Source organism: Mesorhizobium sp. M0910 (genome assembly GCF_040319465.1).
Taxonomy (GTDB): domain Bacteria; phylum Pseudomonadota; class Alphaproteobacteria; order Rhizobiales; family Rhizobiaceae; genus Mesorhizobium.
The window spans coordinates 57672-115342 of the sequence record NZ_JAMYNZ010000010.1; the positions used below are offsets into that span (position 1 = coordinate 57672).

41 protein-coding genes and 25 pseudogenes (2 of these 66 cut by a window edge) are annotated in these 57671 nt (G+C 59.2%); 33 read left to right on the top strand and 33 right to left on the bottom strand.

Annotated elements, in window-relative coordinates; translation table 11 throughout:
• The 5 genes and pseudogenes from NKH78_RS23635 to NKH78_RS23655 all read left to right on the top strand — a co-directional run.
• Positions 1-511 (top strand): annotated as a pseudogene (locus tag NKH78_RS23635) (ATP-binding protein) (its annotated part extends 124 nt beyond the left edge of the window); the annotation flags it as partial.
• Between the two features lie 52 nt (positions 512-563).
• Positions 564-830, top strand: a complete 267-nt coding sequence (locus tag NKH78_RS23640; RefSeq protein ID WP_502899835.1) for a DUF5372 family protein — start codon at positions 564-566, stop codon at positions 828-830.
• 308 nt (positions 831-1138) lie between these two features.
• Positions 1139-3121 carry a recombinase family protein gene (locus tag NKH78_RS23645; protein WP_352884385.1) on the top strand — a complete coding sequence of 661 codons (1983 nt, stop codon included), beginning with the start codon at positions 1139-1141 and terminating at the stop codon, positions 3119-3121.
• 4 nt (positions 3122-3125) lie between these two features.
• A pseudogene (locus NKH78_RS23650) lies at positions 3126-3269 on the top strand (ATP-binding protein); the annotation flags it as partial.
• Between the two features lie 76 nt (positions 3270-3345).
• Positions 3346-3805: pseudogene (locus NKH78_RS23655) on the top strand (DDE-type integrase/transposase/recombinase); the annotation flags it as partial.
• A 191-nt stretch (positions 3806-3996) separates the two neighbouring features.
• Here NKH78_RS23655 and NKH78_RS23660 read toward each other — a convergent pair.
• Complete coding sequence (locus NKH78_RS23660) at positions 3997-5811, bottom strand: ABC transporter ATP-binding protein (RefSeq protein ID WP_352884387.1); 1815 nt, start codon at positions 5809-5811, stop codon at positions 3997-3999.
• A 370-nt stretch (positions 5812-6181) separates the two neighbouring features.
• On the opposite strand from NKH78_RS23660, the pseudogene NKH78_RS32655 reads away from it, so the two are divergent.
• Positions 6182-6801: pseudogene (locus NKH78_RS32655) on the top strand (IS6 family transposase); the annotation flags it as partial.
• A gap of 249 nt (positions 6802-7050) precedes the next feature.
• Here NKH78_RS32655 and NKH78_RS23670 read toward each other — a convergent pair.
• Positions 7051-8388 (bottom strand): aspartate aminotransferase family protein, encoded by a 1338-nt coding sequence (locus tag NKH78_RS23670; protein WP_352884391.1) that lies wholly within the window; start codon positions 8386-8388, stop codon positions 7051-7053.
• 1077 nt (positions 8389-9465) lie between these two features.
• Between NKH78_RS23670 and NKH78_RS32660 the strand changes: the two are divergent.
• Positions 9466-9826: pseudogene (locus NKH78_RS32660) on the top strand (IS1634 family transposase); the annotation flags it as partial.
• Positions 9827-10108: 282 nt separating this feature from the next.
• Here NKH78_RS32660 and NKH78_RS23675 read toward each other — a convergent pair.
• The 3 genes and pseudogenes from NKH78_RS23675 to NKH78_RS23685 all read right to left on the bottom strand — a co-directional run.
• Entirely contained in the window at positions 10109-10279 is a 171-nt protein-coding gene (locus NKH78_RS23675; protein WP_352884393.1) for an IS3 family transposase, read from the bottom strand.
• Positions 10280-10764: 485 nt separating this feature from the next.
• Positions 10765-10965 carry a hypothetical protein gene (locus tag NKH78_RS23680; protein WP_352884395.1) on the bottom strand — a complete coding sequence of 67 codons (201 nt, stop codon included), beginning with the start codon at positions 10963-10965 and terminating at the stop codon, positions 10765-10767.
• A 214-nt stretch (positions 10966-11179) separates the two neighbouring features.
• Positions 11180-11864: pseudogene (locus tag NKH78_RS23685) on the bottom strand (Mu transposase domain-containing protein); the annotation flags it as partial.
• Between the two features lie 9 nt (positions 11865-11873).
• Here NKH78_RS23685 and NKH78_RS23690 point away from each other — a divergent pair.
• Positions 11874-12005, top strand: a pseudogene (locus NKH78_RS23690) (phage integrase N-terminal SAM-like domain-containing protein); the annotation flags it as partial.
• Positions 12006-12020: 15 nt separating this feature from the next.
• On the opposite strand, the pseudogene NKH78_RS23695 reads toward NKH78_RS23690, so the two are convergent.
• Positions 12021-12398 (bottom strand): annotated as a pseudogene (locus NKH78_RS23695) (transposase); the annotation flags it as partial.
• Positions 12399-12546: 148 nt separating this feature from the next.
• On the opposite strand from NKH78_RS23695, the pseudogene istA (NKH78_RS23700) reads away from it, so the two are divergent.
• From istA (NKH78_RS23700) to NKH78_RS23715, 4 genes and pseudogenes are all read left to right on the top strand, one after another.
• A pseudogene (gene istA, locus NKH78_RS23700) lies at positions 12547-13808 on the top strand (IS21 family transposase).
• Positions 13805-14677, top strand: coding sequence for an IS21-like element helper ATPase IstB (gene istB / locus NKH78_RS23705; RefSeq protein WP_352884398.1), 873 nt, complete (start codon positions 13805-13807; stop codon positions 14675-14677). Before istA (NKH78_RS23700) ends, istB (NKH78_RS23705) begins: the two are co-directional and overlap by 4 nt.
• A gap of 61 nt (positions 14678-14738) precedes the next feature.
• A pseudogene (tnpC, locus tag NKH78_RS23710) lies at positions 14739-15827 on the top strand (IS66 family transposase); the annotation flags it as partial.
• A gap of 249 nt (positions 15828-16076) precedes the next feature.
• Positions 16077-16261: pseudogene (locus NKH78_RS23715) on the top strand (IS3 family transposase); the annotation flags it as partial.
• Between the two features lie 113 nt (positions 16262-16374).
• Here NKH78_RS23715 and NKH78_RS23720 read toward each other — a convergent pair.
• The 9 genes from NKH78_RS23720 to NKH78_RS23760 form a co-directional block, all read right to left on the bottom strand.
• On the bottom strand, positions 16375-16917 hold the full coding sequence (locus NKH78_RS23720) for a sarcosine oxidase subunit gamma (protein ID WP_352884399.1): 543 nt from the start codon (positions 16915-16917) through the stop codon (positions 16375-16377).
• Positions 16910-19873, bottom strand: coding sequence for a sarcosine oxidase subunit alpha family protein (locus tag NKH78_RS23725; protein ID WP_352884401.1), 2964 nt, complete (start codon positions 19871-19873; stop codon positions 16910-16912). The genes NKH78_RS23720 and NKH78_RS23725 overlap by 8 nt, the downstream gene beginning before the upstream one ends.
• Positions 19870-20136: a sarcosine oxidase subunit delta gene (locus NKH78_RS23730; protein WP_352884402.1), complete on the bottom strand. Its 267-nt coding sequence runs from the start codon at positions 20134-20136 to the stop codon at positions 19870-19872. Before NKH78_RS23730 ends, NKH78_RS23725 begins: the two co-directional genes overlap by 4 nt.
• Before the next feature lie 9 nt (positions 20137-20145).
• The gene (locus tag NKH78_RS23735) at positions 20146-21402 is read right to left on the bottom strand and encodes a sarcosine oxidase subunit beta family protein (RefSeq protein ID WP_352884403.1); all 1257 of its coding nucleotides are present in this window, start codon (positions 21400-21402) and stop codon (positions 20146-20148) included.
• A 282-nt stretch (positions 21403-21684) separates the two neighbouring features.
• Positions 21685-22968, bottom strand: coding sequence for an ArgE/DapE family deacylase (locus NKH78_RS23740; RefSeq protein ID WP_352884404.1), 1284 nt, complete (start codon positions 22966-22968; stop codon positions 21685-21687).
• 47 nt (positions 22969-23015) lie between these two features.
• A complete protein-coding gene (locus NKH78_RS23745) occupies positions 23016-24104 on the bottom strand; it encodes an ABC transporter ATP-binding protein (protein WP_352884406.1) in 1089 nt (362 codons plus the stop codon).
• 14 nt (positions 24105-24118) lie between these two features.
• The gene (locus NKH78_RS23750; protein ID WP_352884408.1) at positions 24119-24940 is read right to left on the bottom strand and encodes an ABC transporter permease; all 822 of its coding nucleotides are present in this window, start codon (positions 24938-24940) and stop codon (positions 24119-24121) included.
• Positions 24941-24944: 4 nt separating this feature from the next.
• Positions 24945-25805 carry an ABC transporter permease gene (locus tag NKH78_RS23755; RefSeq protein WP_352884409.1) on the bottom strand — a complete coding sequence of 287 codons (861 nt, stop codon included), beginning with the start codon at positions 25803-25805 and terminating at the stop codon, positions 24945-24947.
• A gap of 89 nt (positions 25806-25894) precedes the next feature.
• On the bottom strand, positions 25895-26974 hold the full coding sequence (locus tag NKH78_RS23760) for an extracellular solute-binding protein (RefSeq protein WP_352884410.1): 1080 nt from the start codon (positions 26972-26974) through the stop codon (positions 25895-25897).
• Positions 26975-27204: 230 nt separating this feature from the next.
• Between NKH78_RS23760 and NKH78_RS23765 the strand changes: the two genes are divergently transcribed.
• Positions 27205-27885, top strand: coding sequence for a GntR family transcriptional regulator (locus tag NKH78_RS23765; protein WP_352884412.1), 681 nt, complete (start codon positions 27205-27207; stop codon positions 27883-27885).
• Between the two features lie 250 nt (positions 27886-28135).
• Here NKH78_RS23765 and NKH78_RS23770 read toward each other — a convergent pair.
• A pseudogene (locus NKH78_RS23770) lies at positions 28136-28366 on the bottom strand (transposase); the annotation flags it as partial.
• On the opposite strand from NKH78_RS23770, the pseudogene NKH78_RS23775 reads away from it, so the two are divergent.
• Positions 28344-28634: pseudogene (locus NKH78_RS23775) on the top strand (transposase domain-containing protein); the annotation flags it as partial. The pseudogenes NKH78_RS23770 and NKH78_RS23775 sit on opposite strands and share 23 nt — an antisense overlap.
• Here NKH78_RS23775 and NKH78_RS23780 read toward each other — a convergent pair.
• Positions 28631-28801, bottom strand: a pseudogene (locus NKH78_RS23780) (IS256 family transposase); the annotation flags it as partial. The pseudogenes NKH78_RS23775 and NKH78_RS23780 sit on opposite strands and share 4 nt — an antisense overlap.
• Before the next feature lie 246 nt (positions 28802-29047).
• On the opposite strand from NKH78_RS23780, the pseudogene NKH78_RS23785 reads away from it, so the two are divergent.
• Both NKH78_RS23785 and NKH78_RS23790 read left to right on the top strand, forming a co-directional pair.
• A pseudogene (locus NKH78_RS23785) lies at positions 29048-29631 on the top strand (IS110 family transposase); the annotation flags it as partial.
• 10 nt (positions 29632-29641) lie between these two features.
• Positions 29642-29987: pseudogene (locus NKH78_RS23790) on the top strand (DDE-type integrase/transposase/recombinase); the annotation flags it as partial.
• Positions 29988-30029: 42 nt separating this feature from the next.
• Here NKH78_RS23790 and NKH78_RS23795 read toward each other — a convergent pair.
• The gene (locus NKH78_RS23795; RefSeq protein WP_352884413.1) at positions 30030-31253 is read right to left on the bottom strand and encodes an IS110 family RNA-guided transposase; all 1224 of its coding nucleotides are present in this window, start codon (positions 31251-31253) and stop codon (positions 30030-30032) included.
• A 239-nt stretch (positions 31254-31492) separates the two neighbouring features.
• On the opposite strand from NKH78_RS23795, the pseudogene NKH78_RS23800 reads away from it, so the two are divergent.
• Positions 31493-31783, top strand: a pseudogene (locus tag NKH78_RS23800) (integrase core domain-containing protein); the annotation flags it as partial.
• Between the two features lie 148 nt (positions 31784-31931).
• Here NKH78_RS23800 and NKH78_RS23805 read toward each other — a convergent pair.
• Positions 31932-32945: an L-histidine N(alpha)-methyltransferase gene (locus tag NKH78_RS23805; RefSeq protein WP_352884414.1), complete on the bottom strand. Its 1014-nt coding sequence runs from the start codon at positions 32943-32945 to the stop codon at positions 31932-31934.
• A 233-nt stretch (positions 32946-33178) separates the two neighbouring features.
• Between NKH78_RS23805 and NKH78_RS23810 the strand changes: the two genes are divergently transcribed.
• Positions 33179-33547, top strand: coding sequence for a hypothetical protein (locus NKH78_RS23810; protein WP_352884416.1), 369 nt, complete (start codon positions 33179-33181; stop codon positions 33545-33547).
• Positions 33548-33697: 150 nt separating this feature from the next.
• Here the strand turns inward: NKH78_RS23810 and NKH78_RS23815 are convergent, their stop codons facing one another.
• The 8 genes and pseudogenes from NKH78_RS23815 to NKH78_RS23850 form a co-directional block, all read right to left on the bottom strand.
• Complete coding sequence (locus NKH78_RS23815; RefSeq protein WP_352884418.1) at positions 33698-35164, bottom strand: aspartate kinase; 1467 nt, start codon at positions 35162-35164, stop codon at positions 33698-33700.
• A 38-nt stretch (positions 35165-35202) separates the two neighbouring features.
• Positions 35203-35910 carry an ectoine synthase gene (locus NKH78_RS23820; protein WP_352884420.1) on the bottom strand — a complete coding sequence of 236 codons (708 nt, stop codon included), beginning with the start codon at positions 35908-35910 and terminating at the stop codon, positions 35203-35205.
• A 3-nt stretch (positions 35911-35913) separates the two neighbouring features.
• Positions 35914-37221, bottom strand: coding sequence for a diaminobutyrate--2-oxoglutarate transaminase (ectB, locus tag NKH78_RS23825; RefSeq protein ID WP_352884422.1), 1308 nt, complete (start codon positions 37219-37221; stop codon positions 35914-35916).
• A 647-nt stretch (positions 37222-37868) separates the two neighbouring features.
• Positions 37869-38093 (bottom strand): hypothetical protein, encoded by a 225-nt coding sequence (locus tag NKH78_RS23830; RefSeq protein ID WP_352884424.1) that lies wholly within the window; start codon positions 38091-38093, stop codon positions 37869-37871.
• 284 nt (positions 38094-38377) lie between these two features.
• On the bottom strand, positions 38378-39106 hold the full coding sequence (gene istB, locus NKH78_RS23835; protein WP_352884426.1) for an IS21-like element helper ATPase IstB: 729 nt from the start codon (positions 39104-39106) through the stop codon (positions 38378-38380).
• Positions 39039-40605, bottom strand: a pseudogene (gene istA / locus NKH78_RS23840) (IS21 family transposase). Before istA (NKH78_RS23840) ends, istB (NKH78_RS23835) begins: the two are co-directional and overlap by 68 nt.
• Before the next feature lie 110 nt (positions 40606-40715).
• A complete protein-coding gene (locus tag NKH78_RS23845; protein ID WP_352884427.1) occupies positions 40716-40901 on the bottom strand; it encodes an RES domain-containing protein in 186 nt (61 codons plus the stop codon).
• An 82-nt stretch (positions 40902-40983) separates the two neighbouring features.
• Positions 40984-41637: a hypothetical protein gene (locus NKH78_RS23850; protein ID WP_352884428.1), complete on the bottom strand. Its 654-nt coding sequence runs from the start codon at positions 41635-41637 to the stop codon at positions 40984-40986.
• A gap of 539 nt (positions 41638-42176) precedes the next feature.
• Here NKH78_RS23850 and NKH78_RS23855 point away from each other — a divergent pair.
• Positions 42177-43285: pseudogene (locus NKH78_RS23855) on the top strand (IS630 family transposase).
• Here the strand turns inward: NKH78_RS23855 and NKH78_RS23860 are convergent.
• The 4 genes and pseudogenes from NKH78_RS23860 to NKH78_RS23875 form a co-directional block, all read right to left on the bottom strand.
• Positions 43282-43695, bottom strand: a complete 414-nt coding sequence (locus tag NKH78_RS23860) for a hypothetical protein (RefSeq protein WP_352884430.1) — start codon at positions 43693-43695, stop codon at positions 43282-43284. The pseudogene NKH78_RS23855 and the gene NKH78_RS23860 sit on opposite strands and share 4 nt — an antisense overlap.
• A 174-nt stretch (positions 43696-43869) precedes the next feature.
• Positions 43870-44010, bottom strand: a pseudogene (locus NKH78_RS23865) (SMC-Scp complex subunit ScpB); the annotation flags it as partial.
• Between the two features lie 742 nt (positions 44011-44752).
• On the bottom strand, positions 44753-45451 hold the full coding sequence (gene scpB, locus NKH78_RS23870; protein ID WP_352884432.1) for an SMC-Scp complex subunit ScpB: 699 nt from the start codon (positions 45449-45451) through the stop codon (positions 44753-44755).
• A 14-nt stretch (positions 45452-45465) separates the two neighbouring features.
• A complete protein-coding gene (locus tag NKH78_RS23875; protein WP_502899836.1) occupies positions 45466-45534 on the bottom strand; it encodes a hypothetical protein in 69 nt (22 codons plus the stop codon).
• A 384-nt stretch (positions 45535-45918) separates the two neighbouring features.
• On the opposite strand from NKH78_RS23875, the gene NKH78_RS23880 reads away from it, so the two are divergent.
• From NKH78_RS23880 to NKH78_RS32670, 7 genes and pseudogenes are all read left to right on the top strand, one after another.
• A complete protein-coding gene (locus NKH78_RS23880) occupies positions 45919-46071 on the top strand; it encodes a hypothetical protein (protein WP_352884433.1) in 153 nt (50 codons plus the stop codon).
• 220 nt (positions 46072-46291) lie between these two features.
• A pseudogene (locus NKH78_RS23885) lies at positions 46292-47393 on the top strand (site-specific integrase).
• A 74-nt stretch (positions 47394-47467) separates the two neighbouring features.
• A pseudogene (locus tag NKH78_RS32665) lies at positions 47468-47641 on the top strand (hypothetical protein); the annotation flags it as partial.
• A gap of 49 nt (positions 47642-47690) precedes the next feature.
• Positions 47691-48149 (top strand): hypothetical protein, encoded by a 459-nt coding sequence (locus NKH78_RS23890; protein ID WP_352884435.1) that lies wholly within the window; start codon positions 47691-47693, stop codon positions 48147-48149.
• A gap of 110 nt (positions 48150-48259) precedes the next feature.
• On the top strand, positions 48260-48784 hold the full coding sequence (locus tag NKH78_RS23895) for a hypothetical protein (RefSeq protein WP_352884436.1): 525 nt from the start codon (positions 48260-48262) through the stop codon (positions 48782-48784).
• Positions 48754-49113 carry a hypothetical protein gene (locus NKH78_RS23900; protein ID WP_352884437.1) on the top strand — a complete coding sequence of 120 codons (360 nt, stop codon included), beginning with the start codon at positions 48754-48756 and terminating at the stop codon, positions 49111-49113. Before NKH78_RS23895 ends, NKH78_RS23900 begins: the two co-directional genes overlap by 31 nt.
• Positions 49114-49312: 199 nt before the next feature.
• Positions 49313-49660 carry a hypothetical protein gene (locus NKH78_RS32670; protein ID WP_502899830.1) on the top strand — a complete coding sequence of 116 codons (348 nt, stop codon included), beginning with the start codon at positions 49313-49315 and terminating at the stop codon, positions 49658-49660.
• A gap of 128 nt (positions 49661-49788) precedes the next feature.
• On the opposite strand, the gene NKH78_RS23910 is transcribed toward NKH78_RS32670, so the two are convergent.
• Complete coding sequence (locus NKH78_RS23910) at positions 49789-50178, bottom strand: GNAT family N-acetyltransferase (RefSeq protein WP_352884439.1); 390 nt, start codon at positions 50176-50178, stop codon at positions 49789-49791.
• Between the two features lie 331 nt (positions 50179-50509).
• Here NKH78_RS23910 and NKH78_RS23915 point away from each other — a divergent pair, with 331 nt between their 5' ends.
• From NKH78_RS23915 to NKH78_RS23940, 6 genes and pseudogenes are all read left to right on the top strand, one after another.
• Complete coding sequence (locus tag NKH78_RS23915) at positions 50510-51535, top strand: IS110 family RNA-guided transposase (protein WP_352884499.1); 1026 nt, start codon at positions 50510-50512, stop codon at positions 51533-51535.
• A 408-nt stretch (positions 51536-51943) separates the two neighbouring features.
• Positions 51944-53149: a plasmid partitioning protein RepA gene (gene repA, locus NKH78_RS23920; RefSeq protein ID WP_352884500.1), complete on the top strand. Its 1206-nt coding sequence runs from the start codon at positions 51944-51946 to the stop codon at positions 53147-53149.
• A 67-nt stretch (positions 53150-53216) separates the two neighbouring features.
• Complete coding sequence (gene repB / locus NKH78_RS23925) at positions 53217-54221, top strand: plasmid partitioning protein RepB (RefSeq protein WP_352884440.1); 1005 nt, start codon at positions 53217-53219, stop codon at positions 54219-54221.
• A gap of 157 nt (positions 54222-54378) precedes the next feature.
• Positions 54379-55584 carry a plasmid replication protein RepC gene (repC, locus tag NKH78_RS23930; RefSeq protein WP_352884501.1) on the top strand — a complete coding sequence of 402 codons (1206 nt, stop codon included), beginning with the start codon at positions 54379-54381 and terminating at the stop codon, positions 55582-55584.
• A 427-nt stretch (positions 55585-56011) separates the two neighbouring features.
• Positions 56012-56375 (top strand): annotated as a pseudogene (locus NKH78_RS23935) (MbcA/ParS/Xre antitoxin family protein).
• A pseudogene (locus tag NKH78_RS23940) lies at positions 56372-56890 on the top strand (RES family NAD+ phosphorylase). The pseudogenes NKH78_RS23935 and NKH78_RS23940 overlap by 4 nt, the downstream one beginning before the upstream one ends.
• A 63-nt stretch (positions 56891-56953) precedes the next feature.
• Here the strand turns inward: NKH78_RS23940 and NKH78_RS23945 are convergent.
• On the bottom strand, positions 56954-57571 hold the full coding sequence (locus NKH78_RS23945) for a hypothetical protein (RefSeq protein ID WP_352884441.1): 618 nt from the start codon (positions 57569-57571) through the stop codon (positions 56954-56956).
• Here NKH78_RS23945 and NKH78_RS23950 point away from each other — a divergent pair.
• A pseudogene (locus NKH78_RS23950) lies at positions 57558-57671 on the top strand (IS256 family transposase) (its annotated part continues 11 nt past the right edge of the window); the annotation flags it as partial. The gene NKH78_RS23945 and the pseudogene NKH78_RS23950 overlap by 14 nt on opposite strands.

A 57671-nucleotide genomic window follows, 5' to 3' on the forward strand; every position in this document is an offset into this window, starting at 1 on the left:
TGATGCTCGATCGTGAAGCCGCCATGCGTGCCGACAAGCGTGTGACCAACCGTCTCGCCGTTGCCAGACTGCGCTTTGCCGATGCCTGCATCGAGAACATCGACTTCGCCGCACATCGCGGGCTCGACCGGCGCAATACGCTATCGCTCGCCCATGGCGCCTGGCTGAAGGCGCATGAGAACCTCATCATCACCGCGGAACCGGCAAGTCCCACATTGCCACCGCGCTCGGCGTGCAGGCGATCGAGCACCATCGCAAACGTATCCGCTTCTTCTCAACCGTCGAACTCGTCAACGCGCTCGAGCAGGAGAAAGCCCAGGGCAAGGCCGGCCAGATCGCCAACCGGCTCGCCCATTCCGATCTCGTCATCCTCGATGAACTCGGATACCTGCCGTTCAGTGCCTCAGGCGGTGCGCTGCTGTTCCATCTCCTGAGCACGCTCTACGAACGCACCAGCGTCATCATCGCCACCAATCTGAGCTTCAGCGAATGGGCAACCGTCTTCGGCGAACCAAACATCAGAGGCCGCCGCCATTCTCGACCGGGTGGTGTCTCATTTGACGGTGATCGACCCGCGTCACGGCCTTGCGGGTCAGCTTCTGGAGCTCGTGTCGTCCCGTTCCGCGCGCGGTCCGGCTTTCGTCGTTGTTCGACTGCCTGACGGACGCCGCCGCTCAATTCGGCGCTCGGTGACCGACCTTGCAGCGGCGTCACCTGAAGAACAGGACGTGTCGAAACCGTTGGCCCGCATCAACGTCCGAACGCTGCTCACATTGATGCACCATTTGAACCACCATGGCCTCCCGTATCGAGGAGGTGATTCGCGATGAACATACAGTCGAATCTGTACCGCGTAGCGTCCCAGACTCTCACCGAACTTCCGAACCCAGGCCTGACGACACTCCCGAGCCTTTGGCTCAACTTGCCGGGGGAGACGCAGAAGCAGATCGCGCAGAGCCTCGCGCGACTTCTCTTGCGGATGCGATCGACGGGCACGCCGACAGCGGCGGATCGGCATGTTGAGAGCATCGAATAGACCGGACGAGTGCGTCACTGCTGCGCATCGCGGTAAGCTCGCTTACATTACGTCCGCCAGTCCTCCGTGAACCAGGTGCGGCATCATCAGGAAAGCACGGAGTTGCAGTACGGTCTTGTCGATCGCGCGGTCGCTCTCGGCTGGCCGCATGAACGTGTGCAAGTCATTGACGAAGATCTTGGCAAATCCGGAGCCGGGACCATCGAGCGGATGGGCTTCAAGAAGCTGATCGCCGAGATCGGATTGGGGAATGCCGGTCTGGTCATAAGCCTCGATGCCTCCCGCCTTGCTCGCAACAACCGCGATTGGCATCAGCTCCTCGATTTGTGCTCGCTCTTCGGCGTCATCATTGCCGATGGCGAACGTCTCTACGATCCCTGCGCCTACCATGACCGCCTGTTGCTCGGTTTGTCGGGCATCATGAGCGAAGCGGAATTGCACCAGATCAAGCAGCGCCTCCATCAGGGCGAGCGTCAGAAGGCGGCACGCGGCGAGCTACGCCTTCCTGTTCCCGCCGGACTGGCGCATGGTCGCTCCGGCGAGATCATTCTCAATCCCGATGAGCAGGTGCAGGCGAGGCTCGGCCTCGTCTTCGCCAAATTCCGCGAGCTTCACAGTGCGCGGGCCGTGATGCGCTACCTGCGAAAGAACGATCTGCCGCTGCCCGTGCGTCCCGTGCTCGGCCCAGCGCCGCACGATGTTGTGTGGCGCCAGGCCGATAGCTCACGAGTACTCAGCATTCTTCAAAATCCTGCCTATGCTGGAGCGTATGTCTATGGCCGCAGGCGGGTGGAAGGCGTGCGGATTCGCCACGGCGTTTATCGCCCGAGGACGACCAAGGTCCCCATCGCCGACTGGGAGGTTTGCCTTCAGGCTGCCCATCCTGGTTATATCGGCTGGGAGGAGTTCATGGAGAACCAGAGGCGGCTGGCAAACAACATCAACCGCTACGAAGGCGGCCATTCGGGCGTGCCGCGCAAGGGAGCGGCACTGCTGCAGGGCATCGCTGTTTGTGGGCGGTGCGGTCGCCGGATGAGCCTGCGCGATAGCGGTCCTGCGGGCGACTACCCCGTCTACACGTGTCGCGCCGACCGCGATCAGGAGGGCGGGCTGCTATGCCAGGAAGTGCGTGCGCTGCCTGTCGACGCGCACGTCGAAAGCATCCTGCTCGAGGCCTTGAGGCCGGACAAGATCGCCATCGCCATCGCCGCCCTGGGCCAGATCGAAGAGGAGACGCGTCAGCTTGAGCGGCAGTGGGCGCTGCGGCACGAGCGGGCTCGTTATGAGGCGGAAAGAGCACGGCGCCAATATGATGCGGTCGAGCCTGAGAACCGTCTGGTGGCGCGTTCACTGGAGCGCGTCTGGGAAGAGAAGCTTCGCGCCGTCGAGGCGATCGAACAGGATTACGAACGCTGGCGACATGACGAGCCCCTGGTCTTGAGCGAGTCCGACCGCCAAGGGCTTGAAAAGCTGGGCGAAGATCTGCCCGACCTCTGGCACTCGCCTTTGACAACGGGAGCCGAGCGCAAGGGCATTCTGCGCCTCATCGTCTGCGAGGTCGTCCTCGACCAAAAGCGCTTCCACGGCCAGGTCTGGTTCAAGATCCTGTGGCAGACGGGAGCGACAAGCGAGCACTCTCTCCAGAGGCGGGTCCACACCTATGGCGACTACATCGATCTGGAGCGGCTGCGCAGCCGCGTGATCGAACTCAACGTCGCGGGCAAAATGGACAAGGAGATCGCCGCGACGCTGAACGCGAAAGGCTTTGTCGCAGCGCGCGGCCACGCGTTCAAAGGTGAGAATGTCTGGCTTCTGCGGACACGTTGGGGCATCCCCACTGTCAAGATCAACGGGACGAGCGCCAATCCCGACCGCTGGCCAGATGGAACCTACTCTGTTCAAGGGGCGGCCGCCGCCCTGGACGTCACACCCCAAACCGTCTTCGACTACCTCGCCCGCGGCTGGATCGAGGGACGCCAGCTCACGAAGGGGCAGCCGTGGCAAATCGAACTCTCGGACAACCAGATCAACACGCTGCGAGCGCGGATCGCACGTACCAGGCGATCAAGGAAGAAGGCATCATGAAAACTTCGCTGACGCCAAGATGACCACGGCGCTGCTCGACCGGCTCACCCATCACTGCCACATCCTGGAGACTGGAAACGATAGCTTCCGCTTCAAGACAGCTCCGCCCAAACCGCAACGAGCAAGAAGGAAAAAGCCGCCCCCTTGACCAAAACCTGAGACCCAAACCATACATAGAGGCGGGTCACTTCTCGGCGAAAATCCCGGGTCAGCTCTCAGCGGAAATCAACAAGCAGGGCACCGTTCTCGCGGAAATCTTGCAGAAGCGACGTGACAAGGCGGCGGCAAAGCGCCTACTGGTCACGTTGATGAAGTGCTATGGTTTTGTTCCGAAGCGAATCGTCACCGACAAGCTTCGCTCCTACACTGCGGCAAAGACTGAAGTGGCGCCCGGTCTCGACCATTGGTCGCACAAGGGCCTCAACAATCGAACCGAGAACAGCCATCTGCCGTTTCGAAAACGGGAAACGAACCATGCAAGGCCACCGATCGCCGGGAGCGTTGCAACGTTTCGTCTCCATGCATGCACTCAGCTACCCGCAACTGCTTTTCAGTTCCCTCCCGCCGCCGTCCTGCACAAACAGTTCGCTACCATCGCCTCGAGGCTTTCATGCCTGGAAGATTGCGGCCTGTCGCCTGAAAACTAAAGACGCCTCATGGTTTTCAGACAGAGACTTAACGTGACAACACCGGCGCGCGGCTTAGCCGCTGATCAACGAAGGAGGGATAGGTTTGCCATCCCCGCGTAATTTGGCGGGGCTTGAACCTCAGTGACGAACGCTTCTGGCTATTCGAACCTCGCACAATTTGATACGGCTCGTCCAATCCTGCCCTTCTCGACACAAACTTCCTGCGCGGAGAAGCGGAATTGGCGTTCAAGAGCACGTTCGCACCAGCCCCTTCGTCAGTTCCAGCGCCTGGCGCTCGAACAGGCGCCGGTAAATTCCGCTGTCGCGACGGATCAGCGCGGCATGGCTGCCGTCCTCGACAATGCGGCCGCGGTTGAACACAAGGAGACGGTCGAGCGCTCGGACCGTCGAAAGCCGGTGCGCGATGACAAGCGTCGTGCGGCCCACCATCAACCCCTCGATTGCCTTCTGGATCAGCACCTCGGACTCTGAATCCAGGCTGGACGTCGCCTCGTCCAGGATTAGGATCGGTGCATCGGCTAGGAAGGCGCGCGCGATCGCCACACGTTGGCGTTCGCCGCCCGAGAGCTTCACGCCGCGCTCGCCGACCAGCGTGGCGTAACCCTTTGGCAGGGCGACGATAAAATCGTGCGCGCTGGCGAGCCGAGCCGCCTTCTCGATCTCGGGCCGAGAAACGCCGGGCCGGCCATAGGCGATGTTGTCGGCCAAGGAGCGGTGGAACAGGATCGGCTCCTGCTGCACGGTGGCGATCTGCGAGCGTAGCGACACCTGCCTGACCGTAGAGATGTCCTGTCCGTCAATCAGGATTCGCCCACCCTCCAGGTCATAAAGCCGCTGGATCAGCTTCACGAAGGTGCTCTTGCCGGAACCAGAGGGGCCGACCAGCCCCACCCGCTCGCCAGCCTCAATCGAAATCGAGAAGTCACTGTAGAGCGGCGACCGAGACTCGCTGTAATGGAAATGGACGCGCTCGAAATCTATATGGCCCTTTATGATTTGGATAGGCTCGGCGCCTAGATCATCGGCCACGCCAAGAGGATGGCGGTAGACTTTGACCAGTTCCTCCATTTCGTTCACACAACGCTGGAAATTCTGCGCGTGTATGGAAACGTCGCGCAGGTAGCCCTGTAGCATAGAGAACGACGCGAGCATGAAAGCAACGTCACCAGGGGTGGCCTGGCTGTGCGACCACAGAATTAGCGCATAGCCGATCACCGCGGCCCTCAGCGCGAGCAGAGTAAGGTCTTGTACCGTGCTGGTGGAAACTCTGCGCATCCAAGTCCGGCGGGTACGATGCCGCCATTTGGCTGTGATCTTCGCGACGTGCTCGTCTTCGCGTGTTTCGGCCCCGAAGGCTTTGACCACTGCATTGCAGCTGATTGCATCCGCGACGGCACCGCCGAGCTTGGTGTCCCAGTAGTTGGAAAGGCTTGCCGCTGGCGCCACATAGCCGAGCGACATGAGAGTGATCAGTGCGACGTAGACGATCGAGCCGCAGGCGATGATCAGGCCCATTATCGGCCAATACCAGCCGAGCAGGACAGTAGAACCAACCAGCATGGCGAGCGAGGGAAACAACGCTATGAGAATCGTGTCGTTCAAGAGATCAAGCGCCCACATGCCCCGGATGATCTTGCGCATCGTCGCGCCAGCGAAGCTGCTAGCATGCCAATCGGTCGAAAAGCGCTGAACGCGCTGAAATGCGTCGTTCGAGACATCGGACATCATCTTCAAGTTGAGATCTGCGATACCGACGAAGGCGACGTACCGCGTGAGGAGGGCCACAAGCGCTAGAGTCATCAGCATTGAAAACGCCGCAACTGCAGTATCCCAGGCGATGGGCTCGGCCGCCGCTCCCTTGGTCACAGCATCGACGAGGCGGCCTGAATAAAGCGGCGTGAGGACATCAGCAACCGTTGCGGCAATCATCGCGCCGGCGGCAATCGCAAGCCGGACCGGTTGCCGGGCCCAACGATGGGCATTAAAGGCTAGAACGTCGAGGAACGCGCCGCCGGGCAAAGTAATAAGAAAACGGGTCATGGCCTCAAAACAAGCTCAGCAAAAACGCTCGATCCGAAGAAAGCTAAAAGGAAAGCCTCCAGCGTCTGGCACCTCGACGTGAAGACCACCGCAGCTTCCTCCTCGCCGTACACAAGGAACATCAAAAATTGTGCCAAATGCGCGGGAGCCGATTTAGGAAGACTTTTCCCGGAAATTTGCCAGTGCTTATGTTACCTGCTAGGGGGCAAGGGTTCCGGCCGAAACTACGTTGTTGCAAATCCGACAAATCTGACCAGGACTGCGCGAGCGCCGGCCTGCTCAGCTCGACTTTGTACGTTTTTGGTCAGGTCCGGGTCCAGAATAGGCTGTTAGTTGCGATGTGGCTGAGCGGTGTTGTCACGTTACCGGCATGCGGTTGCTTGCATGTCGGATTGAACGTAATTTGGGCGATGCAGACATCAGATATAGTTTCAAACGTCACCGGTTTCCGCCGCAGATCGTTGCGCGGTCTGGCTTTACCTACGGTTCAACCTGAGTCTGCATGAAGTTGAGGAAATGCTGCTCAAGCAAGCATGGAATGGAGCATATGAAACGGTCCGCCGTTGGACGGCCAAGTTCGGCCCCCAGATCGCATGCACCTGCGGCGACGGCAGGCGTGCGCCCCGGCGATGTTTGGGTATCTGGACGAAGTCGCTGTGAAATGTGCTGGCAGGCAGTCTGGCTCTGGCGCGCGATGGATCAGCAGGGCACCGTTCTCGCGGAAATCTTGCAGAAGCGACGTGACAAGGCGGCGGCAAAGCGCCTGCTGGTCACGATGAAGTGCTATGGTTTTGTTCCGAAGCGAATCGTCACCGACAAGCTTCGCTCCTACACTGCGGCAAAGACTGAAGTGGCGCCCGGTCTCGACCATTGGTCGCACAAGGGCCTCAACAATCGCACCGAGCCATCTGCCGTTTCGAAAAAGGGAAACGAACCATGCAAGGCCACCGATCGCCGGGAGCGTTGCAACGTTTCGTCTCCATACATGCACTCAGCTACGCCTCGAGGCTTTCATGCCTGGAAGATTGCGGCCTGTCGTCTGAAAACTAAAGACGCCTCACGGTTTTTCAGACAGAGACTTAACGTGACAACACCCGTCCTTTGTCTCTGCGCAAGCACGACCAGTCGAACCGCCGTGGAACGTGGCCGTTTGCTTGGTGTGGGAGGGCGGCACAGTGAGGAGGCCACCCATCCCGAATCAATCGCAAGAGTCCACGGCTCCTAGTTGACATAGGCCCCTTAGGCGCGAACTTCTAGCACGGCTGCATCGATGGCCTCGCCGAGCAATCCGACGATCGTGTCTATGTTCTCGCCTGTCGCTATTAGAGGCGGGCAGATGACCACGTGATCGCCCACGTAACCGTCAATTGTGCCGCTAAAAGCGGATGTGATGAGGCCTCTCGCCTCCGCATTTTGGTCGATTTTCGAACTTAGGCCCTGCGATGCAGCGAAAGGCGATTTCGTGTCCCTGTCCTCCACGAGTTCCACTGTCATCAACATACCTCGACCTCGAATGTCGCCGACGTGCGGATGCTGTGCGAACCTATCGTTTAGTCGGGCAGCGAGTACATTTCCTGTAGCTTTCACGTGATCCAAAAAGCCAGGGCCCCGAACGACCTTTTGCACGGCAACCGCTGCCGCACATGCGGTCGCGTGGCCCGAGTAGGTGTATCCACCTTTGAAGGTGCCTGACCCGGAGACAATGGCTTCGTAAATCTTTTGATTGACCATCGTCGCGCCGATCGGCTGGTAACCGGCAGCAATCCCCTTTGCGAACGTTAGGAAATCAGGGGCAACCCCATCCTGCTCGCAAGCATGCAGCGTGCCGGTTCGACCCAGCCCGCATAAAACCTCATCCAGAACGAGCAGGACGCCGTATTTGTCGCAAATCTCTCGCACGCGGTTGAAATATCCCGGTGCTGGCGGCGTTGTGCCGTTTGCCGTGCCGGTCACCGTCTCGGCTACAAAAGCCATCACGGTGTCGGGACCTAGGCCAAGGATGGCCTGTTCCAATTCGTTGGCTGCGCGGAAACCGTATTGCTCCGCCGTTTCATCTTCCAGCCGCCCTCTGTACTCGTAGCATGGCGAAATGTGGAAAACGTTTGGAAGAACTGCTTCAAACGGTGTGCGTCGCGAAACAGTATAGCCGACGCCAAGCCCGGTTAAGCCGGCACCGTGGTAGCTGGCCCGGCGTCCGATCACCTTCTTCCGGCTGGACTGCCCAATCTCTACGAAGTACTGCCGGGCCATCATCACCGCTGTTTCGACAGCTTCGGATCCGCTGTTCGTAAAGAACACACGGCTGAGGCCTTCTGGAGCATCGGTCGTCAGAATGGCCGCAAGTTCTTCGAGCGGCTCCGAGGTAAATACGGCGGAATGGAAGAATGCCATTTTGCCGATCTGTTCGCGAACGGCTTCGATTACAGATTCGTGGCTGTGACCAAGGGACGAGACGCAGGCACCGCCAGCGTAGCCGTCGATATATCGCCTGCCGTCTTTGTCGAATATGTACATGCCGTCGCCTTTGACAGCAATGGGAAGATTGCGCTTTGGGATTCGGTGGAACACACTACTCATGCTATCTCTCCTGACTGGTGGTGAATGGGAAGACGCTTCATACGTTGTTATAGAGTGAGCTCCTCAGCGTTTCACAGCGGATACCTTGCCAAGATCTGCATAATCAAACGACTTTGCGGGCGCGCTCCTTGGATTAACTCTCTGCGCTTCGGATCACAGAGTATTGATCCGCCGAGCGGCTCGGCTCGGATCTCTGAAGACAGCGCAAGTTTCGCGCCACCCGGATACGCCATTCTATGGCCCTTTTCCGGCCTATTTCAGTTGCGGGGCTGAAGAGACGACTTCGAGCGTGTTAGACATGCGACAAAACCGCCACTGAAGGGTGGTGTCCCAAGGATTTCGCTAATGGGTCCGTCAATGAGTTCCACGTTCTGATGCAGCGCCCGCCAGGCGCAAGGTTCTCTGCGGATTGATCGCGATAGGGGGACGCCTCGCGACGCCGCCCACCGGGTCACCGGAGGCGGTCACCCGCCCCCGGTTCCCACAGAACGTGGCGTTCGGCTTTCCCGCACCACGCTCTTCGGTAGCTGGTTCACAGCACCGCGAATGCCTGCAGTTCCCTATGTGGGAGCCGCAGTTTGGGTCGCAGTAGCGGCTTCCGTTCTTTGATCTGGTTGAAAGTGCCCCACTGAGGCGACCGCCATCACGGCTGCGGCTGCATAGCATCTGCGCCAGTAACGCTCCAGCGACCGGAGATTTCCAGGGACGCCGTAATACGCATAGTGGCCGAGCAGGACGCGGTTTATTTCCGCTACCTGATCACTGATTTTATAATGCCGAATTCGCCGCATCAGCTCCCGCAGCGACAGAAGGCCGCGCTTTAGCCCAGATTTTTCGGTGCGCATCCCAACCTTGAAGTTGCCTTTTCGGTTACGCGTAAAGTACAGCCTCAGACCCAGAAAGTAGATGGTTTCCGGGCGATTTCTGCCGCGCTTGCCCGCGTGTCGCTGCGCGAACCGACCAACTCGACCAACTTGGTCTTGGTCGGCTCCAGGCTGAGGCCGAACTTCCCCAACCGTTGGTGTAGGGCTTCCTGAACGCGCAGGGTATCTTCGCGATATTGGAAACAGATCGCCGACCAATGCGAAGGTGACCCCGCTGCAGGCCGTGCTGCGGTATCGCGATTTGCTCGAGGTCGAGACCCTGTTCCGCGTCGCCAAGGCAACCTTCAATACCCGGCCGATCTTCCACCAATCCGATGCTGCCATCCGCGGGCATGTGTTCTGCTCCTTCCTGGGCTCGTACTCAGCAAGGAACTACGCCGCTCTGCCGGGCCAAAGGCCTGACGCCCGAACGGCAACCGCTGCTACGCGATCTCGACCGCCTCCAGGAAGCCATCATCGAAAAGGATGGTCGCATCCTCACCACCAGAACCCACGTCACGCGCCAAGTGGGTGGCATCGCTCTGCCATACAACCTCGACGAACAACTCGCCTGAGATCACCCCAAATGTAGCGGCAACACGCGCCGGCGCGCGCCTAACATGCTGACTTAATGACATATTCTTACAGGCGGTCTTTAAGTGGGTCTGAGATGTGTATCCAACGCCCATCCGACGACCTGACGACCTTGCGATTATACGCATCAAGCACAACGAACAGGAAAGCAAACTCCTCAGCCGGATGCAGGAACGTGATATCGGGAACCCACAGCTGGTTGACCCCATCGATGATCATGCCCTAGCAAGGTTCGGCACGACTCCAGCCATGCCTCGAGCTCGTCATTGCAGAACAAAGGGTTTCGCGCGCAGGCACAGCAGATTGTCTTCACGCATGATCCGTAGAATGCATTTGTCGTTGGCTTGCCACCCCTCCCGCCGCAGCAGGGCTGCGATCCGGCGGTAACCGTAGTGCGCGTTGATCAGAGCCACCTTCTTAATGAGATCCCGCAAACCTGCCTCGGCCCGACGAGGGGGCCGAATCTAGCCTGTGACGGGAATAATTCGCGCGGCTGACGCCAGCGAGCCAGCACATTCGACCGATGTTGAATTCGCCTTGCGACAGGCCGGCCGTCAACTTTTCGATGACTTTGAAGATCCCGTTTCGCCAGGAGCGCTGCTCCGATGCTGATCTTCCTCGAAGTGCCACAAGGCTTCGCGAAAAAATCGAGATCGAGCTGCTGTTGCCCGACTTTCTGTTCTAACAGGCTGTTGAAAAAGGATTTTGGGCATGCCCGGACGCATTTTCGATTCGTGCGGCGGCAGTCTCACGCAACAAAACTTCGCGGGTTCGGGTCATAGGATTCGATTGTGTCGTGATCATCGTTTCAACCCGACTTTTTCAACAGCCTGCTAATTCTCTGATCCGGCGCCTGGCCTTAGTCAGGGCCTTTCCCTGAGGGATCGGCACCTCGGCTGCGCTCTGCAAATGCGGGGCCTCAGCCGCTGTCGATCTGGCCGGCCGACCGAGACGACGTGACTTCAGATACCACGAAGCCTGAGGTGATCGAGCCACCCGTAAAGGCGTGGCGACTGATGCCAACCTCATCTGCCAACTTGCTGACGGGTTCGCCCGCCTGCGTGCGCTGGAGAGGCTCCAGTTTCTGGTCCTCATCAATAAATCTTTGCCGTCCGGCCATGCCCCAGTTTCCTCTCCTTGCGGGGAAACTGTCCGCGATTTTCCTTGTCTCAGGCTGAGGGTGCATGTGTGGACGCCTCCTTGGCAAGACGAAAGTGGCGCATTCTGAGCTCGGTCGGTTGCAGTCATATGTTCATATGTTCGGCCTTTCGATGCGGGTGTGTTGAGTCGCTGGCCCTGATGAAACTCCGCGGATTGAATCCCTAAACACTCCAGGCCTGTCTGTCCGGCAGCCGCTCAATGAGCACATCGAAGGCCCTGCGGTATTCCTGCCGCGGGAAGAGCTTGTCTCGATAGACGAGATTAAGGACCCGGCTTTTTGCGCAGGGAATGGATGACGTGCCGATAATTGACGACCTGATCGTGCCTTCCATCGGCATGTCCACGGCCTCTGGGAAGCGTCATCAGGTGTGTTCCTCCGACAAAGACCTCGAGGCGATCGTCGAACAGCCGGACGCGAAGCCGATGTCCGATCAGGCGGGAGGGAACGGTGTAGAAGACCCTGCGTAAGGTGAAGCCGCCGGTTCGCGATACGGTGACGACCACCTCCTCGAAGTCGCTAGTCCGCCGGTCGGGAAGTTTCTGCAGATGAGGGCGCTCGGCATCAATGCGCTTGCCATGATTGGCGTTGTGCCGGCTGACGATCTCGTCAATGAAGGCGCGGTACGCGCCGAGATCGTCGAAGTCCCTGCCGCCACGCATCAGAAAGGCGTCACGGATGGCGTCCTTGAGATGGCCATGGGCGCTTTCGATCGACCCGTTCTCGTGGGCGACGCCCTTGTTGTTGCGGGTCGGCGTCATGCGATAATGGGCGCAGAGCTCCTCGTAGCGACGTGTGAGATCCTCCCTCGCATCGGCACTGAGATTGCGGAAAGCCGCCGACAGGCTGTCGCTGCGGTTCGCCGGCGCATGATCGAGGATATGACGATCCGTAATCTTTCGCCGGCCACGCAGCGATCCTACGTGCATGCCGTGGTGAAGTTTTCGCACTACTTTGGCCGTTCGCCGGATCGGCTTGGTCTGGAGGACGTCCGCGCCTTCTAGAGCACGTCCTGTTTAATCCGGCTCATATCCTGCGGCCTTAAAGTAGTTTACGCATTCGGCTGGCGTGAAGAGGTCGAGAAGCGGACCGACGGCGTCCCACAAAGCCTTGATGGTTCTCTCGGCCTTTGCTCGCAACAACGCCTTGAGCTTGGAGAAGGCGTTCTCGATGGGGTTGAAGTCGGGACTGTAGGGCGGCAGGTAGAGCAGGCTTGCCCCTGCGGCCTCAATCGCGTTGCGCACGCCGGCGGCCTTGTGGGCGGGCAGGTTGTCCATGACGACTACGTCGCCCTCCGACAATGTCGGGACCAGCACCTGCTCGACATAGGCCACGAATACGTTGCCGTTCATAGCGCCGTCGTAGACGAAGGACGCTGTCATGCCCGTCAGCCGCTGTGTCGATGCCGGCTCAATACTCCCCAGAAGTGCCGTTTGAATCTTCCCCAGTATAGCGCTGCCGCCGGTCTTCCGGAGCGCGCTCCGGGAGACCGGCGGCGCGTAATCGTTGATGCTTCTCCTGATGGTCGGGAGAGGGATTTCGGTGACCAAGATCGGGGAGATGATGATGATACTGGATTTGCATCGGCAGGGCCTGTCGGTGTCGGCGATCGCCAGGGAGAGCGGGATCGACCGCAAGACGGTGCGCAAATACATTGCGCGCGGCTCGAGGCTCCGGCTTACGGACCGCGCAAGCCGCGTCAGGCGGTGATCGATCCCTTCACGGCCTATCTTCGCGAGCGCGTCACGCGATATCCCGGACTCACCGGCAGCCGGCTTTTCCGCGAACTGAAGGACCTCGGCTATGGCGGCGGCTACACGGCCGTCACCGACTTCCTGCGCGACGTCCGTCCTGCCGCGGCGGAGCGCGGATACGAGGTTCGCTTCGAGACCCCGCCCGGCGAGCAGGCGCAGGTCGACTTCGCCCAGTTCAATGTCGTCTTTGCCGATGAGCCGACCACGCCGAGAATCGTCTGGCTATTCTCCATGGTGCTTGGCTTCAGTCGCCTTATCTGGGCACGCTTCGTCGTCCACCAGGATCTGCCGACTGTCTTGCGCTGCCATGCTGGGGCTTTCGAGGCGCTGGGCGGCGCTCCTCGCGAAGTGCTTTACGATCGTATGAAGACGGCTGTGATCGGCGAAGGCGATACCGGCGGCATCGTCTACAACCGTGCCCTCGTCGATCTTGCCCGCCACTATGGTTTCCATCCCAAGGCGTGTCGGCCTTACCGCGCCAAAACGAAAGGCAAGGTCGAGCGACCATTCCGTTACATTCGCGAGGACTTCTTCCTGGCCCGGTCCTTTCGCAATCTCGAAGACCTGAACGTGCAGTTGCGTCACTGGCTGGACACGGTCGCAAACCCGAGAGTTCACGCCACCACAAGGCGTGTCGTCAACGAAGCTTTCGCCGAGGAGCGGGCAGCGCTGCGGCCGCTGCCTTTGGCTCCGTTCCGATCGGTCCTGAAGCTCGAGCGACGCATCAGCCGGGAGGGCATGGTCAGCGTCGGCGGCAATTTCTACAGCGTGCCCGATGCCACCAGGCGCCGTGTCGTCGAGGTACACACGCTGGCCGAAGAGTTGCGCATCTTCGAGGACGGCGCGCTGATTGCCACCCATCCCATTCTCGAAGGCCGGCATCAGCGTCATGTCGAGCCGGGTCATCGCAACATCCACGTCCACAAGCGCCGACAAAGACTGAGGAACGACGAGGTCATTCTTCATGGCTCGGGCGACAGGGTCACTCAGCGCCCGTTGGCCTTCTACGATGCCGTCGCCCAGGTGATGGCGAAGGAGCAGCGTCCATGACGAACGCGCTCGATACAACGCCATCCACGATCGACCGAATCCGCCACGACCTCGTCGGCCTGAAGATGCCGCGTGCGCTCGAAGCACTCGATCATGTCGTGCGCCGGCTCGAGCAAGGCGAGATCGCCGCCCTCGAAGCCATGGACATCCTCCTCTCGGAAGAGTTGACCCTGCGCGAGAACAGCCGGATCAAGACGGCACTGCGCATGGGGCGCCTGGCCACGATCAAGACCCTCGCCGGCTTCGACTTCTCTTTCCAGCCCTCGCTCGACCGCGATCGAATCTTCACGCTGGCCCAACTCGGCTTTGTCGCCCGCTGCGAGGTCGTCCACTTCCTCGGCCCGCCCGGCACAGGCAAGAGCCATCTGGCCATTGCGCTTGCAGTCGAGGCTGTGAAGGCTGGAAAGAGCGTCTATTTCTGCACGCTGGCCGAACTCATCGCCGCGCTGGCAAGGGCCGAACGCGAAGGCCGCCTGCAGGAACGCATCCGCTTCTTCTGCCGGCCTGCTCTGCTCGTTGTCGATGAGATCGGCTACTTGCCCGTCGTCCACGGTGGCGGCAATCTGTTCTTCCAACTCGTCAACGCCCGCTACGAGAAGGGCGCCATGATTCTCACTTCAAATCGCGGCTTCGCCGAATGGGGCGAGGTCTTCGGCGATCCTGTCGTCGCAACCGCACTTCTCGATCGCCTGCTTCACCATGCGGTCGTCGTCCAGATCGAAGGATCGAGTTATCGGCTCCGCCAGCACGCCGAGCTCATGCCCGAACACTTGCGATCGAAAGCCTCCATCACGCCGCCGACATTAAATCCACCATCGCGGCCGCGCGGCCGGCCACCGAAAAATGGACACCCCTCCGCGACAGTCTGAGCGGCGAAACTGGGGAATTTTACTTCGGCACTTTTGGGGAAAATTCGAGCGGCATTGACATACCGGCATCAACACGCCGGTCGTGACCGCGCCGATGCCCGCGCAACCCTTGCCGGGCAGCATCGCTACGGCCTCGACGCTGGCCTTCGCGCTCGTTCATAAGTATGTCGACGGCACACCGCTCTACCGCTTGGCGCAGGCTTTCGAGCGCGCGGGCGTTCCTGTCAGCCGTGGCGCTCTGGGTCAGTGGGTGATCGGCTCGAGCGAAAAGCATCTCGCCCGCATCTATGACGTGCTGAAGCTGCGGCTCAGATCGCAGCCCCTCATCCATGGCGACGAGACCACGGTCCAGGTGCTGAAGGAAATGGACAGAGAGGCCACCAGCACCTCGTACATGTGGGCATACCGGAGCGGCCACGACAGTGACGAGCCGATCGTGCTGCTCGATTATCAGCCGGGTCGCGGCCAGATACACCCGCAGACCTTCTTGGGCGATTACCGCGGCATCGTTATGGGTGACGGTTATTCCGCCTGGCGCACGCTGGAAGGGGCAACGCATCTTGGCTGCATGGCCCATTCCAGCCGGCGCTTCGTCGATGCCCTAAAGGCGAGGAAGAAAGGCGGCGGCCCGCCGGAACAGGCGCTCCGGTTCTTTGAACAGCTCTATCGGGTTGAAAGGCAGGCGCGGAACGAAATCCCCGATGACGGCGAAACGCGAGATCACTGCATTCGCCACTTCCGCCAGCAACATAGTGTCCCGATCCTCCATGCTCTCAAGGCATGGCTCGACGACATCGCCCCAAAAGTCTTGCCGGACAGCAAGCTCGGCGACGCCGTCTCCTACACCCTGAACCAATGGGGATATCTGACTCGTTACACCGAGGACGGCAGCATGCCGATCGACAACAATCTTCTCGAGCGTGACATCAGAATCTTTGCCACTGGCCGGAAAAGTTGGCTGTTCAGCGATACCGTCGACGGAGCCAGGGCCAGCGCCGTCATCTACAGCCTGATGTTGACCTGCCGCGCCTGTGGCGTCGAGCCGTTAGCGTGGCTGCGCCACGTCCTCACTGAACTACCTCAGCGCCCCGAGAACGCAGCCATCGAGGATCTGCTGCCCTTCAACTTCGCCAAAGCAACAGCAGCCTGATCAGACCAGATACCGTTCCCGATTCGAAGGCCATCCGTCGAAAGCCCCCGCGTCAACGTGCAGCGAAAATAGCGCTTACGCTTTAGGTGCCTCCGAAGCCGCGAGGCTGCGGCTCACGGGACACGGCGGGGTGTCGAAGATCATCTGCAGTTCAAGATTTCAGGCGTGAACACAACGCCCGGCCCAAGGATGCAAATGGATAAAGAAACTTGCATTCCTCGGTCCCGTGGGCGTTCTTTCGTCGTGTTGTTCAACACCGCGAGGCCGCACTCCTCGCTCGGCTACCAGACCCCGGCGGCTTTCGCCGGAACCCTCGCCGCAACCGGCTCCGACGCTTCGCTCTATGCTATGAGGGCTTCGCGTCCCCACCGGTTGTTCAACCCGCGCCCTACGGCGTAACAGAAACAGCCGAGGCTCTAACCGCCGCTGGATGACACTTCAGTGGCAGGTCACTTCTCGCCTAGTTTCACGCTCAAGCGCCGAGGAGGAGAGCGGGGATGAAGGATCAGATGCTTGGCATGGTGCCGGCGCACCTCCACGAACTACTTTACTTGGGTACCACCTCAGCCGTGAGATGATCTGCCAAGAAATTGGTGAGCGATCCTGCAAACGTCGCGGGAATAAGCACTGTGAACTGCTCGCTGCATTGCCGGTCGATAAGCACGCTGACGTGGTGAATGGCCGTCTGTGCAAACTGCCCGACGGGAAAGGCTGCATCGCTAAAGTCGAGAGCCGCGACGCGACTGAGAAGCCCGCTGGCACCAGGTCCTTCGAGCGTCAGGCATACACGCGAGTCCGAGAGATCAAGGATGACGAGGTCGATTGCGTTTTCGACGCCAAAGGCGGGTTCGGATCTGATCAGCACTCGATCGGGCGTAATCCGCCAGATGATCGCCGGCCCGCGGCGGAGCGATGAACGATAGTCACCTGGCAAGGACAGCCCCTGTGCTCGGAGCGCCTGGTCCGCGGTTCTGTCGAAATCTCCCCAACCCGCAAGCTGCGTCAAATGACCCAGCCCCACTTCCGTGATGGTGACGGCCAAGCCGTCGCTGGTTGTGCCGCATATCGGCAATGAATATCCTTTAGCCATTCTGGCGATGTCCTTCAGGGTCGAAGAAATGATGCGAGACGACTTTCGCCTGCAGTGTTTGATTTCCCACGAAATCGACGACCTGAATCGTCTCGCCGAAGCGCTCTGGTCCCCGCGACAGGAGCGCCAGCGCGATGTTCTTTTTCAAAGCAGGGGAATAAGTTGTTGAAGAGACCCAGCCCTCACCGTGACCTCTTCGTGAAGCGTTCATCGCGAAAAGCAGCGAACCTGCCGTTGCGCCTCGATCGCCGATGATTTCCAGGCCGACCAGGGACGGTCGCCTCGGATCCTCCAAAATGGGGCGCTTGCGCAGCACGGAGCCTACGAAGGGCTTCTTGCTGGAAGCGAAACCCTCCAGGGCCAGATCCTTCAAAGTCGTGCGGCCTTCAATTTCGGAACCGGCGATGTGCCCCTTTTCGATGCGTAGCGCCCCCATAGCCTCGAGGCCGTACGGCTTGAGATTATGAGTTGGCCCCGCAGCGATCAGAACTTCCCATACTTTGCGTCCAGATTTCGCAGGGATGTAGATTTCGTAGGCAAGCTCGCCCGAAAAGCTCATGCGGTGCAGGCGGCAGGGCACTTCTGCAATCGTGACGTGCGTGAAATGGTTGTTGGGCAGCGCCTCCCTGCTGAGGTCTGTACCTGTCACATCCATCAAAAGGCGCCGGGATTTAGGACCGGCGATGGCAATCGCCGCCCACTGGTCAGCGACAGACGTGACATGCACCCTGAGATCGCGCCACGCGGTCTGAAGGAGGTATTCGGCCCATGCAAGCACCTTGGCGGCGTTGGCTGTCGTGGTGGACATGAAATAGTCGTACTCGCCGGTCCTTGCGGTCGCACCGTCGTCAAAGACAAAGCCGTCTTCCCGCAGCATGATGCCATAGCGCAGCCGGCCGACAGGAAGCGCCTTGAAGCCATTCACATAAACGCGGTTGAGAAATTCCGCGGCGTCGGGGCCCTGTACAGCAATCTTGCCGAGGGTGGACACATCGATGATGCCCGCATGTTCGCGAACGTGGACAGCCTCGCGAACATAGGCCTCGTTGATGCTTTCACCATTTTCTGGATAATACCAAGGTCGCAACCATAGCCCCGCGTCCATCATTTCTGCGCCGTTTTCCGTATGCCAATCGTGGATCGTGGAAAGTCGGGTCGGCCGAAGATGGAGCCCATGGTCGTGGCCGACAATGGCGCCGATCGTGACCGGGGTATAGGGCGGACGAAAGGTCGTCGTGCCAACGTTGGGAATCGCCAACCCGCGCAATTCGGCCATCCGAGCAAGTGCGTTTAGATTCGAAGTCTTGCCCTGGTCAGCTGCCATACCAGAGGTCGTATAGCGCTTGAGGTGTTCGATCGAGACGTAGCCTTCACGATAGGCTTGATCAATGTCGGCGAGCTTCACATCATGCTGGAAATCCACGAATGCCTTGCCAGGAGTGCTGCCGTCGGCCTTAGTGACAACCGTCACCGGCAGAAGGTTGCGGCCCCAGAAGTCGGCGTGTCCAAATAGAGCAGGTTCGCTTCCAATCGCGCCGCCAGCTTTGTGACCCTGCTGGAGAGAATCTCTGAGCGATGGGGAGCCGACAAGCGAGCCTACACACGTGAAGGCTTCTTTTTCCACCGAGGGCACAAACGCGTCCAATTCCTTACTATACTGTGGCTTTCCAAAACGCTGGCTCCACAAATGCAGCGTCGGACTCCAACCACCGGACATCGTGACAACGTCGCAGGCGATCCGCACCCTTCGGCCGGTCGCTTTACCATCCGGGCCGACGGGAACAAGATATGCGGCTTTCACGATCTTGCCACCGGTCACCTTCAGGACTGCATGGCCGGGCCGCAAGTCAACGCCCGCGCTTTTGGCATTAGCGCTGAGGTTTGCCGGGATTTCCCTGCGAAGGTCGCATATTGTTACCGTCGCACCCGAATTTGCGAGTTCAGTGGCTGCGGTGTAGGCGCTGTCGTTGTTTGTTGCCACGACGATCCGTTCGCCAGTTAGAACAGCATATCGATTCAGATAACTGCGAACAGCTGATGTGAGCATAACTCCTGGCACGTCATTGCCGGCGAATATCAAGGGTCGCTCAATCGCTCCGGTCGCCAGAACGGCCCGTTTGGTTCGAACCACCCAATAGCGCTGTCTCGGTTTTCCATCCTGAGGCGTCAGGACATGGTCCTGCGCCCGCTCTAAGAGCCCGAATACCTGACAATCATAGGCGCCAAAGGCCGTTGTACGCGTCAGAACGCGAATATTGGCAAGACCATCAAGCTCTGTCCGTGCCTGGGCAAGCCATCCGTCCGAAGGCGCACCTACGGGTTCGCTGAGGAGCGATCCGCCAATGTCACGATCTTGCTCGACCAGTACGACGTTGTCGCCCTTGCGGCCGGCCGCGAGAGCAGCGGCGATCCCCGCCGGACCAGCGCCAACAATCAGAACATCACAGAATGCATTGATCTTCTCATAGTCATCGGGATCAGGGAGCGTCGTCGCCCGCCCCATGCCGGCAGCCTTGCGAATGAAGCCCTCGCAGAACATCCAGAATTTGTTACCGCTGAAGGGGCCTATGAAGGTTTTATAGTAAAAGCCCGCGCCGAAGAAGCGGGACAGCATCCCGTTCATCGCTCCAACGTCGAATTGCAGGTTTGGCCATGCGTTCTGTGGAGTCGATATCAACCCATCGAAAGCTTCAACCATCGTTACCTGAGCATTGGGCTCATGCCGCGCCCCGTCTCGCAGATGGACAAGGGCGTTGGTCTCTTCCACCCCAGCCGCGACAAGGCCGCGTGGGCGGTGATACTTGAAACTGCGCCCGAATATCCGCTGCCCACCCGCCAACAAAGCCGAAGCTAGAGTATCACCAGGATGAGCCGGAAAAGACCTGCCATCGAACTGAACTGTTATCTTACGCGAGCGGTCCAGACGCCCGCCGCCCGAGAGCCTGCGCGCCGTCATATCGCTACCTCACGAGCCAGGAGCGAACCAAAAATCTCATGGGTGAGCGTATCGCGTTCGACCAGGAGCCACTGCCTGCAGCCGCTGACATGATGCCAATGTTCCCTGTGCCGACCGCGCGGATTCTCGCGGATGAATACATAGTCGTGCCAGACCCTAGGATCCGCCTCGTTCATATCTGGGCGGCGTAAGGTCGCATCGGCGCCGTAGGTGAATTCGCTCTCATCTCGCAACCCGCAAACAGGGCAAGGAATTCTCAACATGATTGAACCTCAATGAGCCTTCGGGTCCGGACCAGCACCCGACTCGTCAATTTGATAGCCGCGCTCGAAACGCTGCAGGGTGAATTCAGCAATATCGGGATGTGGCTCGCCTTTCGCGAGCGTCCAGGCGAAGCAGTAACCGGAGGCAGGTATGGCCTTGAAGCCGCCATAGCACCAGCCGCCATTCATCCAGAGCCCCTCAACAGGCATTTTGCCGATGATCGGCGAGCCGTCCATCGTCATATCCATCGCCCCTGCCCATTGGCGCAGCAGACGTAGGCGAGAAATCGATGGAATGAGGGCTTTGGCGCTTTGAAGCGTGTGTTCGACGATTGGTAGTCCACCGCGCTGGGCATATGAGTTAAACCCGTCTAGATCGCCTCCGAGGACCAAGCCGCCTTTGTCGGACTGGCTGATATAGAAATGCGCCCCCCCGTAGATGATCACATTGTCGACTAGCGGCTTCAGCGGCTCTGTGACAAACGCCTGAAGAACATGCGTTTCAATGGGCAGGCGAAGCCCCGCTTTAGCCGCCAAATGGCTGGTATGCCCCGCAACGGCCAGCGCCACCTTGTTTGCTTGGATCGGGCCACGCGTTGTCTCGACGCCGACTATTTTGTCTCTGTCCCAGATGTACCCCATCACCTCACACTGCTGGATGATGTCGACGCCTTGCTTGTCGGCCGCACGCGCGAACCCCCACGCAACCGCGTCGTGACGCGCTGTACCGGCACGGGGTTGCGAGAACGCTCCGTAGATCGGGAACCGGGCAGTCGCTGAGTAGTCGAGGTAAGGTAGCCGCCTCATTACTTCAGCGCGGTCGAAGAATTCGGCATCAATGCCGTTGGCCAGCATGACATTGGCGCGGCGGCGGAGAACCTCCCCCTGACCCGGCGAATGGAAGACAAAGTAATACCCCCGCCGTGACATCATGACATTATAGTTCAGATTTTGGCTGAGATTCTCCCATAGCTGCATAGACCGCTCGTAAAACGCCGTATTGCCGGGCATCATGTAGTTGGAACGCACAATGGTGGTATTGCGGCCCGTGTTACCGCCCCCAAGCCAGCCCTTTTCGAGGACGGCGATATTGCGGATCCCATGCTCCTTTGCCAAGTAGTAAGCTGTTGCAAGGCCATGACCGCCACCGCCGACAATGGCCACGTCGTAGCTTGGCTTCGGTGCAGGATCCCGCCATGCACGCGACCAGTGCCTGTTGCCGGTCAGGCCATGGCGCAAGATCGAAAGGGCCGAATAGTGGCTCATGCAACTCCTCAATTAATTGGCGTTTCGAAACCCTTCTTGAGGGCTTCGGGGACGGGCATGGGCCCGTTGCGATCACAGGAGCCGGCCTCACTCGTTACGAAAGATCTATGTGGCTTGAGCAACCATCCGCATCAAATGCCGTTGCTTCCGTTCGCTTTCCCAGTGGTTCAAGTCTGCATTCGGCGCGAGTGTCCCCCGAGCATCGCCGCAAGCAAGACGGAAGGGGGGCAATTCATCTCCACATCTCTTTTTGCCGGCGGCGCCTCGGTCATGACACAAGCATCACTTGTACTCCCGCGTCCCGCACCACTCGGCCGCAAAAAGCGCCATGGTCTTGGTGACGCGACGAACCGAAGAGAGGCTGACCCGCTCGTTGATGCCGTGGATATTTTCGGCAATAGGTCCATATACGAGAGATGGAATCCTGCCATGAACGGCGAAGACGGCGGCATCGAGGTAGCATGTCATCACAGTTGACTGCAGATTCGCCTTCTCATTAACAAGAGCATGAGCGGACCGGAGGCAGGCTTCCGCGTTTGTGTCTTCCGGCAGTTCGTAGCCACCGTGCATACAGCCGATCCATTCTAGCGCGACCAGCTCTTCGCCTGCCAAGACAGGATCGGCGGCACGAATTTCGTCAAGGAAGTTTTCAAACTCACCGGCGCGATCCTTGGGATCCTCACTAGGATAGAAGCCAATCCGTCCTTCAACCGAGCAATCGCTAGGAATGGAGGCGATCCAGTCGCCGCCGGTAATCGTACCAAATGTCAAAGCGACGGGATTTGGAAGATCTTTGAACAACGTTTTCGTACGCCCTTCCTCAATCCATCGGCGCTCCAACTCCCTCAAGTGCCCAACCAGCCGGATCATCAACTCGATGGCGCTCTGACCTGCCTGCGGTTCGCGAGGATGGGCCGGACGACCTCTTGTCGAAAGGCGAAACTTGATCACACCGGCATTTGCACACACCAACTGCTCATCGGTCGGTTCCGGACTGAAGATGACATCCGCAACATAACCCTCGGCGAAGGCGGTAGCGGAGCCGTTTCCGGTGATCTCCTCTTCAACAACTGACTGGACCTGGACGTCACTGCATAGCTCCAGCCCAGCGTCGGAAATTGCATCCAAGGCAAAAATGGAAGCAACGAGGCCAGCCTTCATGTCGCCGGCGCCTCGACCGTACAACCAGTCCCCCTGACGAAATGTGGTGAATGGTGGGTAAGTCCAGCGATGCACACTGGCCGCAGGAACGACGTCGACGTGCGAATTGAATGCAAGTGATCGACCGGCTCTGTTGTCTGCTTGCCGACACCCCACGACGTTCCAACTCGAGGCATAATCAATAGTTGCCGGTGAGAATGCCGGATGGATTCCTATTTTCCCCGCGTCGGTTCGGAAACGGCTTACGGCATACCGCCGCTTCCTCAGCGCGGTCTCGATAAAGTCTTGGGCTTCATTCTCCAGGCCACGTAAAGAGCGAAAGCGGACAAGCTCTTCAAGAAATTGGATCTGATTTTCGAAGTTACGATCGACAGCGGCAACAATACGATCTTGTACAGAGTTCATTTAATTCAATCCGATCATTCGTTCGTCACTTTTCGTCGCTCGAATTTTTATGAACCGCTTGGCACCACGACGCAATCGTGCGGAAAGAAAGTCACTGCGACCTCTTGGCCCGACTGCTCGATCTTTTGACCGATGTACTTCTCGGTCGCAGTAATCAGTTGACCGCCTGCGATTTCGACCACCAAATGAAGATCGGCCCCAAGATGGGCGATGTCCCGGATTGTGCCGCGCATGGCATTCACGGGCGTATCCCCGAACGATTCAATAGCAGCATCAACTCGAACGCGTTCCGGTCGCACGCAGACATCAAAGGCTCCATCGTTGAGGCTGCTGGCGGGCATGGGCACTAAGATCCGAAAGCCGCCCTTGGCCTTCAGTTCAGCCATACCGCTTGTGCTCTTCTCGAGTTGACCGGTGAACCAGTTGGAGCGGCCAATGAACTCAGCGACGAACCGCGTTTTTGGATCGGCATAGATGTCTGTCGGCGTCCCCTGCTGTACGATCTTTCCCGCACTCATGACAACAACACTGTTGCCGAGGCTCATGGCCTCTTCCTGGTCATGGGTTACGACGATCGTCGTTGCGCTCACGGAAGCAAGAATTGCCTTCAGCTCGAATTGCAGTTCTTGGCGCAATTTTGCATCGAGGGCTGATAGAGGCTCGTCGAGCAATACTACCTCAGGGTTTGTGGCCAGCGCTCGGGCCAGCGCCACGCGCTGTTGCTGACCACCGCTCAACTGATTAGGCCGCCGATCCTCAAACCCCTTTAGCTTAACCAATGACAACATCTCGGCGACCCGAGCAGGGATCTTTGACTTTTCAAAGTTGCGACGCTTCAAACCGTAGGCAACATTCTCGACAACCGTCATGTGCGGAAACAGTGCATAGTCTTGAAAAAGAAGGCCGACGTTACGCTCGTAGGGCCGACGACCCTTCATGTCGACGCCAGAGACCATTACAGCGCCCTCTTTCGCCTCTTCAAACCCCGCGATCATTCGCAAAGTCGTTGTCTTGCCGCATCCGCTCGGGCCAAGCAGCGAGAGAATTTCTCCCTTTTCAACGGCGAACGAGATGTCATCGACAGCGAGGAAGTTCCCATAGCGCTTTGTGACATGTCTAAGTTCGAGAACACGCATTCAGAACAAGTCTCCTATGACCTGAAAACGCCCTTGCCGATCAGGCGATCGAGACCAATCGTCCAATCGAGGACGAGAATAAGAGCGAAGGTGAATATCATCAGAACAACCGCGGCCGCAGCGATGGTCAAATCAAAGTTTGTACGCATCATACTCACCATCGCAACTGGCAGCGTGTAGGAGTCGGGCGACGTTAGGAACAAACTGACGGCTACGTCGTCCATGGAGAAGGCGAAGGCGAAGACCGATCCAGCGACAATACCAGTGCGAGCAAGTGGAAAGGTAACATCCCAGAAAGCTTGGCGTTCTTTAGCGCCAAGGCTCATAGCCGCTTCAGTCAAGGTCTTCCGGATTCCGACGAGGCCCGAAAGTGTCGTACGCACCGTATATGGGAACGTGATGATGATGTGCCCGCCGACCAACCGCGTGAACCCATCGAATATGCCGATCATGGCAAAAAACAGGAGGAGCGCAAAACCGATCACAACAGCAGGCACGATCAGCGGCGACAGGAAAAGCGACTCTAAGACCTGCTTACCCGAACCAGTATAACGGTCGAGGGCAATTGCCGCGCTGACGCCAGCCGTGGTGGAGACGACCGTTGTGATCAAAGCAAGAAGCAAGCTGGTCCAAAGGCCCTTCAGATAATATGCGTCGGAGAAGAAGCTTTTATACCAGCGGAACGAATATTCAGTCGGAGGAAATTGGCCCATATATTCACGATCGTCGAACGACATCGCGATCGCGACGACAATCGGGAAAACAAGAAATACCAACAAAATAGTGATATTAACGATACCAAGCCAGGTTGCAGCATTGTCGATGAAGCGCTTCACAGATTCATCCTCGCTCAGGGTTGCCGAACCGTCTCGAAACCACCCACGTGATCCCGTAAATCGTGACCAGCGCAATGATGAGCATGGTGATCGCGACGGCGGATCCGCTCGGGTAGTTCGCGATCTCACTGAAACGCGCATATATAAGGTTGGAAACAAACAACACCTTGCCCTTGCCAAGAATCATTGGGATCACGAATGCGCTGAGACATAGCGTGAAACAGATGAGGAACGCCGAGAGCAATCCGGGCACACAAAGTGGCAAGGTGATAGAAAGATGCGATCCCAACCGTGAAGCACCAAGTACTTGTGATGCCTCGATGAGTCGTGGGTTAACGTTCTGTATAGTTCCAAATAACGTGATGACGGAAATCGGAATCAAATAGTGCAGTAGCCCTAGAACTACAATCAATTCGGTATAGAAACGTCCGTTCGGCGATATATTCAGTAGGCGAGCGATAAATTGAGCATATCCAGTTGGCCCAAACGTCAGCTGTAGGGCATAGACGCGTACCAATGTGCTCAGGAACATCATGCCAATGAAGAACCCGACGGCAAGCTTTCGCAACAACGGCGACCGCTGCCTTGCTATCGAATATGCGATTGGAAAGGCTGTAAAGACAGCTATGAGCGACGAGATAATGCCGAACCTGAAGGTTTCGGCAAAATACCTAAGATAGGCTGGCTCCAAAATTTCGGTGTAGTTTAGCAGAGTGTAGGGCGCCCCCTTGGCTGAGCCGATCCGGCCGGGCTCGAAGAGCCGAAAGCTCTCGTCGACAACGTTTAGTAGTGGCAAAGCCAGAAAGGCCAGGAACAGTGCGAACCCTGGCAACAGCAACAACGCGGTCCGTCTTGTCGTCGGCATTGCAGTTCCAAAGGGTTTGAATAACAAGCGGCGCCGGACGCAACTCGACGCCCGGCCTCTCAGCGTTGAGACATCACTATCGCGCGATGTCAGAGAAGTGGAACAATCTCCTGTTCCCAACGCTTGTTCCAGCCATCGAGCTCCTTGCTGAGGTGATCGAAGTCCGGCACAACGACGAATTCCTCAACTTCCTTGGGAGAAAACCGAAGGTGGTCCAAGGATTGATCGACCACGGCTCGCGTGTTGACGGGAACTTCGCCGACCTCCTTGCCGTATCGTTCACTCGCATCCTTACTGATCATGTAGTTCGCGAGGTCAAAAGCGAGTTTTTTGTTTTTTGAACTCTTCAGGACCACCCAACCAGATACGTACATGAACGTTTTGAGGTCCTTGTTAGTCTTGGTCAACGGCGAGGCCTTCACTCCCTTGATCGCTGAGTATAGGCCTTGGTCAGCGAAGGTCACGGTCGTTTCACCGCTATCCAGCGATGTGATGATGTCCGCCGTAGTAGCCGAGACCCGGCCAATATTGCCGGACTTTGCGAGGTCATTGAGGAACGCCCAACCGGGCTCCATGTTGAACTGATCGCCGCCGCGGGCCATCGCCAAAAACACAACCTGCATGTTCGTGAATAGCGACGGGTTGGGCCAAAGAATTTGACCCTGGAGCTTGGGACTTAACAAGTCCTCGATTGACTTGATTTGAATTGGGCATTTTTCCGTAGAAACGAAAAAGCCTCCACTTGATCCGCGCGGAATCGCCTTCCAATTGCCGTTTGCGTCCTTGGGAATGAGACTCTCCGGAACGTCCGCCAGGTTGGGGCAATCTCCAAGGGTCACTGTTTCTAACCAGTCTTCACGGATCATTGAAAGAAAGACCGGACTCCAATTGTCGACCAGATCATAAGGCGGATTTGGCCATGCGACCTTGATCTTTGGCAGAATTGTAGCACCGCCACCGGCATGTAGCGTCCAGTTGATCGGAGCCTTCCCCCATTCGTTTCCAATCGCCTTAGAGTGGTCAATAACGGGCGGCCCCCACTCCACAACGGAAAGCGAGTTGGCGGCGCGTGCCTTGCCGAAAAATGGTGCTGCCAATGGTGTCGTGGCGAGCGCCACGCCGGCCGAGACGCCGGTCTTGATAAAATTCCTGCGCGAGAATTCCGACATTTGATCCTCCCTGTTTGCCCGGTCCAACATTCCGCCCTTGCGGCGCCATAGGTTGCCTGCATATTTTTGTTTTGAACCTACCGCAGCGCAATCTATATACAGCTATAATGCAGCCCGGAGAGGGACGTGTCAAGGCAGATTGCGGTGCGGGAATCCGTGCACATAGCACTTCGATGAAGGCATCGACCTTGATGTAGGGTACATGTTTTGCGCAGAGACGGACGGAGCTAATGGAAGCAATGAATAAACCTGGTAAGCCAAGTGCCGGCCAACGCCAACGATATATGTACGAGAGCATTCGACAGCGGATCGGAATGTTACACTATCCGCCGGGCATGATGATTAATGAGATGCAGCTGGCGAACGAATTCGGTGTCAGTCGGACGCCACTGCGGCGGGTTCTCCAGCAGCTCAGCTATGAAGGGCTTGTTGAGATTCGTAACGGTGTCGGTACGCGCGTCACCGACATCGACATGAAAACATTCAAAGACATTTATGACCTGCGGATCCTTCTTGCGGAGACCATGGGATCATTGTCCCCAAACTGGGTCACGGACAGGCATCGCAAGAAGCTTGGTGAGATGATTGCGCGAGCCAAGGACCTGCGCGAAAGGAAGGATATCGACGGCTACGCGAACCTCTCCAACGACTTGGAAGCCCTGATCTGCGATCTGATTGGCAGCAAACCGGCGCGCGAAATGACGGACCTGCTTTATTACCAGGTCGCGCGTATCTGGTGCACATTCTTGCCGAATCTGGATTGGGACGGCGTGATAGGAGAAACGTTGGATGAGCTGAAAGGTATGTCGGAAGCTCTGGTGTCGAACGACGTCGGCGAGTTTGGGAAGGTGAGGGCAACTTATTTGCGCCTGATGCTTAAGAAGGTCAGCAGATACATCTCAAGCGACTAGATTTACGTTGGATCGGTTGAATCGGCCGGCTGATTTGGCTTTCTGGCCTCGGAATCGGTCATGATCGTGTCTGGGCAACATACTCTTCTCCGGCCACTCGCTGTAGCGGAAAGGGGCCGCTCGCCGCTCCTTCTTCCGCCAATCGATGAAGTGGCTGGTTTTTTCCGGCTGCCCAAACTCGACCGCGTGGCGGCGCTGTACCTTTCGACGTTCATATCGGAAGATGATGGGTGACTAGAGCGGCGGACTTTCATGTGATGAGTCCATAGCCCGCGGCAGTGAAGTAGTTTCTGCATTCTGTTGGAGAGAAGAGATTCCAGATATCGCCAATTGCCTGCCACAGAGCGTCGACGGTTCTGATGGCCTTTGCGCGCAGATGCGCCTTGAGCTTGGCAAAGGCCATTTCGATCGGGTTGAGATCGGGGCTGTAGGGCGGCAGGAAGAGCAGCCATGCGCCTCTGGCCCGGATGGATGCCTCAACGGCCGGACTTGTCGAGCGTGCAGCACGCCAGCATGAGCAGGCGGTGGTGGCCGAAAAGGACGCCTTCATCACCGAGCTGAAGGGCCTGATCGAGAAGCTGGAGAGCCATGTTCAGGACTACCGCCGCACGAAGTGCGGGCCGAAATCGGAAAAACTCGATCCGGCGCAGATGGAGCTGGCGCTGGAAGATCTTGAGACGGCGATTGCCGAAACGCAGGCCCAGATCGCCTTCGTCGAGGAAAAGATCGCGGCCAGCGTACCCGATCCCGCGAGCAGTTTGGGCAACTGATTTTGTCCCTTCAATCTCCGCCAGGATTTCACGGCGGCCATGACGAGCTTGAAGACCATCAGCCTGGCGGTTTTCGATGACAGGGAGCCCTTCGTGCGCACTGTGCGGTGGCGAACGGTGGCAAAGACGCTCTCGATCGGATTCGTAAGCGGTATAAGACACGCGGTGCCGATGTCCGGCTGCAGTTTCTCTTGCCCGCGGCGTATGGTGCGACCATCCGGGACGGAGGCACCGGGAGCACGAAGGTGCGGGCAGGCCGATCCATACGATGAGCTGAGAGCTCGTGTTAGTAGCTGGCCGCCTCTGCGACTCGCCCGGTTGCGCCGTGAGCGCGAATCCGTAGTTGTCGTGTCGCCCGCCGCTCCCGTCATTCGATCTGACAGGAGGCGCCAATGCGACGCGTAGTTGGAATGGACATCCAACGAACCTTTGGGGAGGTGGTTTTCTGGGAAGCAGGCAGACTTCGACATGGTGGTCGTGTCCACTTGACCCGCGCCGCTCTGGAAGGCTTCGGCAAAAGCCTTCTGGCGACAGACGAGGTGGTGATCGAAGCGACCGGCAACTGCATGGCAGTGTCTCGGGTGCTGTCGCCCTTCGTGAAGCGGATCGTGATCGCCAATCCGCTTCAGGTGAAGGCGATCGCCCATGCTCATGTGAAGACCGACAAGGTCGACGCGGGCACGTTGGCCAGCCTGTTCGCGGCGGGCTATCTGCCGGAGATCTGGACGCCGGATGCCGCCACCAAGCGGATGCGCAGGCTGGTCGGGCGTCGCTACCAGGTCGTGCGTCATTGGACCCGGATCAAGAAGGTGCACGCGATCCCTCATGCGCACCTGATCCCGAAGTGTCCGCACGCCGATCTGTTCAACGGTCGTGGTCGCTCGTGGTTGATACGCCAGCCGATCCCTAATGATGAACTATTGGCAATCGAGCGCATGTGCGCGAACTCAATCGTCTTGCCGAGGACCTGGCGGTTGAAGCCGCCTGGGCGGCCGCGAAGACGTCCGGGCCGTTGCACGCCTTCGGTGCCGCTGCGTCCCGACGAGCGATGGTCGCTCGACTTCGTCTCCGACCAACTCACCGACGGGCGCCGCTTGCGCATCCTCACCGTCGTCGACGACTGCACGCGGGAAATGCCTGGCTCTGGTGGCCGACACGTCGCTCTCAGGCGTACGGGTTGGGCGCGAGCTGGATCGGCTTACCACTGAGCGCACCGCTGTCTCGGCTACCGCCGCTCCTTCATTCCGTAGGTGCTATGGCAGCGAGTTCACCTCGAACGCCATCCTCTCCTGGGCGGATCAGAACCGCGTCGAATGGCATTACATTGCGCCGGCAAGCCGATGCAGACGGATGTTGTAGAATAGCCCGTTCTTCTCATTCGGCGGCTTTTTCCACAGCCTTCTGCCTTTCCGGCCTCGTTCGCCATCGGGAAGTCGCTGCTGCATAGGCAGCTTCCGCCTTCTCGACGCGGGATCGTTCTTCGGTGCGCTTGGCCGGGATGTTGTAGTCGAAGGCGGTGCCGCGTCTGGCATGGCTGGTCGGAAGGCCGGCACGCAGCTCGACCGATCTGAACTTGCGGGCGAGCAAGGCCGGCCGGGCCCAGATGTAGTCGGTATCCTTGCTCAGCATGTGCCAGATGATCATTGCAAGCTTGCGCGCAGTGGCGACGGCCGCGATGTGCTTCCCGCGGCGCGAGGCGATCCGCTTGTGGAAGGCGCGAAGAGGTCCTGGCGATCGCACAGCCGCCCATGCCGCCTCGACCAGCATCCCCCGCGCATGGCCGCGGCCCTGCTTCGTGATGCGCCCGTGATAGGCTGGCCCCTCACCGGACTGCCGCACGCTCGGATTGAGGCCAAGATAGGCAACGAGCTTCTGTGGATCGCTGAAGCGCCGTATGTCGCCGATTGCCGCGGCAACGCTCGCAGCCACGGTGACGTCGAGGCCGGGTAACGTCATCAGGCGGCGGATTGTCGGATCCTGAAGGGCATGTACGGCGATATCCGCCTCGACCACCGTCAACGCCTCGTTGATCTGGTTAATCAAGCCGAGGTGGCGCTCGATGGCGGCGCGCTCATCCGCAGGCAATATTTGCCTCGTCAGCCATTTGCGCCCGCTGATCCCGACGAGGTTCCCATGCGGACACGGCGGGATCAGGTGGGCGTGGAGGATTGACTGGATGAGGTTCTTCAGCCGCGAACGCTGGCGAACCAGCTGTGTCCGCCTGGTGACCTGTCTTCGGAGGGCAAGGGTCCTCGGATCCGGAACCCAGACCTCCGGCAGAAAGCCCGAGGCGTAGAGCTTCGCAAGGACAGTGGCGTCGATCTTGTCAGTCTTCACCTTCGCGTGCGCGATCATGTGCACCTGCTTGGGATTGGCGATCACGATCCGATCGACGTAGGGCGACAGCACTTCAGCGACGGCAGCAGCATTGCCCGTGGCCTCGATCACCACATGATCATCGTGGGTGAGTTCCTTCCTGGCGAACTCCTCGAGCTTATTGCGCAGCATTTGAACGCGGCCGAGCTTGACGATCTCGCCATCAAGCAACGACACGACCTCGGCGGCTACGCGGTGTATGTCCATGCCGATAATACGCACGGTTCCCTCCATCGTTGGTCACGAACTGGGAGCGAGCGGGCAACACGACAAATACGGATCCGCGCTCGCAGCGCATCCGGGCGAGTCGTAGGGGCGGCCAGACAATGTGCTCGAACTCGCAGTTCATCTGCATACGACGGCCTGCCCGCACTTGCGTGCTCCCGGTGCCCCGTGGCCCGGATGCGCCAAGCTTAACTGACGACCGAACAAACGATGACACCGAGAACAACATGCCGGATAATGCCTTCATCGAGAGCTTCAACGGCCGCCTGCGCGACGAACTGTTGAACGAGACGCTGTTCACCTCGCTCGCACAGACCCGCACGTCCCTGGCCCTGTGGCGCGCCGACTACAACAGCGCGCGGCCTCATTCGCAAATCGGATGGCAGACGCCGAACGAGTTTGCACAGACCTTCAATCCGCGACGGTCGCTCGCGCTGCGCAATGCGAAAGGCTCCGCGCCAGCGCCCGTCGCTTCCACCGCCCATCAGGGCAAATCCAACGCCGGAAACGAACTCAAAACTGGATAGAAACTGGGGACAACGTCACTATCTTTCCTTCGTGAAAATGGCGTCTCGCTGCGTGGTGGCAACATCTCCGAGCGAGGAACATCCCATGGAAAGCAATCAACAGGACCAACCGTTCAGTGGCGGCCCAAATGCGGTTGAAACTCGAGGTCTATGGGGCATCCACAATTTGAAACAAACATACGGCGTATCTCCGCTTAGAATCCGTCCAATGGTGCACCGGGTTCAAGCCATGCTTTATGAATATGTCGTTAAACGTATGCAGATTCACTTTGCGCATGATCTCAGTCCTAATCATCTCTCCTTTTTCTAAGAAAAACGAGAAATCTAGTCTCTTGAGATTGACGGATTGGGCCTGCATCGCCTCCAAGTGAGCCTCCATTCGGCAGAGAGGTTTATTGTGAAATGCGACATGTCGAAACTGGAAAACATTAAAGTTTCCATCAAAGCGCCAATTCAAATGCTGAAGAACGCACAGGTTGGTTAGAATAGCACTTTGGTTATTATAGGCTGCCTCTAAGATATCCGAACTTTTGTCCAAGTCTATGCCGACTAGAAAATAGTCCCCTAGAGAGAACAACGAACGCACGGAATGAAGCAGACCATGCAATTCATCATCGTACATGTTTCCCACTGAGGCGCCGAGGCAAACTAAAAGCTTTTGACCTGTGACGGTGGCAGCCTGTTCCAATCCGGTTTGGTAGACGCCAATGATGCCCGTAAAGTTCAAGTCTGGTGTCATCGAGAGCAGGTTTTCCGCAGCTTTCTCCAGAATTGAACGATTGATGTCAATAGCGGCGTAAGCAGTTGAGCCGTGGTTCTCCACGTAAGCGTTGATCAATAGCGTCGTTTTTTGTGCGGTTCCAGACCCCAATTCGACGAGAGAGACCGGGCCTGTCATATCGGCAATGGATTTTGTGTACTGCGCCAGTATCTCTTCTTCGGCTCTGAATAAGTAGTAGGAATCCTCTTGGCAGAGCCGCTCAAATAGTGCTGATCCTGTATCATCATAGTAGTACATGCTGCCTATAGAACGCGGAGACCCCGATAAAGACTGTATCAACACGTCGCCGCGAAAGATTTCCGTTTCGGGAAGATCGGCACCGATGATTGTACGCTTTTGGCGTTCGCCTAGTTTGTGTTTGCTTGGACGCCCTTGAGGCATGTCGATAGACCTCTAAACAAAAATACTGCAACATCTGAAGGCATAGCGAAGAATACCATCAGTCCCACGACTGAAAGAGCCGCAAGAGTTATGCCAATTGTGACACTAGGCCGCACGAAGGCGATTCCTTTTTAGAATGAATGAGTTAAGCCAAAATATGCAAGAAAGGTGTCGCCACTCCGGTGTCGCGGTCGCGACAAACTCGACAATAGGTGAGACCCAGGCGATGTCGTGTGCAGCCGGGTCATGCCGCGCCAGACGACTATATTGCCGGGAAGCGTGTTAAGGACGCGCGGTCTGGTTCGGGATGCGTCGATCCAGTTGGGCGCGGCGTCTGGCGCCAGCTGACCACCGCGATGATGGCGAGGAAATTCGACAGCCTCTCGGCGGTTTCGAGCCTCGCCTCCTCGGCACGGCGGCCGGTCGCCGGCGACAAGGTCCTGCAGCCGTCCCTGGCTTTCTTTTATGATGCCGTCGGCCAAGGCCATGGCACGGGAGAGTCGCCCATGAGCGCCCTTGATGCCATGCCGTCGATCATCGATCGGATCCGCCACGATCTCGTCGGACTGAAGATCCTCATCAACACCGCTCTGCAGATGTAGGAAACCACGATCCCGCGATCGATCAGGCCGATGTCTTTCCAGCCGTCACGGCGATTTTAGCGCAACCGAGTCTGCGAAAGGCTCGAGTTTCCACGATGCCGGTGGTGACGCTTTGTAGACAATCATCGGCCAGCTGCATGTGACTCAGCCTTAGAGAGCTCCACCCCGGAGGAAGGCTGCGCTGCAAGAGGCAGGCCGTGAATCTTCGATCAGGGCGCGGTGAAGCGCCCTAACAGCGTCGTCAAAGCGCGATTCATCCACGATGAAGATTATATCTACGTGGCGCATGAGCTGATGGACGCCCAGGATCTCGATGCAAGCATCCGCTAGCGCTTGCACAGCAGTGGCCGTTAGGCCCTGGAGATTGAGGTCGCTTCCGATGGCCGAGACAATGCTCACCTTCGTTGCGACAATGGCAGCCGTCGGAAAGGCTTCCTCTAGAGCCTGGACAACGGACGCAATTACGTCGGGCGCCGCGGCGAGGTAATGCGTGATTGTATTTGCATTCGATGTCTTGGTAATGACGCGGACCGCATGGGCTTTCAACGTTTGGAGGATCTCCGCGTCATAGCCGCTCACACCCACCATCTGCTCGAAAAATTCTAGGGCACATACTTCCCTGAGGCCGGTAATAAACTCCGCCTGCGGTATGTCGGAGATATAGTCGCGCGTGATGAGGGTTCCTTCGTCCCCAGGTTCGAAGGTATTCTTGAAACGAAGAGGTATATTCGCATGGAGCAGCTCCTTGGCTGCAGCCGAATGTATCGCCTCCACTTCGAGGTTGGAGAGCTGATAGGCGACATCATAGTTGGTGTGGCCGATGGTGCGGACCCGTTCAATGCCGACAATTTTTGGGTCAGCTGTCGAAAGATGGTACTCCTTGTGGATTATTGCTTCCCTGGCGCCTGTGAGTACGGCGATCCGGGCGAATGTAAACTCGGTGTAGCCACGGCCATAGAGCTGCACCAGACCACCTGGGCATCGGCTGTAGCCGGTGACGATCGGCAGTTGTTTGCCGAGGTCGATCGCCGATAGCGCCGTCTCGATTCGCGCGTCAAGGCTCATTTCAGTTTCGTCACGCCAGCCCGTCATGTCCACAAAGGTCGCCTCGACGCCGAGTGTCCTGAGGAGCAGTGCCGTGTTGTGGGAACTGTGGGCTTCGCCCAGCGCGGCGAGAACCTCGCGCACAGTATTCAAGTGTTCTTCGAGCCTGAAGGGGCCATTTGAGCAAAGCCGAAGCAGATCCAACAGACAGTCGCGCACTCCTTCAATGCGGTCGCGAACAAAACGATCGGCGACGCGCCTTTCCGACGAGCGACCAAAGACCTCCGCCTTGATCCTCCTCATCTCACGATGGACCTCTGCGATCGCTTCGACTAAAGCCGATCTTGATCTGGCGCCCGCAAAGCGCGCATAGGCGCCGGGTTTGCCGGTTTTCTTGTGCTCGAGAAGCCGATCGGTCATTCCACTGTAAGCGGACACGACGAATATGCGATTGTAGAGTGCGCTCCCGTTGCGTCCTCCGATTAGGACATTCTCGACTACGGCAGCAGTGTTGGAGATCGACGTACCTCCGATCTTCTCGACGGTGTGGGCGCTGGGCTTGCGGTTAGGCAAGAGGTGTCACCTCAAAATCTTTCGGCGAGGTGAGTTGGTCAATGGACAAACCCGCAGCACCAGCGGCCATCCATAGCCACTATTTCGCGGCGGGAGGTCCTGCTTGCGCGCTCACATTCAGACGTTCTTCTCCTTCTGACCCTCGCAGCGCTGCCGTGCCAAGGCCCTCCGCACCTCGGCCACGGCAGGTCGATCGAATTCACGCGTCGTCGTACTTTCCTGGTCTGCGGATGTGCTCGCGCAGGGGAAACCACGGCCTCACGGCCTCTGGCATGACGAGCGACGGCAGAGCGGCGGAGGGACCGACTACTCTCGATGTCGGCGCTTATTAGCCATCTCTGTGACGATATCAGATCGGCCAGGTCGAGAGGATAGGCACCGGTCTCATCATGCACCTCGCTACCGGCCAAGGGAGGGACGAAGACACATGCCAACACCAGTTCGGTCTCTGCACACAGCAGCTGAGCGTCATGCTTGTCGAGCGCGCAAATGATGCCCGGTCCTAAAACATGGACCTTATCCGCCTGCGGATCCTCGATAGAGCCCATTCCCGAGATGCGGTAGACTGCCTCAAGGTGGTTCCGATGGTGCATTTTTAAGTCGGCGCGGGGATGAATCCTGGTGAAATGAAAGGAGAAGCCCATCCCATCGCTCTTCAGGAGGAACCGAACGCTTTCCCAGCTCGACGTCTCAACACGCCGGGCTCTCAGTTTCTCCTCATTGAGATCCTTGACGAAAATGTTCACCTCTCACGCTGCCGTGTTCACAGCGTTGCCCATCACGCTGTCGATAGCGTCCTGGAGGATGTCGAGACCTTGGTTAAGTTGACCCTCCCCAATGATGAGGGGTGGCAGACATTTCACGACCTCGTCCTTGGGACCAGAGGTCTCGACGATGAGGCCGTTCTGGAAAGCGGTCCTGACCACCTCACCGGCAACCTCGCCCGACTTCAGATCGATACCCCGCATCATACCACGACCCTTGGCAGATGCGCGGTTTGGGTCGTATTTCTGCGCGATCTGCTCGAGGCGGCTTTTCAGCAGATTGCCTTTCTCCATGACGGACGCTGCCAAGCTGTCCGTTCGCCAGAAGTGCTCCAGGGCTGCCCGGGCAGTGACGAAAGCATGGCAATTGCCGCGGAACGTGCCGTTGTGTTCTCCCGGCTCCCACTTGTCGAGTTGTCGATCAACAAGGACGAGGGCCATTGGCAAGCCATAGCCCGATATCGATTTCGCCATCGTGACGATGTCTGGGCGGAGACCGGCCGCCTCGAAGCTGAAGAAAGCATCGGTCCGGCCAACACCCGCCTGAATGTCATCTACGATCAGCAGAGCTCCGTGCCTTTGGGCAATCGCTGCTACCTTGCGCAGCCACTCTGTGCCGGCGACATTGAGGCCGCCTTCGCCCTGAACTGTCTCGACAATCACCGCCGCCGGGGCGTCCACGCCGCCGGACGGATCCGAAAGCAGGCGATCAAGGTAATCGGCGGTGTCCACAGCAGGTCCAAAGTAGCCATCATAGGGCAGCCGCGTCACGCCACCGAGCAGCTGGCCGGCGGCAGCGCGGTGATATCGGTTGCCCGTGCAAGAGAGCGCACCAAGGGTCGCGCCATGAAAGCCGTTGGTGAAGGCGATGATGTTGGAGCGTCCGGTGATCTTGCGTGCTAGCTTGAGGGCAGCCTCGACGGCGTTCGCGCCAGTCGGTCCCGGAAACTGTATCACGTAATCTAATTGTCGCGGCCCAAGGATCGTCTCGTTGAATTCTCGCAGAAAAGACTCTTTTGCTTCGCTATACAGATCGAGGCCATGGGTGATGCCGTCAGCGGCAATGTAGTCTGCCAGGGCGGACTTCAGCTCGGGGGGATTGTGCCCATAGTTTAAACTCGAGCAGCCCATGAGAAAGTCGAGATAGGCCGTCCCATCTCGCGCAAACAACTGAGCCCCCCGCGCTGTCGCGAAAACTACCGGAAAGCGACGGCAGTAGCTCCGCACTTCGGACTCAAGATTGTGGAAAATCGCGAATTCCTCCTCGCGATCCGGTGCACTTTGGTCAGTCATCGTTGCCTCCCTATTTGGGTATTGAGGTAGGCGGACCGGCGGGAATGCCTGTTCGATGGGGTCGAATCCCCCAGGCGAACATCAGTGCCGCCTCGCCTCGCGTTTCATGCTGAGAACGTCTCAAAAGCCATGCCAATTGCGCCGAGGGAAGCTAAGAAATATTTTCTGAGGTTTGTTCAGTGACTTGTCCCGGAGTGCAGCAGACTGCCAGCCTAAAACAATGTGTCGCGGATTCGACAAACGACAGTAGGTGTCGATTGCCCGGCGTTCTCTCAGGAATGAGGACGGGGTTTAACAACGGGACTCGGTGACCTCGTCCGGCGCGCGGGCAGTCTGCTCGATGATGTCAGCGCGCAAGGATGCCGCGAACGCGAGCATCTGCTCGTCGCTCTCGTCAATTGGCCGTTGCTGAACCCGCACCTATAAGTCGCAGACGGCCACGCCCCCTTTCTGCCCATGGAACTTGTCATCCCACCAGGCAATCTTAGGATAGGCCGCGTGCGTGAGCGGAAAGGCCTCTGAGAGGTTCATCGCCGCTGAAATGCCTTTCTCGTCGACATCCAAACGGGACGGTGACAATCGCACTCCCGCCTGATCTGTCGGGCCGGATTGATGCCTTCTGCGCCGGCGCGGCAACATCGGCTCGTCTATGGAGCCAGGCCGACCCCGTAGTGTTCGGTGACCCACCAGAACCAGTCTTGATCGAGATCCACCTTGCGTGCCGCCTCGGCAACTGCATCGGCCGATCGCTCAAACAGCGCATAGCAGAGTTTGGCGTCATCGTGCCGGGCATGGTAGGCGATGCCGTCCGCGCCAACGGGATGACGGGCAAGCGCTACAGGCCTGCGGCACGTGGTAGGGCAATCCGCCATGTGCGACCTCGGCGGTTCCCCAAGGCGAGCAAGACCGGGCTCGGCAAGCCGGATCAATTTCAGATCTCGTTTGATGAGGAGGCGAACATAGGCCTTCCGCTTGAGTAAATCCGCATCGATGAGGGTGCGCCTGTCAAACGGCTTCCAAAACTGACCCCCGATCGGCGTCCAATTTTGACCCCCCCCTATGTAATGCGCGGCGGTCAGCGTTCGCCCGGGCGGAGCTGGTTTGGGTTGCGCAGCCCGGGCGAGCGCGGATAGCGCTTGGCAGCTTGATGGGGTGATCAGGCGCGGTTCTTGAAGCGCCAGGACTCGTTTCCGGTCTCGATGATCTCGCAATGATGAGTGAGACGGTCGAGCAGCGCTGTCGTCATCTTGGCGTCGCCGAAGACGGCGGGCCATTCGCCGAACGCCAGGTTGGTGGTGACGATGATCGAGGTCCGTTCATAGAGCCTGCTGATCAGGTGGAAGAGCAATTGCCCGCCGGCCTGGGCAAAGGGCAGATAGCCGAGTTCATCGAGCACGACGAAGTCGAGCCGGGTGAGGTAGTCGGCGATACGACCCTGCTTGCCGCCGCGGTGCTCGGTCTCGAGCCGGTTGACGAGATCGACGACGTTGAAGAAGCGGCCACGTGAGCCGTTGCGGATCAGGGCGCGGGCAATGGCGATTGCCAGATGCGACTTGCCGGTTCCGGTGCCGCCGATGAGCACGGCGTTGCGCTGGTCGGCGACGAAGGTGCCGTTGGCAAGATCCCGGACCAGCACTTCGTTGACCGGCGTGCCGTCGAAGTCGAACTCATCGATGTCCTTGGCGATCGGCAGCTTGGCGACAGTGAGCTGGTATTTGATGGAGCGGGCCTGCTTCTCGGCGATCTCGGCCGACAGCAGATCGCCGACCATCCTCGGCGGCTCGTGCTGGCGCTTGATGCCTGTCGCCATGACCTCGTCATAGGCGCCGCGCATCCCGTAGAGCTTCAGCGTCCCCATCAGTTCCAAAACCTGGGTGCGTTCCATCAGCTTGCCCTCCTGAGGCTGTCGTAGCGGGCGCAGTCGGCTTGCGGCTCGTGTTGCAGGCGAAGAGCGTCCGGGGTGAGAATGGTGACGGCCGGCGCCGGATCGCGCCGCCGCGCCAGGATGTTGATGATGACGGCGGCGGAGCAGACATTCTGATCGAGCGCTTCCTGGCAGGCAGCCTCCACGGCATCGATGCCGTCGGTCAACACCGTGGCCAGGATCGACACCATCTGCCGATCGCCGTCATGCGCCGCCTTCAATCTGCGTCGGATACGCTCCATCGCCGAGGGCAGAACCCAGCCCTGGAAGGGCGCACCGTTGCGCAGTGCACCGGGCTTGCGGGCAAGGACCGGCATATAATGCCAGGGATCGTAGATCGTCTCCCCGCGCCCGAAGGAGCGGGCATGTTCGGCGACGACCACGCCGTCCTGGCGAATGACGATCTTGCCGGCATAGGCATGGATCTCGACCGGGCGGCCGACGGCCGTCGACAGGACCGAGTATTTGTTGTTGTCGAAGCGCACCGTGCAGGTCTTCGACACCGAGGCCGGCACCGTATGGAACCCGTCGAAGGAACCGCGGTATTCAACCAGCTTGCCACGCTCCTCCTCGAACACGTTCCAGATCGTTCGTTCCGGTTGCTCGACGTGACGATGCGCCTTGGCGTAGGCGACGCACTTGTCATGCAGCCAGGCGTTTAGCTCCTCATAGGTCTTGAAGCGCAGCCGCGGCGTGAAGAAGCGCTCGCGCACCAGCCCGACCTGGTTCTCGACCTGACCCTTCTCCCAGCCCGAGGCCGGTGTGCAGGCGACCGGCTGCACCAGATAATGGCTGCACATCTGCAGGAAGCGGCGATTGTATTGGCGATCCTTGCCAACAAAGATCGTTTCCACCGCCGTCTTCATGTTGTCGTAGATGCCGCGCGTGCAGGCGCCACCGAAGAAGGCGAAGGCCCGGTCGTGGGCGTCGAACACCATCTCCTGCGTCTCCCGCGGATAGGCCCTGACGAACATCACGCGGCTATGGCAGAGCCGGACATGGGCGACCTTCACGGTCACTGTCACGCCGTTGATCAGGACGATCTCGTGGCTCCAGTCGAACTGGTAGGCCTCGCCCGGCGCGAAGAACAGCGGCACATAGGCGTCCGCCATCGCCGACCCCTGCGCCTTCGCCCAGCTCTTCGCGTATCGGCGGACGGCGTCATAGCCTCCCTCGTAGCCCAGGCTGCAAAGCTCTTCGTAAATCCGGATTAGCGTCAGTTGCTCGCGCGCCGCCTTGCCACGGTTGCCATTCAAAAACCCGTCAAGCTGATCCTGCCGCGGACCGATCTTCGGCTTGGGCTGCCGCTCGCGTTCGTAGGAGAACGATGTCTCATCGGATCTGAGAATCTTGCGGACGGTGTTCCGCGAAACATGCAGTTCGCGGCAAATCCGCTTGAGCGACCATCCCTGCACATGGAAGGCGCGCCGAACCCGGGCAATCGTATCCACCGACTTCATCCCCACACCATCCGCTCGCTACGACGAGCGGATGGTCGCAAATCAAAGCATCAGGGGGTCAAAATTGGACGCCGATTCCCCAGCTTATGGGGTCAATTTTGCACGCCGATTCACATGCGCCCAGGCGTTCGCAGAAACGTCTCGGCGAACGCGCCATTGGTCTTCCTTGCCGCGTAGAGAACACCATAGGAGGCGTCCGGAGCATTGAACCGCCCTTCAGTCGACCGATCAAAGAAGATCGGCTCCCACTTGGCGGTGTAGAAGCGGTGAACCTCCTGCCCTGCCGGTAGGTTCACCAGCTTGGGCCGGCGTCAGTGCAGGTCTGCGGGAGGAAGTGGCCCGCTCACGCTCCCTGCTCACCATGCCGCCTCGCGGCTTCTAGCACGAGGTCGAGTTGGCCGGACTTGAGCAGTTCGATGGGTTTGCGATTGGCCAGCCTTCCATCCGGCTGGGAGAGGAAGTTGAGCACCGTCCAGGAATTGCTTGTCTGCAACGCCTCGCGAACGGCTTTGAGCCCTGGCACAACGGTGCCATCGCGTTGAACTGCAGAGTCGGGTAGCTGCGACGGTTGCTGGGACCGGGAACCGCAAACAATGAACCGTCCTGCACGCGCTTGTCGATCGCCTGCCGGGAGGCACCGCGCATGAGAGTACGGACCTCATCAAGGTCATAGGCGCCACCTGCCTCGCGCAGATCCTGCTGGGCGATACGGACGCCTTCAAGCATCGCGCCGCTGCGCGCATCGGGCTCGAATGCGGACTTGTCCACTAACGGTTCACGCCCGACCTGGGTATGACGCGGGGCTCGCTCGATGACCTCGGTGACGCGAGCCACACGACCGCGCACCGACTTCCTGATTGCGCTGACAGATTCCGGCTTTTCGGAAACGATCGCCACGTGGGCGCCGGCCGGCAGCTTGAACCCGGACAGCGCCTTGATCGGGTCGCCCTTCATCGTGAACATTGTCAGCACGCCCCTGCCCTGCATCTTCGCGGTGACGGCCGTTGCCTTGGCGGGCGCTTTTTCTGCCATGGTCATGCCTCCTGATGAGGCAAATTTGGAGCGTCCCGCAACTTTGCAACTTCGACAATGCTCCGGCGGCTCAGCAGACTGGGCTATCCTCAACCGGAGTCCTGAACAATAGCACGGGGTGTGCCATCCTCGGACAGCCGCGGAGATGAAGCGAGCGTCGCTACGGAATCGCCTCAGGATATCTTGGTTCTTCAGCCGGCGGGGCCATGTTCGTCCGTTGCGCTCCCAGAGGAGTGCGGTGACCCAATGTCCATTCGTTGGCAAGCAAGAACTCGCCATTCTCTAGTCGCCCGAATTGGTCATTTCCTTGGCGCGGCGAGGGTGTATTCGGCGTACTCGATCCCGACAATCCGGCCACAGGCAGGTTCGACCCAGGTGACAAGCCCGGCGTCGAGGCGCTGGCGACCATTCATATCAAGTCGTCAGACTGGAACGATTGAGACTTAGTCCGGCAGCTTTGCCTTAACTGCGGGCGTCACTAGTGTCCTGATTGCGTAATTCGTGCGATTATTGCGTTGATTCGATTGGAGACGCAATGCATGGGACGAGTTGCTGCAACCATCGACTTGAGCGCCGAGGAACGCAAGGAGCTTGAAGGTCTGTCGCGCCGACGGCGAACGGCGCAAGGTCTGGCCCAGCGGGCGGAGATTGTGTTGTTGGCCGCCGAGGGGCTTCAGAACAAGGCGATCGCGCAGAGCGTCGGGGCGGTTGAGAACACGGTCGGCAAGTGGCGACGCCGCTTTGCCCAAGATCGGCTGGACGCCTCTACGATGAGCCGCGGCCGGGTCGGCCACGTGAGATCGGCGATGATGCGATTGCCAAGATGATCCGCCTGACACTGGAGGCGACACCGCGCGAAGCCACGCATTGCGCGCGTGGTCGACCATGCGCCATCGACGATCCATCGGATATGGAAAGCTTTTGGCCTTCAGCCGCACCGCGCAGAAAGCTTCAAGTTGTCGAGCGATCCTTTGTTTGTCGAGAAGGTGCGCGACATCGTCGGCCTCTACATGGGGCACCGCCCGAGCACGCGCTGGTCCTGTGCGTGGACGAGAAGAGCCAAATCCAGGCGCTCGATCGCACCCAACCGGTGCTGCCGATGCGGCCCGGCCAGATCGAGCGGCGCAGCCATGATTACAAGCGCCACGGCGTGACGTCGCTGTTCGCAGCGCTCGATATCGCCACCGGACGCATCATCGGCAAATGCTATTCGCGCCACCGCTCTACGGAGTTCCGCCGCTTCCTCGACGAGATCGAAGCGGCGGTTCCTGAGGATCTCGACATCCATTTGGTCATGGACAACTACGCCACGCACAAGACGCAACCCATCCGCAACTGGTTCGCCAAGCGACCCCGCTGGCACGTCCATCTAACACCCACCAGCGCGTCCTGGATCAATCAGGTCGAGCGCTTCTTCGCCGAACTCACCGACAAGCAGATCAGGCGCGGCGTTCACCGCTCAACCAGAGAACTCGAAGCCGCCATCGAAACCTACATCGATGCTGTCAACGCCGACCCGAAGCCCTTCAGATGGACAAAGTCCGCTACCGACATTCTCGCCTCAATCGAACGCTTCTGCCTCGCAACCCTCAAAACCGGCGACCAACAGGCTAAAATCGTCAGAACTTCAGAATCAGGAGGACACTAGCCACTCCCTTGCGCTTCGGGGTAGTTGGCGCGCACGTAGTCACTTGCCGCTCGCGTCGAAGGGAACGTTGCCAGCTGCTGCGGTGCTTCGTCCGGCCGCTGTGCCGCTCGGATCACCAGGACCTGATCGTCGTCGAGACACACGCTGGGGTGCTCGCGGAACTTCAGCCATTCCGCTTGTTTCGCCTCGGCCAACGCACAGGCGGCATCGTAGTTGTCTGCGACGCCGAGATGTGTCGAGCGGTCCCACGCGCCGCCGTTGAGACAACGGATTTCGATGCGGCCGTTCCCCAAGGTGATGCCGTATGGACGATCCCACCATGCATCGAGCTGCGCCTTGGTGCGCTCTTCGTTCGGCGTCGCGTCGAAGGTCTTTGGCAATTTGGGGTCGAGTGGAATCCAGTTCGGCATTTGGACTTCTCACAAAGCTGAGAAAGCCGCAGGTTAAGGCAAAAACCGCATGATCGGAAGCTGTTCTCTGAACGGGGCGATAGGCCGCGAAAACTCCTATGGCCTGTCAATTGCGCTCTGCCAGCCCAACGAACCGAGACCGCGACCGGATCCTGCGACTTTGGCATAGATGATTTATTCATCGACGGCGTCTTCGGCATTGTCGCCGGCCTCTGCAAACCCCGGCATGATGTCGCCGGCGAGCAACTTCTCCTTCGAAAGCAGGCCCGCGTCCTCGAGCGCCTCAAAGTCGGGGAGATCGCGTAGCGTGCCGAGCGCGAGAATGTCCGCCGCAACCGTTCGACCTGGATACAATATTGTCCCCAGTGCCTTGCCGGCGACGAGGCGCCGTATTTCCGGCGGCCTGGCGTCGCGAATCTCCTGCTTCGCGCATGGCTGCGGCCTTCGAGATCGAAGTCCCGCCTGCCGCACAGCAATCGCGTCCTTCGACCAGGTCGAGCTTGTCCCGCAGCATTTCTGCGCAAGATGCGGCTTCGACCTACGCGCTGCCCCGAAGGCCTCGATCAAAACGGCCGCGCGACGGCTGGATCGCGCGATCGCGGATATATGCCGGGTGGAATCGGCAACGGGCTCGGCGGCAACCGGCGATGTTGTCGCGCGTGCTACGCGCACCGGCTGTCGCCGGCATCGGCTCGGCGAGGACCCTTACAAACCTCTCGACCGCCGCGCGCATTCGCTGCTTCGAGCAGCTCGCGGCAAAACCTCTGGACTGGCTTGTGACCGACAAGGCCGCCGCAGTCGCGCATCGGCGCCGGATGATCATGGCGGCGGGCGGCCATGATAAACTGATCGCTCGCTTCGCCGACTTCCTGGACAGGCCATCAGACGAGGCCGAGATCCAAGCACCCAACACAGCCCAGTGCTGGTCTTGCAGACGTGCTGTCGGCCTATCTTCGCGTGGCCAGCGCTCGGACCACGTCAAAGCCTCACCGCGACCTTCGAGTTGCACAAGCCTGACGGATCGGTGGCGGACCCCTCCTGTCTTGGCGCGTGTCTACTATTCGTCCATGACGGCGCCGGCGTCAGGATCGCCGTCATCGGCAAACCCTAGCATGATGTCGCCCGCCAGCAGCTTTTCCTTGCTGAGCAGTCCTGCGTCCTCGAGCGCCTCGAAGTCGAGAAGATCGCGCAGGGTGCTCAGCCCGAACTCCAGGACGAATGCCTGCGTGGTGACGTAGGTGTAGGGCGCGCCCGGCTGCGGCGCGCGCGGGCCGGATGCGATCAACCCGGAGGAGCGAAGGTTGCCGAACCAGGTCGCGGCTGATCTCTTTGCCGAAGAAGGTGGACAGCTCGGCGCGGGTGATGGCTGGAAATAGGCGATGCACATCAAAACCAGCACCTCGGATTGGGTGAGGTCGACCGCCCGTTCACTTGCGCCGACGGCCCTGCGGATGGCGTCGGCATAGGCCGGACGAGTCAGGTGCTTCCAGCCGCCGGCAACAGCGACCAGGTCGTAGGGCCGGCCGCGCAGCTCCTCGCGGATATCGTCGATCAGGAGATCGACGCTGCAGGTCTTGCCAACGATCCGGGCCAAAGTCTCCCGCGTCACCGGCTCGCTGGCAGCAAAAATGGTTGCCTCAACGCGGTTCATCCATTCGCGCCAGCGCGCCTCCGACGGCAGGTGATCCAGTTCGCGATCGAACAGGCCGTCATCTGGTCGCCCCTTCTCTCTTCTCGTACGCGTTTCTTCCGCCATCGTCCTCAGATCCCTTAGATGCGGAAGGTCGTGCGACCGCTGAGCTCCCGCACGGCGTCGAGTTCGACCAGACGATCGAACAGGCGCTTGCCTTATCGGACGTAGCGGCGAAACGCCTAGCGCAGCACCTTGTCGGTCATCCTAGATCGGTGGAAAAGCCCGGAAACACGCGGTTTTGGGCGTCTTTCTCACCCTAATTCGGTGGACTCTCACCCCAGTTCTGTGGACGGATCGGCCCAGGTAAGTGGATTCCGCCGCCTCGCCGCGGTTCCAGCGGCGCTTCCGAGGTCGGCTAGGAACCAAGCACGCTGCTTTCCGCCCTTCTACCTTTCCCAAAAGCCTGGAATCCGCGCTCGGGTCATTGCGGCCCCGTGGACACGGTTTGGCCCCTTCCAAGTCCGCCGCCACCTCCGGAGGCCTCGATCGCGCTCTGCGGACCTGATAGACCCGTGCCCCCGGTGACGAACATGGCCAGCAGGAAGGCTGGCGATGATCCAAAGCGTCGCCTTGCCCCGGCAAGATCGAGCAATCGCGCGGCGCCGCTCAATTTCGCCGCGCGCCATGCAAGCGAGGCCGTCGCAAGGGCGCTTGGCGCACTGACGGTATTCCGCTCCAGCTGAAGACAGGCCTGGATCGAGCCACATGATGAAGGGCGGCAAGCGATGCTACATCGACGCCAAGGCGGATGATGGCGTCGCGCGCTACCGCCTTCCGCCAATCGGCATCGTCCACCGCGAACTTGTCGGGGTTACGTCCCATGACCGTCGCCCTCGCCTTCGTTCACCAAATCAGGCTAAGAATCCACCTAATCGGGACGAATACACCGAATTAGGATGAGCGATGAATGATACAGAACAAACACATACAGTCCGCTCATCCAGGAAGGACGACAATGCAAAATCCCCGGAAAATCCACCCAGAATCGACGATACGGCCGCCGACCATCTCGATGGCGATCTGCCCGATGTCATCGATCTCGTGTTGGAAATGGGTGCCTCGCCACCGTCGGCGCGCCTGGGAGCCCTCGTCGAGACCGCGACGGCCTACGCGAAGGCCTCCAGCTCCGAGAACACCCAAACCGCCTACGCCAAGGACTGGCGGCATTTCACCAGCTGGTGCCGCCGGGAAGGGTTCGATCCGCTGCCGCCTTCGAGCCAGGTCATCGGCCTCTACATCAGCGCCTGCGCCGCTGGCGATGCCAAGCGCGGCACCCCTCCCCTGTCCGTCGCCACAATTGAACGCCGCCTCTCCGGCCTCGCCTGGAACTTTACCCAACGCGGTTTTTCGCTCGTTCGATCCGACCGCCACATCGCCACGGTCCTCGCCGGCATTCGCAGAAAACACGCAAAGCCACCGCGGCAGAAGGAAGCCGTACTCGGTGAGGATCTCTTGGCGATGATCGCCACGCTCGGCCATGATCTGCGCGGGCTGCGCGACCGCGCCATCCTGCTGCTCGGCTTCGCCGGCGGCCTGCGCCGCTCGGAAATCGTCGGGCTCGACGTCGTCCACGACGACCACAGCGACGGCGCCGGCTGGATCGAGATTTTTGCCGACAAGGGCGTGCTGGCGACGCTGCGAGGAAAAACCGGCTGGCGCGAGGTCGAAGTCGGCCGTGGCTCCAGCGATTTGTCGTGCCGAGTAGTGGCGCTGGAAACCTGGATCAGGCTGGGCCGCATTGGGAGAGGCCCGCTTTTCCGGCGCATCTTCAAGGACAACAAAACCGTCGACGTCGAGCGACTCTCCGAAAAGCATGTCGCCCGCCTGGTCAAGCAGACCGCGCTCGCCGCCGGCGTTCGCGCCGATCTTCCGGAAGGCGAGCGCGCGCTGCTGCTTTCAGGGCGTGCAAAAACAGCTCGGCCATGCCTCGGCCGAGATGACCCGCAAATATCAGCGCCGGCGAGATCGGTTCCGGACCAACCTCACCAAGGCTTCCGGGCTGTAGCGTAACACGCAGGATTTCGAAGGTTTCGGAATAAAGCTTTCCGATCTGTGGACTGCATTACCGCTTGGGGCAGCATGTCAGGCCCAGGAAGCGACCGACAGAAAGGAGGGGTGGGCTTGCTCTCATACCGGTTGCTGAAAAACCACGCCGGCATTCTCCTGATCGGCGACTACACGTCTTTGCGCTGGCTGCATGAGGTTGTTCATGACGTCAACGAGAGGTCGCCGCTCGTTCGGGACAAGGAAGGAATGTTTCTCGGCCTCGCCTATGATGTACGCAAAGCTTACGAACGCCAACGTGAAATCATTCAGCCGCCCGCGCACCACCAAGAGATGGGCGTCCGCTACGGTGTACAGTTTGTGGCCGGTACTGCTGCTTCAACACAGGATGCTACGGCTGTCCCTCGCATTTCTCGACCATTCGGGCAAGACACAGGCCATCGCTTACGCGCTGGAGGCGATCATCGAGGAGGCACTGCAGGAAGATTTTGCAGCACAAGGAAAAGACGCAATAGCGCTATGGCAACGCATTCACGCGCAACCGGACGTCTTCGACAAGCTCCAAAGCCGCGGCGCAATCTTTTGCTCATGGACGAAGGCTGAACGAAAGCGGAATTTTCTACAGCTTCTGACCAGTTTCGATCCGATGTACGATAGCTATTATGCGCTCCGCCTCCAACCGGGTGAAAGGGATCTTTTATCTCCGGAAGAGCTTGAGTTATGGGCCAACGCCGAATGGCGTGATCCGCGCTGGTAGGGGCCAAGCGAGACGAGCATGCTAAACTGCCTTATCCCGTCATCGATTCCTGGTTCAGTGGATTCGTTCGTCCCGGTTGAGTGGACGAGCTGGGCGCGAGGGACGCCAATATGAGCGCAGGACCGATCCGCATGCCGGACGCAGCTTCCGTTCGAGCCGTCCTGAAAAGCCTCGATCCGGTGTCGGCCGACGCCGAGCTCGCCCCTGCCCTCGCCAATGCCTTTCCCGGCTTCGACTTCACCACAGCCGCGATCGACGATTTTTACTGGCGCGGCGAGGCCCGCACTGTCTTGTCCCCCCGTGGCACGCGCATCGGCGACCATCACGCTTGGGTCGAGCGCGAGCTTACCGACCTCGACGGCGACCTCACCGCCTTCTGGACGCGGCATCGCGAGAGCGGGTCTTGCTTCTCCGAATGGCGCGGCGCCAGCGTCTTTGCCTTCGTTTCCACCGGCCCCGGCGCTGCCGATTTTGTCCAACTCTCGCTTGGCCGCAAGATCGAGGTTCTGGCCGGACCGGTGATCGATTCTGGTTATCGCCCTTATAGCGCCGACGCTCTTTTGGACCCGTCCTGGGTGAGCGCGACGCTGATACGGTCGCTCCCGTGCTTGCCGGGCCCATTAACGGCTGCGTGACTTTTGCCCATTGGGCCATCGACATCCACGACCTTGAGGAGCGCGACCGGCGCGAGATCGGCTTTGTCCCGCGACCGCTCAAAATGCCGACTGAGCGGGTGCTCGCCGATGAAGGCGTCTCGGTGCACTGGCTGATGGGACGCATCGAGGCGATCGATACGCAAATCGGCCTGCCCTTCGCCTGGTTCTTCCTGATGACGCACGGGCACTGGGTCGATCCGGACGTCGGCTACGCGATCGCGGCTGGGTTGCGCGCGGGCCGCGTGCGGCTGCCCGACCCCGACGCCGCCGTGCTGCTCGCCTGGGCGGACAAGCCGTATCTGTTTTAAGCGAGCACTATGGACTTCCGGCTCCCGAAATCTCCATTTGACGCTAAACTGCGGCGCGCCGAGGCGCTCGACGTAATTGGATTCGGTGCTGGGCCTTCGACCGCCGCGCGTTTCTGGCCGGGATCTTGTCCGACGACGACACCGAGACGCTGCGCCATCTGCCAAACGCGTATTGCGAGAGCTCGCTAAAGGCGCTTGCGTGACCTCGGCTATCTTGAAGCCTGGTGCCAGGCCGCCTTGGCAGCCCCTGCCCTGGCCGGCGCGGGAGGCGTTGCTGATCAAGTTCGTCGCGCATCGTCTGTGGGATCCCGCAAAGCGGGAAACCGATCTTGCATACGGCATGCCGACCGACGTCTCGGCGACGCTGAAACCCGAGGGGCTTCTGCGCAGCGCCGGGCCGCACACGCCCTCGACGGTTCGCCGGCGGCTGTCGAACTGGTCGAGGCTTACGATATGGCGCGGCTTGGTAGCAAAGTTCAATGCTCCGGGGTCGTGGCACGACCTTTTTGCCGTCGACCATTTGCGCGCGGACTCGCGCCGCGTCTAATAGACTGCCGTCTAAATGGCAAAAACAATTAATGAAAACAATCGGAAAGCTGACAGTATCTTGTTGTACGCGAGGTCGAAAGGAGCCCAACAAGACCGGCAGCGTCTCAGTTTCGAATATTTAGAGCGCTACCGCAAGCCTGCTCCAGCGCACGACAGCGCATAGATCGCGTCCCACCCGCCTTTGAACCACTCAGGTAGCCGGAGATGAGCCTCGTTCACGAAGCCGGATTCTTCGAGAACGAGGACAGCGCCAGTCGACAGGACGCAATGTTGCGGTGAATGGGGGAAATTGTAGAAGGCGCATTCGATTAAACTGCGGGCCGCTTCGGTAGCGTAACTGTGATTCCAATATTGCTGCCCTCTAGTGGACCCGATCTGCGCCAGCCGAGTATCCGCCTCGAATGTCTTGAGGCCGCTATCGCCGACAATCCTTCGATCTTCATTGCGCTCAAGAGCAAACTGGAACCATCCCGGATTGCCTGGATTGCGCAGCGCGTCGATTCCAGGAATGCGCATCCGTCATCTTCGGTGCAGGTCTCCCAGCTTTGAAAACGGGCGACTTCGGGCTTGGCGTACATCGCCTCGAATTCGAGCGGGGTGAAGCGGCGAGCAGGTAGGCGGTGCGACTCGAAGAAATGCCTCATCGAAAACCATTGGATGGCATTTCGCATCTGCCCGGGACAGACGCGTGGACCGCGCCGAGGTTCAAACATGGGGTAATCGCGGAGCGAGTCGCCCTGAAGCCGGAAACGGTCACATATTGAAGAGCGGGTGGTTGTTCCCCGATAGGATGGAAGTACGGGCTCACGACTGGACGCCGGGCCCAAGCATCGAACGGAGAACAACCATGAGTGAATATATCGGTCTCGACGTGTCGTTGAAAGAGACGGCGATTTCTGTGCGGCGTGGCGGCAAAAGGATCTGGCGCGGCAAATGTCCCTCTGATCCGAGCTTGGTCGCGGACGTTCTCCGCAAGCGGGCGCCAGCGGCCAAGCGGGTAGTGTTCGAGACCGGCCCCTTGTCGGTGTGGTTCTATCATGCCTTGAGCGCCGAAGGACTTCCGGCGATCTGCATCGACGCCCGGCATGCCAAGGCCGCGCTGGACATGGCGCCGAACAAAACGGACGCAAACGATGCCGACGGCTTGGCGCATCTGGCCGAGGTCGGCTTCTACCGCGAGGTGCGGGTGAAGGGCTATGACAGCATGCTGAGCCGCACGCTGGTGGCCGCGCGGAGCCGGCTGGTCAAGATCACGACCGAGCTCTCCAACCAGATCCGCGGGCTCATGAAGACGTTCGGGCTGATCATTCCGCGAAGCAAGGGCAGCAAGTTCGAAGCCGACGTCCGGCGCCTGCTGGCCGGTCAGGAAGAGCTTGCCCGGATTGTCCTGCCCCTTCTCGAGGCTTGGCTCAGCATGCGCGCCCGCGCTGCTGAACTTGGACAGCAGCTCGTCGCCAACGCCCGGCACAATGACGCATGCCAGCTGTTGATGTCGATCCCCGGCGTCGGCACCATCACTGCGACTTCATTCATCGGCGCCATCGAGGATCCATCGAACTTCAAGACATCGCGCGCTGTCGGCGCGTGGCTGGGTTCGACAACCCGACGCTATCAATCCGGCGAAGTCGATTATGATGGTCATATCTCGCGGCGTGGGGATCCTCATCTGAGAGGGCTTCTCTATGAGGCCGCAGTCGTGATTCTGACGCGCAGCCGGGCTGACAGCAGTCTGCGCACATGGGGGCTGAAGCTGCGTGAGAAGATCGGCTTCAAGCGGGCAGCTGTCGCTGTCGCCCGCAAGCTCGCTGTCATCATGCATGCGATGCTAAAATCCGGTGAGTTGTTCAACCGGGAAGAAGCCATCGTGGCCTGACCATAAGGAAGTTCGAATGCGCCTACCCGAGGCGTAACGAGGCGTCCCTGCCAGGACGTGGGCCGAGCCATTCCGCTGTGTCAGTTGCATCGTTGGCGTCACAACGCTCGCGATTGCATTTCAAACCTTGGAAGGCTCCATCCCTCGCGAAGCCCATCATGCGGCGGCTTCATGTCGACCGCGAAGACGACCGTGCTCCCGGCAAACGACACCTCAATACAAATTTGGGCTTGCATTTCGGTCCGCGATTAGACGACTGACATAAACCAGTTCCGTATGATCTTCTGTCGCTAGTTAGGGTTAACCTTTTGTTAACTTAAAATTTCTTGTCGGGACAAACGAATCGGACATAATGACGGCATTCGAAAGAATTTCGGCGAAATGCCGTCACTTGAGGTTCCGGAAAGCATGAACGTTTTAGCGCCCGTGTCGAAACCCCTCTTCGACGACACCATTCTGGCACAAGGCCGCGAGATTTCCAGGAAGCTGAACCAGCTTCGTTTCGAGACCTTCCCACCGAACGCCAGGAAGACCTTGCGGCAATTTTCACTCGGGGAAGCGGCGTATTTTCTCGGGGTCTCGACTAGCAATCTCAAGAAGCTGCACCTTGAAGGCAAGGGTGTCGAGCCAACTATACATGCCGGAGGTCGCCGGACATATTCGGCCGAGCAGATCATGGAGCTGCGTCAATGGCTCGACCGTCACGGCCGAGCCGATGTGAAGAAATACGTTCCTCACCGCCGCAGGGACGAGAAGCTGCAGGTCGTTGCTGTTGTTAATTTCAAGGGGGGCAGCGGAAAGACAACGACGGCCGCACACCTTGCGCAACATCTGGCGCTAACGGGGCACCGTGTATTGGCCATCGACCTCGACCCACAGGCTTCGCTGTCGGCCCTGCACGGCATCCAACCCGAACTCGACAAGAATCCGTCGATCTACGAAGCGATCCGTTACGACGACGAGCGGAAGCCCATCACCGACGTGATCTTGCCGACAAACTTTCCAGGCCTGGAACTTATCCCTGCGTCGCTAGAATTGCAGGAATATGAGTATGACACTCCGCTGGCGATGCAGGACAAGAATTCCGTTGCCGGGAAGACGTTTTGGAATCGCATCGAAAAAGTCTTGCGGGAGGTCGATGACCGATACGACGTGGTCGTAATCGATTGTCCGCCCCAGCTCGGCTATTTGACGCTCACCGCTTTGTCGGCGGCGAGTTCGGTGCTGATCACTGTACATCCGCAGATGCTCGACCTGATGTCCATGTCGCAGTTCCTTCTGATGCTCGGCGACATCCTGAAGACAATTCGCCAGGCGGGCGGCGACGTAGATTTAGATTGGTTCAGATATTTGATCACTCGATACGAACCGACCGACGTCCCGCAAGCCCAGATGGTCGGATTCATGCAGTCAATGCTCGCGTCACAAATGCTCAAGACGCCGATGTTGAAATCGACCGCGATTTCGGATGCTGGGCTAACGAAGCAGACGCTTTATGAGGTCGAGAAATCCGGGATGATTAGGGCAACGTACGACCGTGCCATGGAGTCGATGGAAGCGGTTAACGCGGAAATCAGGGAACTGATCCACGGAGCTTGGGGACGTACGAAATAGACGGCCGTCTAAGGCAGGTTTTATTGCAATGAAATCAGATGAATGACCCAAATTTCGGGACGCTGAAATGGCAAGAAAGAACGTTTTCGACAATTTGATGCGGGAATCCGCGCCCGAAACGGCAGAAGATGGCGAGCCAGCTTCCGGGTTTCGCAAATTCGGAGCGGCGAGGTCCATCTCATCGTCGATCGATGAATTGGCCAGGCAGGCCTCCAAACTCGCCGAAGGCGAAACCGTTATTGAACTTGATCCCGACCTTGTCGACAGGTCATTTGTGCCTGACCGCCTGAGCGTTGATCAGGACGAAGCATACCACGAACTGCTGGAGGCAGTCAGGGAGAGGGGACAGGATACCCCAATCCTTGTAAGACCCCATCCCAGCACCGAAGGCCGCTACATGGCCGTGTTCGGACACCGACGGGTGAGAGTTGCCAAACAACTCGGGAGGCCTGTCCGCGCCGTAGTGAAGACGCTGGCAGACATCGACCACGTTGTCGCACAGGGGCAGGAAAACTCCGCCCGCGCCAATCTTACGTTTATTGAGCGTGTTCTGTTCGCCCACCAACTGGACGGGCTTGGTTTCAGCCGCAAAACCATCCAATCTGCTCTGTCGGTCGACTATCAAACCCTCTCTAAGATGCTGACGATTCCGAAAGCTATCCCCGCGGTCGTCATTGATGCGATTGGGCCGGCCAAAGGGATTGGTCGCGACCGGTGGTTGGATCTTCGGAAACTCGTCGAGAACCCCAAGAACACGCCAATTGCCAAGAGCTATGTGGCCAGTGAAGATTTCGCGGCCGCGGATTCTGACGAGCGTTTCAACCTGCTCTTTGATTTTCTGAATAGAGCGAAATCCAATAAGGCAATCAGGAAAGGGCTCGCTCCGCGAAACGACAGAACCTGGGCACCGGCTGACAAATCGGTCGCCGCGACGATTAGAAACAATGGAAAGGCCTTCAGTCTGGCGCTGAAAGCGAAAGACGCGGCCGAGTTCGGCGAATACATTTCGGAGAACCTGGACAGCCTGTACGAGGCTTTCAGAACTTCGAAAGAAGAGGCAACAGGAGACTAAACCCGCAAAAGAAAAAGGCCCCCGAACGTCACCGTAGCGGAAGCCCTTCTCGTCTCTGGACAATTCGAGAATCTCATTTCCGCGAATCAGTGTCAAGAGTTTTAAGCGTCGATTCGGCGGGCGGATTTCTTTTGCCTAATTGAAGGCGAAGGAAGAAATGGAGACGGGTATTGCAACGACGCCCTTTGGGCGGCGGCCGATGTCGCTTGCCATGCTGGCAGCGCAAAACGAGTCACGGGAGATCCCCAAGGGCAGGGTCGTCGACAAATGGCAGATCTACCGCAACCTCTGCGAGGGCAAGAGCATCGTCGGCATTGGCGATCGCGCCCTGGCCGTCCTGAATGCGCTGCTATCATTCTATCCTGACAGCGAGCTGAGTGAGGAAAACGGCCTCATCGTGTTTCCCTCGAACGCACAGCTGTCCCTTAGAGCTCATGGGATGCCCGAACCCACAGTCAGACGGCACCTGGCAGCCCTTGTGGACTGCGGGCTGATCATCCGTCGGGACAGCCCGAACGGCAAGCGTTATGCGCGCAAGGGCAGAGGAGGCGAGATCGAGGAAGCATTTGGCTTCTCCCTGGCGCCGCTGCTGGCGCGCGCTCACGAGTTCGAGGCGGCGGCTGAGCGTGTTCGCGCCGGCAACAGGGCGCTCAGGCTTATGCGTGAGCGGATCACTTTGCACCGCCGGGATATCCAGAAGTTGGTCGAGGCGGCGGTTGAGGAAGATGTGCCAGGCGACTGGGGAGGCCTGTGGAGGCGGTTCCGTGGCATTGTGGAGGCAATTCCGCGCCGAGCATGCATTGCCGACCTTGAACCCATCGTGGCCGATCTGGCCGCGTTGCATGACGACGTGGATAAGCTCCTGGAAATTCATATGAAATCCACGAATCCGAGCGGCAATGACTCTCAAAACGAGCGGCAGCAATCTGATTCAAACACCGACTCTATTTTTGAATTTGAACCTGCTTACGAGAAAAGCGGGTCGACGGCCGAGCCAAGGATGAGGACCGCGGAGCCCCCGAAAACCTATCCGCTAGGCCTTGTGCTGAAGGCCTGCCCGGAATTTTCGGATTATGCCGTCGGCGGGATTGGCAACTGGCGCGATTTCATGATCACGGCGGCCCAGGTGCGGGGCTACCTTGGCGTTTCGCCGTCAGCATATGAGGAAGCCTGCCATGTGATGGGCCAGGAGGTCGCCGCGATGGTGATTGCCTGCATTGTGCAAAGGGCACAGCACATCAACTCCGCAGGCGGCTATCTGCGGGTGCTGACCGAAAAGGCGCGGGCGGGGCAGTTTTCGGTCGGACCGATGCTGATGGCGGCGCTGAAGGCCAACGGGGCAACGGCGCGGATGACCGGATGAGTGTGTGGGTACCGGGATTTGCCGAGCGAGGGCTCAGGGTTTGATCCGCGCGATAGGGCGTGGATCGTGGCTGCAGCGCTTTCGGTAAGAACGCCCGATGCGAGGATCGAGGACATGAAAAACGAGCACGACCGGGAACCGACGCCCGATGAAACCGCCGGGATAGTGTGGTGGAACTCACTTACCGAGGCCAATCGCGCGGCTTGCGCTGGCGCGGGCTGGCAGCGCCGTCCCTGCGGATGCCTGGCTGGCGTACAAGCGGCTCGGAGATGTTGAGCATCAGCCGCGGACTATAAACTGACGGCGGTGCCTGCAGCAGGATGAACTCTCTCGGATCTAGGTCATCGATTCCGGACTTGAAAGCGGTCGAGAAGTGCCATATCTTTTGCACAAGAAATATGACTAGTGATATGGCGGAATGATTCCTATGGGCCAGGCACTCAAGGCTACCCGTGCAGACCGCAACGGGAAGATCGCGATCGAGCAGGTCGCGGACGGTTTCGGCATATCCAAGGGCCAGTTGGCCCAAACCGCCGGTCTTGCTCGCGAGACCCTCTATCGGTCCGAGCGCAGCCGGACGGTAAAGACCACAGGGACGTCTGCGTGAAATGCTCGAGATCATCAGCCGCGTGGCGGATTGGGCGGGCGGCAAGGAACAGGCGATGGCCTGGTATCGAGCCCAGCCGCTTCCGGCATTCGGCGGGCGCACCGCCGAAGCGCTTGTGAAGGAGGGCAAGGCCGCTGCGGTCCGTGACTATCTCGATCACATGGCCGTTGGTGGCTTTGCTTGAGGTTTTCCGCAACCTGCTACAGGGCGCACGATCCACGTTGGGCATTCAAGCCGACTTCCGGTGATGGAGCGGCGATCCGGGGTGCCCGATTCAATCCCCAGGGTGTGCCGGCGCTTTATCTGGGCTGACCGTCATGACAGCGGTCAAGGAAGCCAACCAGGGTTTCGCGCATCGGATCGACCCTTGCGTGCTGTGCTCCTACGAAGTCGATTGCGACGACATTGCGGACCTGACGACAGAGCAGGCGAGGGGAGAATTCTCCGTCACGTTCGAGGGACATGGCCTGCGCCTGGGCGACGGCTCTCAGCGATGGAAATCGCCCAGCGTCATGGTCGATCTATGACCGACTGCGGCCTCAAGGCATTGCCGGCATTCTGGTTCCGAGTTTTGCTCCCGGTGCCGAGACCGAGGATCGCAACCTGGTGCTTTGGGACTGGGGTCCGCATCTTCCGCACAAGGTAACTGTATTCGACCCGAGCGGCCGGCTGCCAAAGGACCAGCTGTCCTGGCGATGAAGCATCCGCGAAGGGCAGGGACGTTTTCGGCTGCTGGTGGCGCGCGACGCTTTCGGGGCGATATCAGTCACCGACCTCGATCGAATTGTGATCGCACCACATCCGCAACGCTCTTTCTTCCGCATTCGCTTCGAAAGCGTACCACCGATCGAGTGCACCCCTTCGCTGCAACAGATCCTTGAATCTTGCGTACGCGCCTCTTTTGCTGAAGATTTCTTGAACGTCACCGACGTTGTCAGGCAGAAATTGGCGGGCGAAGTCCAGTACGAGCGGCTTGCCCAGGTCGAGTTCTTTCTTGTCAGGTATTTGGGCGTATTTGTCGCTGACGTCGATATCATCCGGCAATTCGTCCAAATCACCGGTGAATTCGGAATGCCAGTAGAGCGTGCCTGACTGCTTGCACAGAAAGGCCTGATGTTCTCCCGCGCCCCCAGAACTGACGAATTCGAAAGCTAACAGTATGTCTTTGAAGCTGACGGGCATTGTCGTTCGGCGTCCCATATAGATGGCGTGGAGCCAACGCATCAGAGGTCGGTACCACGAGCTGTTCTCGATCGTGCCCCGCCGCATGGTGTACCCGGCGGTGACGAAGTCGCTCGCGAGCGCGCTCTCAACAGCGCCGTAGCGAGCGGCGTAGCGGCGGCATCGATGTTCGAAGGACCCACCGATGACCGACGACATGATGAACCGGCGCACGCTCGTGGTGAAGACCCCTGACGCTGATCTTTTGCGCGCGATGATGGGCTTTGCCGCGAGCGGCGGATGGCGATGGTGGACGGCG

What these genes read in the sequence shown, in the direction of transcription:
- NKH78_RS23945 (WP_352884441.1), bottom strand. Translation starts at nt 57,571, where the DNA reads ATGTCGTCGGTCATCGGTGGGTCCTTCGAACATCGATGCCGCCGCTAC.
- NKH78_RS23725 (WP_352884401.1), bottom strand. Translation starts at nt 19,873, where the DNA reads ATGACGGCGCGCAGGCTCTCGGGCGGCGGGCGTCTGGACCGCTCGCGT.
- NKH78_RS23680 (WP_352884395.1), bottom strand. Translation starts at nt 10,965, where the DNA reads ATGGCCGGACGGCAAAGATTTATTGATGAGGACCAGAAACTGGAGCCT.
- NKH78_RS23880 (WP_352884433.1), top strand. Translation starts at nt 45,919, where the DNA reads ATGGCCAGCAGGAAGGCTGGCGATGATCCAAAGCGTCGCCTTGCCCCG.
- repA (WP_352884500.1), top strand. Translation starts at nt 51,944, where the DNA reads ATGAACGTTTTAGCGCCCGTGTCGAAACCCCTCTTCGACGACACCATT.
- NKH78_RS23740 (WP_352884404.1), bottom strand. Translation starts at nt 22,968, where the DNA reads ATGAACTCTGTACAAGATCGTATTGTTGCCGCTGTCGATCGTAACTTC.
- NKH78_RS23850 (WP_352884428.1), bottom strand. Translation starts at nt 41,637, where the DNA reads ATGGCAGAAAAAGCGCCCGCCAAGGCAACGGCCGTCACCGCGAAGATG.
- NKH78_RS23670 (WP_352884391.1), bottom strand. Translation starts at nt 8,388, where the DNA reads ATGAGTAGTGTGTTCCACCGAATCCCAAAGCGCAATCTTCCCATTGCT.
- repB (WP_352884440.1), top strand. Translation starts at nt 53,217, where the DNA reads ATGGCAAGAAAGAACGTTTTCGACAATTTGATGCGGGAATCCGCGCCC.
- NKH78_RS23910 (WP_352884439.1), bottom strand. Translation starts at nt 50,178, where the DNA reads ATGCGCATTCCTGGAATCGACGCGCTGCGCAATCCAGGCAATCCGGGA.
- istB (WP_352884398.1), top strand. Translation starts at nt 13,805, where the DNA reads ATGACGAACGCGCTCGATACAACGCCATCCACGATCGACCGAATCCGC.
- NKH78_RS23830 (WP_352884424.1), bottom strand. Translation starts at nt 38,093, where the DNA reads ATGGCGGATTGCCCTACCACGTGCCGCAGGCCTGTAGCGCTTGCCCGT.
- scpB (WP_352884432.1), bottom strand. Translation starts at nt 45,451, where the DNA reads ATGGCGGAAGAAACGCGTACGAGAAGAGAGAAGGGGCGACCAGATGAC.
- NKH78_RS23895 (WP_352884436.1), top strand. Translation starts at nt 48,260, where the DNA reads ATGAGCGCAGGACCGATCCGCATGCCGGACGCAGCTTCCGTTCGAGCC.
- NKH78_RS23660 (WP_352884387.1), bottom strand. Translation starts at nt 5,811, where the DNA reads ATGACCCGTTTTCTTATTACTTTGCCCGGCGGCGCGTTCCTCGACGTT.
- NKH78_RS23805 (WP_352884414.1), bottom strand. Translation starts at nt 32,945, where the DNA reads ATGCCTCAAGGGCGTCCAAGCAAACACAAACTAGGCGAACGCCAAAAG.
- NKH78_RS23760 (WP_352884410.1), bottom strand. Translation starts at nt 26,974, where the DNA reads ATGTCGGAATTCTCGCGCAGGAATTTTATCAAGACCGGCGTCTCGGCC.
- NKH78_RS23745 (WP_352884406.1), bottom strand. Translation starts at nt 24,104, where the DNA reads ATGCGTGTTCTCGAACTTAGACATGTCACAAAGCGCTATGGGAACTTC.
- NKH78_RS23860 (WP_352884430.1), bottom strand. Translation starts at nt 43,695, where the DNA reads ATGCCGAACTGGATTCCACTCGACCCCAAATTGCCAAAGACCTTCGAC.
- NKH78_RS23730 (WP_352884402.1), bottom strand. Translation starts at nt 20,136, where the DNA reads ATGTTGAGAATTCCTTGCCCTGTTTGCGGGTTGCGAGATGAGAGCGAA.
- NKH78_RS23755 (WP_352884409.1), bottom strand. Translation starts at nt 25,805, where the DNA reads ATGCCGACGACAAGACGGACCGCGTTGTTGCTGTTGCCAGGGTTCGCA.
- NKH78_RS23765 (WP_352884412.1), top strand. Translation starts at nt 27,205, where the DNA reads ATGGAAGCAATGAATAAACCTGGTAAGCCAAGTGCCGGCCAACGCCAA.
- istB (WP_352884426.1), bottom strand. Translation starts at nt 39,106, where the DNA reads ATGGAACGCACCCAGGTTTTGGAACTGATGGGGACGCTGAAGCTCTAC.
- NKH78_RS23720 (WP_352884399.1), bottom strand. Translation starts at nt 16,917, where the DNA reads ATGGCTAAAGGATATTCATTGCCGATATGCGGCACAACCAGCGACGGC.
- NKH78_RS23915 (WP_352884499.1), top strand. Translation starts at nt 50,510, where the DNA reads ATGAGTGAATATATCGGTCTCGACGTGTCGTTGAAAGAGACGGCGATT.
- repC (WP_352884501.1), top strand. Translation starts at nt 54,379, where the DNA reads ATGGAGACGGGTATTGCAACGACGCCCTTTGGGCGGCGGCCGATGTCG.
- ectB (WP_352884422.1), bottom strand. Translation starts at nt 37,221, where the DNA reads ATGACTGACCAAAGTGCACCGGATCGCGAGGAGGAATTCGCGATTTTC.
- NKH78_RS23735 (WP_352884403.1), bottom strand. Translation starts at nt 21,402, where the DNA reads ATGAGCCACTATTCGGCCCTTTCGATCTTGCGCCATGGCCTGACCGGC.